Annotated in this window: 48 protein-coding genes, 1 tRNA gene and 1 pseudogene; 24 read left to right on the top strand and 26 right to left on the bottom strand. The window is 69.5% G+C overall.

Going from position 1 to position 57437, the window contains the following annotated elements; genetic code table 11:
- Positions 1 to 21 precede the first annotated feature (21 nt).
- Entirely contained in the window at positions 22 to 3090 is a 3069-nt protein-coding gene (locus ACYVO6_RS03105; protein ID WP_461056929.1) for an SUKH-4 family immunity protein, read from the bottom strand.
- Positions 3091 to 3097: 7 nt separating this feature from the next.
- Positions 3098 to 4084, bottom strand: a complete 987-nt coding sequence (locus tag ACYVO6_RS03110; RefSeq protein ID WP_461056931.1) for an SMI1/KNR4 family protein — start codon at positions 4082 to 4084, stop codon at positions 3098 to 3100.
- A 273-nt stretch (positions 4085 to 4357) separates the two neighbouring features.
- Here ACYVO6_RS03110 and ACYVO6_RS03115 point away from each other — a divergent pair, with 273 nt between their 5' ends.
- Both ACYVO6_RS03115 and ACYVO6_RS03120 read left to right on the top strand, forming a co-directional pair.
- Entirely contained in the window at positions 4358 to 4861 is a 504-nt protein-coding gene (locus tag ACYVO6_RS03115) for a YwqJ-related putative deaminase (RefSeq protein WP_461056933.1), read from the top strand.
- Between the two features lie 69 nt (positions 4862 to 4930).
- On the top strand, positions 4931 to 5428 hold the full coding sequence (locus ACYVO6_RS03120; protein ID WP_461056935.1) for an SUKH-3 domain-containing protein: 498 nt from the start codon (positions 4931 to 4933) through the stop codon (positions 5426 to 5428).
- A 21-nt stretch (positions 5429 to 5449) separates the two neighbouring features.
- On the opposite strand, the gene ACYVO6_RS03125 is transcribed toward ACYVO6_RS03120, so the two are convergent.
- The gene (locus tag ACYVO6_RS03125) at positions 5450 to 6763 is read right to left on the bottom strand and encodes a sensor histidine kinase (protein WP_461056937.1); all 1314 of its coding nucleotides are present in this window, start codon (positions 6761 to 6763) and stop codon (positions 5450 to 5452) included.
- Positions 6764 to 6930: 167 nt separating this feature from the next.
- Here ACYVO6_RS03125 and ACYVO6_RS03130 point away from each other — a divergent pair, with 167 nt between their 5' ends.
- From ACYVO6_RS03130 to ACYVO6_RS03160, 7 genes are all read left to right on the top strand, one after another.
- Entirely contained in the window at positions 6931 to 7788 is an 858-nt protein-coding gene (locus tag ACYVO6_RS03130) for a hypothetical protein (protein WP_461056939.1), read from the top strand.
- A 27-nt stretch (positions 7789 to 7815) separates the two neighbouring features.
- A tRNA-Gln gene (locus ACYVO6_RS03135) sits at positions 7816 to 7887 on the top strand.
- Between the two features lie 136 nt (positions 7888 to 8023).
- The gene (glmU, locus tag ACYVO6_RS03140; protein ID WP_461056941.1) at positions 8024 to 9472 is read left to right on the top strand and encodes a bifunctional UDP-N-acetylglucosamine diphosphorylase/glucosamine-1-phosphate N-acetyltransferase GlmU; all 1449 of its coding nucleotides are present in this window, start codon (positions 8024 to 8026) and stop codon (positions 9470 to 9472) included.
- A 109-nt stretch (positions 9473 to 9581) separates the two neighbouring features.
- Positions 9582 to 10556 carry a ribose-phosphate diphosphokinase gene (locus ACYVO6_RS03145; protein WP_461056943.1) on the top strand — a complete coding sequence of 325 codons (975 nt, stop codon included), beginning with the start codon at positions 9582 to 9584 and terminating at the stop codon, positions 10554 to 10556.
- A gap of 208 nt (positions 10557 to 10764) precedes the next feature.
- A complete protein-coding gene (locus tag ACYVO6_RS03150; protein ID WP_461056945.1) occupies positions 10765 to 11355 on the top strand; it encodes a 50S ribosomal protein L25/general stress protein Ctc in 591 nt (196 codons plus the stop codon).
- A 193-nt stretch (positions 11356 to 11548) separates the two neighbouring features.
- Entirely contained in the window at positions 11549 to 12151 is a 603-nt protein-coding gene (pth, locus tag ACYVO6_RS03155; protein ID WP_461056947.1) for an aminoacyl-tRNA hydrolase, read from the top strand.
- Between the two features lie 65 nt (positions 12152 to 12216).
- Entirely contained in the window at positions 12217 to 12702 is a 486-nt protein-coding gene (locus tag ACYVO6_RS03160; RefSeq protein ID WP_461056949.1) for a hypothetical protein, read from the top strand.
- Positions 12703 to 12856: 154 nt separating this feature from the next.
- Here ACYVO6_RS03160 and ppc read toward each other — a convergent pair whose 3' ends face one another.
- Positions 12857 to 15589, bottom strand: coding sequence for a phosphoenolpyruvate carboxylase (ppc, locus tag ACYVO6_RS03165; protein WP_461056951.1), 2733 nt, complete (start codon positions 15587 to 15589; stop codon positions 12857 to 12859).
- A 309-nt stretch (positions 15590 to 15898) separates the two neighbouring features.
- Here ppc and ACYVO6_RS03170 point away from each other — a divergent pair, with 309 nt between their 5' ends.
- Positions 15899 to 16909, top strand: coding sequence for an acyl-CoA desaturase (locus tag ACYVO6_RS03170; RefSeq protein WP_461056953.1), 1011 nt, complete (start codon positions 15899 to 15901; stop codon positions 16907 to 16909).
- Complete coding sequence (locus ACYVO6_RS03175; RefSeq protein WP_461056955.1) at positions 16906 to 17577, top strand: TetR family transcriptional regulator; 672 nt, start codon at positions 16906 to 16908, stop codon at positions 17575 to 17577. The genes ACYVO6_RS03170 and ACYVO6_RS03175 overlap by 4 nt, the downstream gene beginning before the upstream one ends.
- Before the next feature lie 39 nt (positions 17578 to 17616).
- Here the strand turns inward: ACYVO6_RS03175 and ACYVO6_RS03180 are convergent, their stop codons facing one another.
- The 5 genes from ACYVO6_RS03180 to ACYVO6_RS03200 form a co-directional block, all read right to left on the bottom strand.
- On the bottom strand, positions 17617 to 19716 hold the full coding sequence (locus ACYVO6_RS03180) for a glycosyltransferase family 4 protein (RefSeq protein ID WP_461056957.1): 2100 nt from the start codon (positions 19714 to 19716) through the stop codon (positions 17617 to 17619).
- Positions 19717 to 20099: 383 nt separating this feature from the next.
- Entirely contained in the window at positions 20100 to 20972 is an 873-nt protein-coding gene (locus tag ACYVO6_RS03185; RefSeq protein WP_461056959.1) for a PaaX family transcriptional regulator, read from the bottom strand.
- 57 nt (positions 20973 to 21029) lie between these two features.
- Entirely contained in the window at positions 21030 to 22445 is a 1416-nt protein-coding gene (locus ACYVO6_RS03190) for an alpha/beta hydrolase family protein (protein ID WP_461056961.1), read from the bottom strand.
- Positions 22442 to 23815 (bottom strand): MFS transporter, encoded by a 1374-nt coding sequence (locus ACYVO6_RS03195; RefSeq protein WP_461056963.1) that lies wholly within the window; start codon positions 23813 to 23815, stop codon positions 22442 to 22444. Before ACYVO6_RS03195 ends, ACYVO6_RS03190 begins: the two co-directional genes overlap by 4 nt.
- Positions 23816 to 23938: 123 nt before the next feature.
- Positions 23939 to 24760 carry a trans-aconitate 2-methyltransferase gene (locus ACYVO6_RS03200; RefSeq protein ID WP_461056965.1) on the bottom strand — a complete coding sequence of 274 codons (822 nt, stop codon included), beginning with the start codon at positions 24758 to 24760 and terminating at the stop codon, positions 23939 to 23941.
- Positions 24761 to 24863: 103 nt separating this feature from the next.
- Between ACYVO6_RS03200 and tamR the strand changes: the two genes are divergently transcribed.
- Positions 24864 to 25361 (top strand): MarR family transcriptional regulator TamR, encoded by a 498-nt coding sequence (gene tamR, locus ACYVO6_RS03205; protein WP_165263243.1) that lies wholly within the window; start codon positions 24864 to 24866, stop codon positions 25359 to 25361.
- On the opposite strand, the gene ACYVO6_RS03210 is transcribed toward tamR, so the two are convergent.
- Positions 25320 to 26087, bottom strand: coding sequence for a LuxR C-terminal-related transcriptional regulator (locus ACYVO6_RS03210; protein ID WP_461056967.1), 768 nt, complete (start codon positions 26085 to 26087; stop codon positions 25320 to 25322). The genes tamR and ACYVO6_RS03210 overlap by 42 nt on opposite strands.
- A gap of 265 nt (positions 26088 to 26352) precedes the next feature.
- Here ACYVO6_RS03210 and ACYVO6_RS03215 point away from each other — a divergent pair, with 265 nt between their 5' ends.
- Positions 26353 to 26796 carry a GNAT family N-acetyltransferase gene (locus ACYVO6_RS03215; protein WP_461056969.1) on the top strand — a complete coding sequence of 148 codons (444 nt, stop codon included), beginning with the start codon at positions 26353 to 26355 and terminating at the stop codon, positions 26794 to 26796.
- Between the two features lie 5 nt (positions 26797 to 26801).
- Here the strand turns inward: ACYVO6_RS03215 and ACYVO6_RS03220 are convergent, their stop codons facing one another.
- From ACYVO6_RS03220 to galT, 4 genes are all read right to left on the bottom strand, one after another.
- Entirely contained in the window at positions 26802 to 27398 is a 597-nt protein-coding gene (locus tag ACYVO6_RS03220; protein ID WP_461057060.1) for a hypothetical protein, read from the bottom strand.
- Between the two features lie 206 nt (positions 27399 to 27604).
- On the bottom strand, positions 27605 to 28747 hold the full coding sequence (galK, locus tag ACYVO6_RS03225) for a galactokinase (protein ID WP_461056971.1): 1143 nt from the start codon (positions 28745 to 28747) through the stop codon (positions 27605 to 27607).
- Positions 28748 to 29716 (bottom strand): UDP-glucose 4-epimerase GalE, encoded by a 969-nt coding sequence (gene galE / locus ACYVO6_RS03230; protein ID WP_461056973.1) that lies wholly within the window; start codon positions 29714 to 29716, stop codon positions 28748 to 28750. It lies immediately after the preceding gene.
- The gene (gene galT, locus ACYVO6_RS03235) at positions 29713 to 30777 is read right to left on the bottom strand and encodes a galactose-1-phosphate uridylyltransferase (protein ID WP_461056975.1); all 1065 of its coding nucleotides are present in this window, start codon (positions 30775 to 30777) and stop codon (positions 29713 to 29715) included. The genes galE and galT overlap by 4 nt, the downstream gene beginning before the upstream one ends.
- 171 nt (positions 30778 to 30948) lie before the next feature.
- Here galT and ACYVO6_RS03240 point away from each other — a divergent pair, with 171 nt between their 5' ends.
- A complete protein-coding gene (locus ACYVO6_RS03240) occupies positions 30949 to 32643 on the top strand; it encodes a sodium:solute symporter family protein (protein ID WP_461056977.1) in 1695 nt (564 codons plus the stop codon).
- A 33-nt stretch (positions 32644 to 32676) separates the two neighbouring features.
- Positions 32677 to 32988 (top strand): hypothetical protein, encoded by a 312-nt coding sequence (locus ACYVO6_RS03245; RefSeq protein ID WP_461056979.1) that lies wholly within the window; start codon positions 32677 to 32679, stop codon positions 32986 to 32988.
- Between the two features lie 502 nt (positions 32989 to 33490).
- Here ACYVO6_RS03245 and ACYVO6_RS03250 read toward each other — a convergent pair.
- Positions 33491 to 33751: pseudogene (locus ACYVO6_RS03250) on the bottom strand (ATP-binding protein); the annotation flags it as partial.
- A gap of 237 nt (positions 33752 to 33988) precedes the next feature.
- Between ACYVO6_RS03250 and ACYVO6_RS03255 the strand changes: the two are divergent.
- Positions 33989 to 34840, top strand: a complete 852-nt coding sequence (locus tag ACYVO6_RS03255) for a helix-turn-helix domain-containing protein (protein WP_461056981.1) — start codon at positions 33989 to 33991, stop codon at positions 34838 to 34840.
- Between the two features lie 9 nt (positions 34841 to 34849).
- Positions 34850 to 35068, top strand: a complete 219-nt coding sequence (locus tag ACYVO6_RS03260; protein ID WP_461056983.1) for a DUF397 domain-containing protein — start codon at positions 34850 to 34852, stop codon at positions 35066 to 35068.
- On the opposite strand, the gene ACYVO6_RS03265 is transcribed toward ACYVO6_RS03260, so the two are convergent.
- From ACYVO6_RS03265 to rsmI, 10 genes are all read right to left on the bottom strand, one after another.
- The gene (locus ACYVO6_RS03265; protein WP_461056985.1) at positions 35037 to 35732 is read right to left on the bottom strand and encodes a helix-turn-helix transcriptional regulator; all 696 of its coding nucleotides are present in this window, start codon (positions 35730 to 35732) and stop codon (positions 35037 to 35039) included. The genes ACYVO6_RS03260 and ACYVO6_RS03265 overlap by 32 nt on opposite strands.
- Before the next feature lie 273 nt (positions 35733 to 36005).
- A complete protein-coding gene (locus tag ACYVO6_RS03270; protein WP_461056987.1) occupies positions 36006 to 37922 on the bottom strand; it encodes an outer membrane protein assembly factor BamB family protein in 1917 nt (638 codons plus the stop codon).
- Positions 37923 to 37986: 64 nt separating this feature from the next.
- On the bottom strand, positions 37987 to 39786 hold the full coding sequence (locus ACYVO6_RS03275) for an outer membrane protein assembly factor BamB family protein (RefSeq protein WP_461056989.1): 1800 nt from the start codon (positions 39784 to 39786) through the stop codon (positions 37987 to 37989).
- 213 nt (positions 39787 to 39999) lie between these two features.
- The gene (locus tag ACYVO6_RS03280; RefSeq protein ID WP_461056991.1) at positions 40000 to 41805 is read right to left on the bottom strand and encodes an ABC-F family ATP-binding cassette domain-containing protein; all 1806 of its coding nucleotides are present in this window, start codon (positions 41803 to 41805) and stop codon (positions 40000 to 40002) included.
- A gap of 23 nt (positions 41806 to 41828) precedes the next feature.
- Entirely contained in the window at positions 41829 to 42758 is a 930-nt protein-coding gene (locus ACYVO6_RS03285) for a 4-(cytidine 5'-diphospho)-2-C-methyl-D-erythritol kinase (protein WP_461056993.1), read from the bottom strand.
- 244 nt (positions 42759 to 43002) lie between these two features.
- Positions 43003 to 43893 carry a 16S rRNA (adenine(1518)-N(6)/adenine(1519)-N(6))-dimethyltransferase RsmA gene (gene rsmA / locus ACYVO6_RS03290; RefSeq protein WP_461056995.1) on the bottom strand — a complete coding sequence of 297 codons (891 nt, stop codon included), beginning with the start codon at positions 43891 to 43893 and terminating at the stop codon, positions 43003 to 43005.
- A gap of 467 nt (positions 43894 to 44360) precedes the next feature.
- Positions 44361 to 45719: a ubiquitin-like domain-containing protein gene (locus ACYVO6_RS03295; protein WP_461056997.1), complete on the bottom strand. Its 1359-nt coding sequence runs from the start codon at positions 45717 to 45719 to the stop codon at positions 44361 to 44363.
- A gap of 130 nt (positions 45720 to 45849) precedes the next feature.
- Complete coding sequence (locus ACYVO6_RS03300; RefSeq protein ID WP_461056999.1) at positions 45850 to 46719, bottom strand: TatD family hydrolase; 870 nt, start codon at positions 46717 to 46719, stop codon at positions 45850 to 45852.
- A gap of 49 nt (positions 46720 to 46768) precedes the next feature.
- Positions 46769 to 47182 (bottom strand): hypothetical protein, encoded by a 414-nt coding sequence (locus ACYVO6_RS03305; protein ID WP_461057001.1) that lies wholly within the window; start codon positions 47180 to 47182, stop codon positions 46769 to 46771.
- Between the two features lie 232 nt (positions 47183 to 47414).
- Positions 47415 to 48272 carry a 16S rRNA (cytidine(1402)-2'-O)-methyltransferase gene (gene rsmI / locus ACYVO6_RS03310; protein ID WP_461057003.1) on the bottom strand — a complete coding sequence of 286 codons (858 nt, stop codon included), beginning with the start codon at positions 48270 to 48272 and terminating at the stop codon, positions 47415 to 47417.
- 62 nt (positions 48273 to 48334) lie between these two features.
- Between rsmI and ACYVO6_RS03315 the strand changes: the two genes are divergently transcribed.
- The 3 genes from ACYVO6_RS03315 to ACYVO6_RS03325 all read left to right on the top strand — a co-directional run bounded on the left by ACYVO6_RS03315 (position 48335) and on the right by ACYVO6_RS03325 (position 53624).
- Complete coding sequence (locus ACYVO6_RS03315; RefSeq protein WP_461057005.1) at positions 48335 to 50074, top strand: dolichyl-phosphate-mannose--protein mannosyltransferase; 1740 nt, start codon at positions 48335 to 48337, stop codon at positions 50072 to 50074.
- Between the two features lie 138 nt (positions 50075 to 50212).
- On the top strand, positions 50213 to 51835 hold the full coding sequence (locus ACYVO6_RS03320; RefSeq protein ID WP_461057007.1) for a penicillin-binding transpeptidase domain-containing protein: 1623 nt from the start codon (positions 50213 to 50215) through the stop codon (positions 51833 to 51835).
- A gap of 94 nt (positions 51836 to 51929) precedes the next feature.
- The gene (locus ACYVO6_RS03325) at positions 51930 to 53624 is read left to right on the top strand and encodes a penicillin-binding transpeptidase domain-containing protein (protein WP_461057009.1); all 1695 of its coding nucleotides are present in this window, start codon (positions 51930 to 51932) and stop codon (positions 53622 to 53624) included.
- Positions 53625 to 53795: 171 nt separating this feature from the next.
- Here ACYVO6_RS03325 and ACYVO6_RS03330 read toward each other — a convergent pair whose 3' ends face one another.
- Positions 53796 to 54140: an SsgA family sporulation/cell division regulator gene (locus tag ACYVO6_RS03330; RefSeq protein ID WP_461057011.1), complete on the bottom strand. Its 345-nt coding sequence runs from the start codon at positions 54138 to 54140 to the stop codon at positions 53796 to 53798.
- 192 nt (positions 54141 to 54332) lie between these two features.
- Here ACYVO6_RS03330 and ACYVO6_RS03335 point away from each other — a divergent pair, with 192 nt between their 5' ends.
- Genes ACYVO6_RS03335 through ACYVO6_RS03350 form a run of 4 tightly spaced genes read left to right on the top strand, consistent with a single transcriptional unit; the run spans position 54333 to position 57346 of the window.
- A complete protein-coding gene (locus tag ACYVO6_RS03335) occupies positions 54333 to 55382 on the top strand; it encodes an energy-coupling factor ABC transporter permease (RefSeq protein WP_461057013.1) in 1050 nt (349 codons plus the stop codon).
- A 1-nt stretch (position 55383) separates the two neighbouring features.
- A complete protein-coding gene (gene cbiQ / locus ACYVO6_RS03340) occupies positions 55384 to 56145 on the top strand; it encodes a cobalt ECF transporter T component CbiQ (RefSeq protein WP_461057015.1) in 762 nt (253 codons plus the stop codon).
- Positions 56133 to 56894, top strand: a complete 762-nt coding sequence (locus tag ACYVO6_RS03345) for an energy-coupling factor ABC transporter ATP-binding protein (protein ID WP_461057017.1) — start codon at positions 56133 to 56135, stop codon at positions 56892 to 56894. The genes cbiQ and ACYVO6_RS03345 overlap by 13 nt, the downstream gene beginning before the upstream one ends.
- On the top strand, positions 56891 to 57346 hold the full coding sequence (locus tag ACYVO6_RS03350) for a MarR family winged helix-turn-helix transcriptional regulator (RefSeq protein WP_461057019.1): 456 nt from the start codon (positions 56891 to 56893) through the stop codon (positions 57344 to 57346). Before ACYVO6_RS03345 ends, ACYVO6_RS03350 begins: the two co-directional genes overlap by 4 nt.
- Positions 57347 to 57437: the final 91 nt, after the last annotated feature.

Here is a 57437-nt window from a genome sequence, read left to right on the forward strand (position 1 = left end):
GCCCCTTCACAGAAGGTGACGTCAGAGCAAGCCGTCCCACATCTGTTCCAGCAGCACCGACCACCAGCTCTCCGGCGAACCGAGCGCCGCCGGGTCGAGGGCGGCGAGCGCCGCCTGGAAGTCGACGGTCCAGCGGCCCGCCTGCTCCTGGTTCAGGCCGAAGCGAAGCCGCCACATACGGCCCAGCAACGCCAGGCTCCGCGCGAACTCCGGCAGCCCCGTGTTCACGAACTGCGGCGGTACGGGTGCGCCGCCCGGACCCGCCTCGACCGGTACGGCCACGATGTTCGCCGTGCCGTACTGGACGCAGATCGCCTTGCCGAAGTCGCTGCCCATGACGAGGTACGAGCCCGCGTCCGAGGCCGGCTGCACCCCGCGTTCCTGGGCCAGTTCGGCGAGCGTGGGCACCGGGCGGCCCGGCTGGGCCTGGGCCCAGAAGAACGGGTTCATGTCCATGGGCAGCCCGGCCACGACCAGGGTGTGCGCCACGATCGGGGGTACGCCCTGCCGGGACACCGCCGCCTGGTCGAACCGGAAGATCCCCGGTCCGAACGCCGCCGCCAGCTCCTGACCGATGTTCTCCGGCGGAATCGGCGGCGAGGGCTGCACCGGCGGCAGCGGCGCGCGCACCGGTGCCGGCCGGGCGGGGCCGTCCGCGACCTGGTGCAACTCGCCCTGGTGCGCGAGGAGTTGGGCCATGCCCTGCTGACGGCTCGCGTGGTCCGTGCCGTACGGGGCGATGCTGGTGATCCGCGCCTGCGGCCAGCTCTCGCGGATCATCCGCGCACAGTACGCGCCCGGCAGCTCGCAGGACTCCAGCTCCGTGTGGAGCTCAAGGACCTGCTGCGGGGGCACGTTCATCGCACGCAGTTCGTGCAGGATCTGCCACTCCGGGTGCGGGGTGCCCGGCGCGGAACGGCGGATGAGCTGCTGCTCGGAGCCGTCCTGCGCGCGGTAGCGGAGTACGGCCTGATAGCCGGGGCCGACGGTCGGCTGGCCCTGCTGGGGGTAGCCGTACGCCGGGGGCTGCTGGCCGGGCATGGGCTGGCCGGGGGTCGGTCCGCCGCCCGGGCCCGGCATGGGGGGCTGGCCCGGCATGGGCTGGCCTGGCATCGGCTGCTGAGGCGCGCCCGGCGGCATCCCGGGAGCGTGCGGCGGCGGGGGCGTACTCGGGCCCGCGGGACCAGGGCCGGACAGCACCGTCTGGGCGTGGTGGACGCCACCGGAGGGCGTACCACTCGGAGGGTTCGGAGCGCCTGAACCTCCAGGCTGACCGGGCTGACCAGGGGCACCCGGAGCGCCAGGCGGCTGCGGCGCACCAGGACGGGAAGCGCCACCGGGGCCGGACCCGGCGAACATGGTCGCCGCGTGGTGGACGCCACCGGGCGGCGTACCCGGAGCGCCCGGGGCACCCGGAGGCTGCGGCGCACCCGGCGGAGGCGTACCCGGCGCGCCGGGCTGGCCGGGGGCACCGGGCGGGCCCGGCGGCTTGGGGCCACCGGAACTGCCACCCAAACTGCCGCCGGGCTGGTTCGGGTCGGCGAACACGGTGGCCGCGTGATGGACGCCACCCGAGGGCGTACCGCTCGGAGGATTGGGAGCACCGGGCGGCTGCGGCGCACCAGGTCCTCCGGGCGAACCCGGCTGACCAGGCACCCTCGGCCCCTCGGGCCCGTCAGCACCGAGCTGCGACACGAGCTGCGTGGGCACATACCCACCGCCCCCCGAGGCACCCGGCGCACCGGGCCCGGACGGCGGAGGCGTACCCCCCGGCCGCGCCCCCGGCGTCCCAGGCGCACCCGGCGGAGGCGGCGTACTCGCGCCACCGCCACGCGCCCCGCGCGGCGGCGACTGCGCCTTGCTGGTCGCGGCGTCGGCGATGTCACCGGCATGGGGCGCCAACGGCCGCCCCGGCCCACCCGAACCAGCGGGCGGCTGCGGCGGGTTGGGCCTGGCGGGCGGCTGCGGCGCATTTGGTCCGGCGGGCGGCGGCGTGCCCGGAGCGGCACCGGGCGCCTGCGGATATCCGTACGAGGAACCGGCCGGCGGAGTGCCGGGCGCACCCGGAGGCGGGGCTCCCTGCGAACCAGGGCCTTGCGGGTACCCGTACGACGAACCAGGCGGCGGCGTACCCGGCGCACCATGCGCGCCAGGCGGCGGCGTACCCGGAGCCGCGCCCGGCCCCCGGTCGTCGTCGACCGCCGGGGTCACCGCCGTGCGCGGAAGCTGGCTGCCGCCCTGCATCAGGGAGGTCTTGGCGTCCGGTGGCGTGGGCGGCGGCGTACTGCCGTCGTCGGCGTCGCTCAGCGGCGGTGCGAACACCGTCGCGGGCAGCGGCACCGAACGGTCCTCGCCCGCATCGGCGTTGGTGTCGGTCCCGGCCCACGGGGTCGCCTCGGAAGGCGTACCGGGACCATCACCGGAACCCGACTCGGACCCGCCCCCGGCGGCCGGCCACGACGGAGCACCCCCGGGAGCCGAGGACCCGCCCGGCGACATCCCGGGCCGCGAACTCCCGCCCCCCGACGCCCCGTTGGCGAACCCGGCGTCAGCAGAGGCAACAGCCGGACGAGCCCCCGCCCCATCGGACGAACCCGACGACGAACCGGATGAACCGGGGGAGCCCGAGGACGAACCGGACGAACCGGACGGCGAACGGGACGAACCGGCGGAACCCGAAGGCGAACCCGCCCCCGACCCTCCCCGCCGATCCGGAATCCCCATCCGGTCCGCCGCCTCCTGCAACCACTCCGGAGGAGTCAGCAGGAACGACGTCTGGTTCAGATCCACCCGCGCCGGAGGCGCCGGCGCCGGTTCGGGTGCCGCATCCGGCAGCCCATACTCCTCCTCGTACCGGCGAATCACCTCACCCACCGGCAGCGAGGGCCACAACGTGGCCTCCCCGCTGTCCCGCGCGATCACCAGCCGCTGCGCACCACCGTCGGAGCGCGGCCCCTCGGCCCGGTCCTCCGCCCAGACCACGAAACCGAGCTCGAACTCCCGCACCCGCACCTCACGATGCTGATACGAGGCCACATCACCGTTGATCCACTCTTCCGCGCGCTCCTGCGCCTGCGCGAAGGTCACCATCGGACGCTCACTCCCCCACCGAAGAGACGGACACGGCACGCGCGAAGCCGCCGTCCACCATCAGGTTCGCCACGGTCTCCAGCTCCGGCGGATTACCCGCCAGCCGGCCCAGGAACTGGTCGAAGTCGTCACCACAGGGCAGCAACAGCCGCTGCACCCGCTCCGGCGGCGGCCACGCGTCCTGGTCACGCGCGTCGTCGAACGCGCAGAACCACACCGACCCGACCCGCTCACCCTTCACCTTCACCGCAAGCAGCCCGCCCTGGACAAAACCGACGCCCAGATAATCCTTGGTGAGATGGTCACGCAGACACTTGTTGACGTACACGAGATCGTTGACAGCCGCCTCGTCGCGCACCGTGAAGAACGGCTGGTCCACCAGCAGACCCAACTCGGCGTCCAGCGCCGCCCCCACCGGAGCACAACCACCCGCCGCCTTCAGGAACGACCGATAAGCACCCGGAAGCCGATACCCCAGATCCTCCTCGACGCCCTGCACCTCCTGCTCGCTCACCGCGACCGACGTCTTCGGCAGCCCGAAATGCACCGGCCGCGTCTCCTGCAACGGCCGCGTACCCCTCTTGCTCTGGTCGACGGCCGCCGTCGCCAGCCCGCCATGATGCCGCAGCAAAGCCTTCACCTCGACCGGCACCAACTCAAGCCGCCGCAAACCCGGCACGTGATGCCAGGTCCAGCCGTGCGGAGTCGCCACCGCCGGGATCGTGTCCCACAAGTCGTGCCCCGTAGCCGCCAAAGCCGCGTTCGCCGACACATAGTCCGTCAGCCGCAGCTCATCGACACCGAAGCCCTCGGGCGGCTCGGCGATCTCCGCCGCGGCACGCGCATAGACCGAGAAGTCGGGATAGCCGTACTCATCGACCCGTACACCTCTGGGATGACGAGCGGCCCGGACCGGATCCGGAAAATGTACGACCTGCCCGGCATAAGCCGCGTTCGGCGGCGCGGCTTGCTGCCCGAGCCGACCTGTCGTCATGGCGGTTGCCCCCTGCGGCGTTCTGATTGGATCGCGGACGTCGACAGCCTATGCGGTTGTACGACACCGGTCACCGGGCCTCCGGTTCCGCACCGGCCGACGGGCCCAGCGGTTCCGTGACCTGCCGTCACCCCGCCGTGACCGTGCGACGAAGAACAGGCGTGTCGCATGGCCTCGGCTTCCACACCAGCCACGGAGTTTGGCACTCTGTCCCCGCACCCGGGGGCTGCGACAACAGCAGCCACACCGCGGGGATGGGGAGGAAACAAGATCATGAACGCCACACAGACGGGCACATCCGGTGACCCACGGGTCGGCTGGAGCAACACCGAAAGACCCCACGCACCCACCCTCCACCACCGCCGCGACGGCATACTCCCCACCATCGCAGCCGCCCTCTCCGTACGCGGCACCACCCTCACCGGCACCGCCGCACGCGGCGACCAACTCCCCGAACTCCACCCACTCGTACGAGACTTCCTCGACACCCTCACCAGCGCCCAACGCGACCGCTTCACCGGCCGATGCGCCGAGACCATCCTCATCTCCCGACACCTCAGCGCAGCCGACACAGCCCGCTCCAAACGCGCCGCCCGCAAACCCATGACCAACAGCGAAGCCCGCAAAACCCTCAAGAACGCCAAACTCACCGCCCGCTACATCCGCGAGGACGGCGACCCCCTGCACGGCAACTTCGCCGCACCCTGCCGCTCCTGCACCGCCCTCAGCGCCCACTTCGGCGTACGCATCGTCGACCCGACGACACCGGAAGCGTGAGCCTTCCCACACATACGCACGTATCTCAAAGACACCAACAGGAACGCCGCACAGACGAACGTAGGACCCATGCACGCCGACCGCACCACCGCCACGACCCGCTTCCCCGCACCCGTCGACCACGCACTGCGCGCCGCCGGATGGCAGCCGGGCCGCTGGGACATAAAACAGGCCGAGTACTGGGCCGACGCCCTGCGCAACCACGAATCCCCGGCCGGACACCGGCACGCCGTGTTCCCCGCAGCCGTCGAAGCATGGGCGGAATTCGGCGGACTCCACGTACCCGTCTCCGGACCCGGCCGACAGGTCGCCCCCTCCCCCCTCCACCTCGACCCACTGCACGGCCTCCACATGGCCCGCACCCTCGCCGACCTCGGCCGCGCCCTGGACACCGAGGTCTGCCCACTTGGCGAGGAATCCGAGAGCCGCGCACTGCTCACGATCGACGCCGAGGGACGCGTATACACACTCGACCACACCGGCGACTGGTACCTGGGACCCGACGTCGACCAAGCCCTGACGGGACTCCTCTCGGGCATCGAGCCGGTACGCCTGACAACCGGCTGAACCTGCTTGGTTCCGGGGCTCTCAGCCCTCCGCCGGAATCACCGCGGACACCCGGAACCCACCTGCATCCGTCGGCCCCGACACGAACACCCCACCCAGCGCGGCAACCCGCTCCTTCATACCCACCAAACCGTTCCCCCCACTCGGCAGACGCGCATCCGAAGCCGCCTCCGGCTCCGGCGGAGGCTCGTTCTCCACCTGCATCGCGATCTCCGCCGAACGATGCGCCAACCGCACATGCGTCTTCGCACCCGCCGCATGCTTGTGGACGTTCGTCAACGCCTCCTGCACCACGCGGTACGCGGTCTGCTCCACCTCCGGCGCATACGCACGGATATCACCGTCGACCGACAGATCCACGGTCATACCAGCAGCCGCCGACTGCCCCAACAACTCATCGAGATCGGCCAGACAAGGCCCGTCGCCACCCTCGTCATCGACAGCCCGGGACGCCGCCGCGGCAGCCGCCGCACCCACCGCCGCAAGCGGCACCGGCTGCGTCCGAGGCGACAAACCATCCCCCGTACGCAACACACCCAGCATCTCCCGCAACTCCGTCAGCGCCTGCCGGCCCATGTCCCCCACCAGCGCCGCGTTCCTGACCGCCTTCTCCGGATCCTTCCGGGCAACAGCCTGAAGCGCCGCCGCATGCACAACCATCAGACTCACCCGATGCGCGACCACGTCGTGCATCTCACGGGCGATCCGCGTCCGCTCCTCGTTCCGCGCCCACTCGGCCCGCTCCTCGGCGCGCTCGGCCAGCAGCTGCAACTCCCGCTCCAGCGAGTCGGCCCGCTCCCGCAAGCTCTCCATCAGCCGACGCCGCGCACCCACATACAAACCAAGAAGAATCGGCGGCGCGGTCAGCCCCAGCGAAGTCGTCAGTGACAAGAACGGCACAGCCCACTCACCGAACTCCACATCACCGCGTACGACACCCTGATGCGCCCGCACATACGCGACGATCAGCACCCCGACCATCGACATCGACGCCAACGCCCCGATGATCCGCCGCGGCAACTCCGACGCCGCCAGCGTGTAGAGCCCGACGACCCCCATCAGAAAACCCATCGCGGCAGGCGTGATCGCGATCGAGACAAGAACGACAGCAATCGGCCACCTACGCCGAAACAGCAGTACGGCCCCCGCCAACACCCCGAAAACGATCCCCGCCGGCTCCGGCAACCCCGCATCCCGCGCGAACGGAACCCCCTCGAAAGCGCACTCGACAGCGGACACCAACGCGAGCCCACCATCAAGCCACGCACTCCGCCACCGCACCCACCACCACGGCCCCGTCCCGGCCGCGCTGTGGTCTTCCCCCGTCGTGGTCATACCTCCAGCCTACGTTCGCCCACCCCACCTTTTCCGGTGACTTTCCCGCACTGGCCTACACCACACGCCGCAATCGAACAGGAGCAAAAACGGCAGAAATCCCTCGAACTGGTGAACCGAACACGATTTCGGGCCGGACGCCCTTATTCGGGCCTGAGGGTATGCCCATGGCACACGTATACGGCAAGTACGCCGACTTCGAGGGGCTGCGGGAGCAGGCGATCGCCCTGCGGCGCGAGGGCTACAGCCTTCGGCAGATCGGGGACGAGCTTCAGGTTCACAACAAGGAGACCCTCCAGCGCCTCGTAGAGGGCGAACCACCTCCGGAATGGACGAAGCGCCCCAGGGCCAAGGACGACCTCCGCGAGAAGGCCCGGCAGCTACGACTCCAGGGCTGGACGTACAACCAGATCCAGGCCGAGCTGGGCTGCTCGAAGAGCTCGGTCTCGCTGTGGGTACGGGATCTTCCACACCCGGAACCCAAGTGCACGCCGGAGGAACAGCGAGCACGCATGAACGCGGGGCTCGCACGGCTGCGTGCCACCCAGGACCGCGAGCGCGAGGAAACCAAGCGGGCGGCAGCCGCGGCGGTCGGCGAGCTCTCCGACCGCGAGCTGTTCCTCCTCGGCGTCGGCTTGTACTGGGCCGAGGGCTCCAAGGACAAGCCGTACCGGCGCGCTGAGGTCCTGCAGTTCATCAACAGCGACCCCAACATGATCAAGCTTTTCCTACGCTGGCTGGAGTTGCTCGAAGTGTCGCGGGATCGCTTGACCCTTCGGGTCAGCATTCACGAAACCGCCGACGTGGAAGCCGCCGAGAAGTACTGGGCCGACATCGTGGGCGTCGACGTGTCCGTGTTCAGCCGAGCCACCCTGAAGAAGCACAACCCTCGAACTGTCCGCAAGAACACGAACGACGCTTACCGCGGCTGCTTGGTCATCTACGTCGCCAAGAGCGCCGAGTTGTATCGTCGCGTGGAAGGCGCCTGGTACGGCATAGTGTTGGATGCCTACACGGCGACCTAGCCGAATGTCCGGTTTGGTCGACTTTATTCCCCCGTGGTGTAATTGGCAGCACTGTGGCTTTTGGTGCCATCTGTCCGGGTTCGAGTCCTGGCGGGGGAGCCCTTCTCGGTTCGGGGCCTGCCCCAAGAAGACGGGGTCAGGCCCCGCTCACATTTCCCCCGCACAACGCCCCGGTATCCTGCCGATGTCCGCACCCCAAAGACATCGCAGTCATCGAAGCCGAAGGGCAAAACCCGTGAGCGCCATTCGCCCGGCAGCCGTAGTCGTTCTTGCAGCGGGTGAGGGCACCCGTATGAAGTCGGCCACACCGAAGGTCCTGCACGACATCTGTGGCCGTTCCCTTGTGGGGCATGTGCTTGCCGCCGCGCGGGAGTTGGAGCCTGAGCAGTTGGTTGTCGTGGTGGGGCATGCGCGGGAGAAGGTGGCCGCGCATCTTGCCGAGATCGATCCGGGCGTACGTACGGCTGTGCAGGCCGAGCAGAACGGGACCGGGCATGCGGTGCGGATGGGGCTGGAGGAGTTGGGCGGCGGCGTCGACGGGACCGTGGTCGTCGTCTGCGGTGATACTCCCCTGCTCAGCGGCGAGACCCTCCAGAAGCTCGCCGCGACCCACACCGCCGACGGGAATGCCGTGACCGTGCTGACCGCCGAGGTTCCGGACGCCACCGGGTACGGACGGATCGTGCGTGACGGTGCCTCGGGGGCCGTGACCGCGATCGTCGAGCACAAGGACGCGAGCGAGTCACAGCTGGCGATCCGTGAGATCAACTCCGGGGTGTTCGCGTTCGACGGGCAGCTTCTCGCGGACGCGCTCGGGAAGGTCCGTACGGACAACAGTCAGGGCGAGGAGTATCTGACCGACGTTCTCGGGATTCTGCGCGAGGCCGGTCACCGTGTCGGCGCTTCCGTCGCCGGTGACCATCGTGAGATCGCCGGGATCAACAACCGTGTCCAGCTCGCCGAGGCCCGCCGTATCCTCAACGACCGTCTGCTGACCCGCGCGATGCTGGCCGGCGTGACCGTCGTGGACCCCGCGACGACCTGGGTCGATGTGACCGTGACCTTCGAGCAGGACGCGATCGTGCATCCGGGCACGCAGCTCCATGGCGCCACGCATCTGGGCGAGGGCGCTGAGGTCGGTCCCAACTGTCGTCTCAGGGACACGACGGTCGGTGCGGGTGCGCGGGTGGACAATACGGTGGCTGAGGGTGCCGAGGTGGGGCCGGAGGCGAATGTCGGGCCGTACGCCTATCTGCGTCCGGGTACGCGGCTGGGGCTGAAGGCCAAGGTGGGTACGTACGTCGAGACGAAGAACGCGTCGATCGGTGAGGGGACGAAGGTTCCGCATCTCTCCTACGTGGGTGATGCGACGATCGGTGAGTACTCCAATATCGGTGCGGCGAGTGTGTTCGTGAACTACGACGGTGAGGCCAAGCACCACACGACGGTGGGTTCACATTGCAAGACGGGTTCGGACAACATGTTTGTGGCGCCTGTCACGGTTGGGGATGGTGCGTACACGGCGGCGGGTTCGGTGATCACGAAGGATGTGCCGCCGGGTTCGTTGGCTGTGGCCCGTGGTCAGCAGCGGAATATTGAGGGTTGGGTGGCTCGGAAGCGTCCGGGGAGCGCAGCTGCGAAGGCGGCGGAGGCGGCTTCTCGGGAGGCTGAGGGTGGAAGCTGACCGGAATTCGGCGCGTCGGTGACGGCGTACCGTGATAGGTGCACATCCGCATACCCAGCTGTGGTCATTGTTTGACGACCGGCTGAGACACCTCTGAGGAGACAGTGCTGTGACCGGGATCAAGACGACCGGCGAGAAGAAGTTGATGTTCTTCTCCGGCCGCGCCCACCCCGAGCTTGCCGAGGAGGTCGCCGAGCAGTTGGGTGTCGGGGTTGTCCCGACGAAGGCCTTTGACTTCGCGAACGGTGAGATTTATGTCCGTTACGAGGAGTCGGCGCGTGGTGCGGACTGCTTTGTGGTTCAGAGCCATACGGCTCCGATCAATCAGTGGATCATGGAGCAGTTGATCATGATTGATGCGCTGAAGCGGGCTTCTGCTCGGAGCATCACGGTGATTGTGCCGTTCTATGGTTACGCCCGTCAGGACAAGAAGCACCGGGGACGTGAACCGATTTCGGCGCGTTTGGTCGCGGACCTGATGGCGACGGCCGGTGCCGACCGGATCCTGACGGTCGATCTGCACACGGACCAGATTCAGGGTTTCTTCGACGGTCCGGTGGATCATCTGTTCGCGTTGCCGCTGCTCGCGGACTATGTGGGCAAGAAGGTGGATCGCGCGAAGCTGACGGTGGTTTCGCCGGATGCGGGCCGGGTGCGGGTGGCGGATCGCTGGTGTGACCGTCTGGGTGCTCCGCTGGCGATTGTGCACAAGCGTCGTGACAAGGATGTGGCGAATCAGGTCACGGTGCATGAGGTGGTCGGTGATGTCGAGGGCCGGGTGTGTGTGCTCGTCGACGACATGATCGACACGGGTGGCACGATCTGCGCTGCGGCGGACGCGTTGTTCGCGCATGGTGCGGAGGATGTGATCGTGACGGCGACGCATGGGGTGTTGTCGGGTCCGGCGGGGGATCGTCTGAAGAACTCGAAGGTCAGTGAGTTCGTCTTCACGAACACGCTGCCGACGCCGGGTGAGTTGCAGCTCGACAAGATCACGGTGTTGTCGATCGCGCCGACGATCGCGAGTGCGGTGCGTGAGGTGTTCGAGGACGGTTCGGTGACGAGCCTGTTCGACGACCACTAGGCCGGTTTGAGTAGCCGGTTTCGGGTCTGAAGATCGATTTCTGGTACGGCCTTCCCGCCGCGTAAGCTGTCACAGTTGCTCGGCGAGGGAGGCCGTACGGCGTTGTGTCAGACGCTGGTACGGCGGTCCGTAATCGACGCGCTCTTCGTAGCAGGCCGTTGTTTGGCCGGGTGACTCTGTTTCCCCTTATCTACGAGGAGTGATGAGCATGGCCGAGGTGAAGCTCGCCGCCGAGACGCGTACTGAGTTCGGTAAGGGTGCGGCGCGTCGTATCCGCCGTGAGAGCAAGGTTCCCGGTGTGCTGTACGGCCACGGTGGCGACCCGATTCATGTGACGCTGCCGGGTCACGATCTGCTGCTGGCGCTGCGTACGCCGAACGTTCTTCTTGCCCTTGAGATCGAGGGCAAGAAGCAGCTGGCGATTCCGAAGGCTGTTCAGCGTGATGCGATCAAGGGTTTCCTGGAGCACGTGGACCTGCTGCTGGTGCGCAGTGGTGAGAAGGTCAATGTCGAGATCTACGTCCACACCGAGGGTGAGCTGGCTCCGGGTGGTTACCTGCTGGAGCACGTGCTGAACGCGCTGCCGGTCGAGGCTGAGGCGACGCACATTCCGGAGTCGGTGACCGTGTCCATCGAGGGCCTGGCGGCCGGTGACTCCATTCTGGCGAAGGACATCCCGCTGCCGGAGGGTACGACGCTGGGGATCGACGAGGACGCGGTTGTTCTCCAGGTTCTGGCCGCGCAGGCGGAGGAGCCGACGGAGGAGGGCGAGGGCGAGGCTGCGGCTGCGGAGGCCTGACCGGCAGGGAAGCCCGGGCTTGCCGTACCGCTCTTCATGAGGGCGCCCGGCGCTTGGGGCTGTGCCCACCCTCCCCCACTCTCGGCTTCGCTCGAGCGGGGGGACCCCCATCTCCCTGCGGAACGTTTGCCCACAGCAGTTCCAGCCGCCGCTTCCTGCAGGAAGCGGCGGCTGGTTCGCGTATGAAGGAGACATGGACGTGACGAGCGACGCCGGCGCCCCCTGGTTGGTGGTGGGGCTGGGTAATCCGGGGCCCGAGTATGCGATGAACCGGCACAACGTGGGGTTCATGGTGGCTGATCTGCTGGCTGAGCGGGTCGGGGGGAAGTTCAAGCGGGCCGGGAAGGCGCAGGCTCTGGTGGTGGAGGGGCGGATTGGGCCGCCGGGGCCGGGGAGTCGGCGGGTGGTGGTGGCCAAGCCGATGTCGTACATGAATCTGTCGGGTGGTCCGGTGAATGCGTTGCGGGATTTCTACAAGGTGCCGGTCGCGAATATCGTTGCCATTCATGATGAGTTGGACATCGACTATGGCGTGTTGCGGTTGAAGCTGGGTGGTGGCGACAACGGTCATAACGGGCTGAAGTCGATGACGAAGGTGATGGGTTCGGATTATCACCGGGTGCGGTTCGGGATCGGGCGGCCTCCGGGGCGTATGCAGGTCGCGGATTTCGTGTTGAAGGACTTCGCGGCGGCGGAGCGCAAGGAGCTGGACTACTTCGTGGATCGGGCGACCGATGCGGTGGAGTGTCTGGTGATCGATGGGCTGGAGCGGGCGCAGAGTACGTACAACTCCTGACTTGTCCCCCGGTGTGACCCAGTCGGAGTTGACCGAGCGCTGGGCCATGGCCAAGGATCTCCGCCATGTCTGCCCTCACCTCTCGCCCGAGCGCGGGTACTGCGCTGCGGTTCGGGCGGCTCGCGGCGATGGGGACCGTCGCGGTGCTTCTGCTGATCGCCGGCGTCTGGGCCTCGTGGGGTACCGCGCAGCATGTGATGCTCACCAAGGGGCGTGAGCGGGGCACGATGACGGTTACCCGGTGCGTGGATGATCGCTGTACGGGTTCGTATGCGCCGGTGTCGGAGGGGTCCACTGCGCGTGAGCGGGTCACGATCTCGAGCACGGTGGTGGCGAAGAAGGGCGAGACGTACGCGGTGGTGGTGAAGCCGGGGAGCGACGAGGTGGTCCGTACGGGGCCCGGCGGGCTGCTGTACGCGTGGGTGCCGCTCGGCGGTGCGTTGCTTCTTGCTTCGCTGGTGGTGGCAGGAGGGCTGCGGCTGTCACGGCTTGCGTGGGCGTTGGGTGGGGCGGGGTTGACGTTGCTGACGGCGGCGTTTGTCGCTCTGTGAGGGTTTTCGCCCCCGCCGCCCTTACCCTTCCCATCAGGGGCCCGCCCCTGGACCCCGCTGGGGGCTGCGCCCCCAGACCCCCGCTTTCGGCCTGAACGGCCTCGTCCTCAAACGCCGGACGGGCTGAAAATCAGCCCGTCCGGCGTTCGTGGCCTCACCCCGTGTTGCGCAACCCCGCCGCCACGCCGTTCACCGTCAGCAGCAGCGCCCGTGACAGGAGCGGGTCCGGGGCCGCTCCGGAGGCGGCGGCGTCACGTTGGCGCTTCAGGAGGGCTACCTGGAGGTAGGAGATGGGGTCCAGGTAGGCGTCTCGGATGGTGAAGGTCTGCTTGAGGACCGGCTGGGCGTCCAGGAGTTCCTGTTCGCCGGTGATGCGCAGGACCTCGCGGAGGGTCAGCTCGTGTTCGGTCTCGATCGTTTCGAAGACGTGCTTGAGGTCGTCGGGGACGAGGGTGTCTACGTAGTGGCGGGCGATCCGCAGGTCCGTCTTGGCGAGGGTCATCTCGACGTTGGAGACGAAGTTGCGGAAGAAGTGCCACTGCTCGTGCATCTCCTCCAGGACGGAGTCCAGGCCGGCCTCGCGCAGCGCCTTCAGGCCGGAGCCGACGCCGAACCAGCCCGGCACGATCTGCCGCGACTGCGTCCAGCCGAACACCCACGGGATGGCCCGCAGTCCGTCGAGGCCCGCGCCGGAGTCGGGCCGTCGCGAGGGCCGGGAGCCGAGGTGCAGGTCGGCGAGCTGGTCGACGGGGGTGGAGGCGAAGAAGTACGCGGGCAGGTCCGGGTCCTCGACCAGGCGGCGGTACGCGGCGTGGGCGGCGTCGGAGACGACGTCCATCGCCGCGTCCCAGCGGGCCAGTGCTTCGCTGGGCTGGCGTGGGGCCGTGTGGAGGGCGGAGGCCTGGAGGGTGGCGGCGACGGACAGTTCCAGGTTCTCGCGGGCCAGGGCGGGGATGAGGTACTTGTCGGAGATGACCTCGCCCTGTTCGGTGACCTTGATCTCACCTTCGAGGGTGCCCCAGGGCTGGGCGAGGATCGCGTCGTGCGTGGGGCCGCCGCCGCGGCCGACGGTGCCGCCGCGGCCGTGGAAGAGGCGGAGGCGTACGCCGTAGCGGTGGGCGACGTCGCGCAGCCGTCGCTGGGCGCGGTGGATCTCCCACTGGGAGGTGGTGATGCCGCCGAACTTGGATGAGTCGGAGTACCCGAGCATGACCTCCTGGACGTCACCCCTGAGTGCCACGAGCCGCCGGTAGGAGGGGTCGGCGAGCATGCCTTCGAGGATGGTGTCGGCCGCGCGCAGTTCGTCCGTCGTCTCGAGGAGGGGCACGATGCCGATCTTCGCCCAGCCGGCGTGCAGGTCCATCAGTCCGGCCTCGCGGGCGAGGACGGCCGCGGCGAACACGTCGTCGGCGCCCTGGCACATGGAGATGATGTACGACTCGATCACCTCGGGCCCGAAGACCTCGAGGGCCCGCTTGACCGTCTCGAACACCCCGAGGGTCTTCTGCCCGGCCTCGTCCAGGGGGGCCGGAGTCGGTGCGAGGGGCCTGCGGGAGCGCAGTTCCTTGGCGAGCAGCTTGTGCCGGTACTCGCGCGGCATGTCCTCGTAGCGCCAGGACTCCTCGCCGAGCCGGTCGAAGAGCTGGCCGAGCGCGTGGTGGTGGGCGTCGGCGTGTTCCCGTACGTCCATGGTGGCGAGCTGGAGGCCGAAGGCGGCGAGGGTGCGGATGGTGCGGTTCATGCGGCCGTCGGCGAAGAGTGCGCCGCGGTGTTCGCGCAGGGACGTCTGGATCAGTGTGAGGTCGTGCAGGAGCTCGGAGGTGCCGAGGTAGTCGCGGCCTTCGTCGTGCGGGGTGCCCTTGGCGAGGCGCTGCTTGGTGTTCTCCAGCTTCTGCCGGATGCAGGTGGCCTTGAGGCGGTAGGGCTCCTCGGCGTTGAGGCGCTTGTAGCGGGGGCTGATCTCGGGGAGGTTCGCCAGATCGGCCTGGAGGGAGTCCAGCAGTTCCTGGGTGGCGCCGGAGTAGCGGATGGAGTTGGAGAGGAAGCCGCGGAGTTCGTCGATCATCTCCAGGGCGTCGTTGATGCCGTGCTCGTGCTGGAGGATCAGTACGTCCCAGGTGACCTGGGGGGTGACGTTGGGGTTGCCGTCGCGGTCGCCGCCGATCCAGGTGCCGAAGGTGAGCGGGCGGGTGTCGTCGGGGAGGACGACGCCGACGCGTTCCAGTTCGGCGGTGAGGTCCTCGAGTACGTCGCCGACGGCACCGGCGTGCAGTTCGTCGAGGTAGTAGATCGCGTTGCGGGCCTCGTCGGCGGGCTCGGGGCGTACGACGCGCAGTTCGTCGGTCTGCCAGACGAGGTCGATGTTCTCGGCGAGACGGGTGTCGTAGCGGCGGCGGTCCGCTTCGATGACGGGGGTGTCCAGCAGGGCGGCGATCCGGCGCAGCTTGTTGAGGACGGAGCGGCGGGCGGCCTCGGTCGGGTGGGCGGTGAAGACCGGGCGAACATTCAGGTGCCGTACGGTCGCGCGCAGGTGCTCGGGGTCGGCGTCCTTGAGGCGGTCTGCCGTGCGGGCGAGGAGTCCGCCCTCGGCGGCCCGCCTGGCGCGCAGCTCGCGGCCTCGGTGTACCTGCTCGGTGACGTTCGCCAGGTGGAAGTACGTGGAGAAGGCGCGGACCAGCTTGGCGGCGGTCTCCAGTTCCGTGCCGCGCAGCAGCTCGGCGGCGGCCTCGCCGTTCTCGCGGGTGAGGCGGCGCACCCTTTCGACCAGTTCGAGGAGCTCGGGGCCCTCCTGGCGTACGAGGGTCTCGCCCAGCAGGTCGCCCAGGCGGCGGATGTCGGCGCGCAGCTCACTGCTGGTCGTGGTGGTCTGGTCGTCGGCACTGCTCACAGGTGCGGCTCCTTGCAGTGGTGAAGGACGTCTGAGGCTCGGCTGAGGTGGAGCCCGTCGGCCTGCGGCGGCGGTGGCCGCATAGCAAGAGGGCATCAGGGAAGTTAAGAAACAGAGCGGACCGCGCTGTCCGACCGATTCCAGGATAGGTCTCGATGCGGAGGCGCAGTCTCTCGGCCTCTTGCCGCCGGGCTGTGCGCTGCCATACTTACGACGCCGTAGGTTACGGAACCGTAGGCATGACATACGAACCCGTATGCCTGTACATCCGGCATCGTCTCAACCCACGAACCCCACAGGGGACGCCCCATGACCACAAGCTCCGATGTGATCGACGACGCCCCGAAGGCGACCAACGACACCTCGCTCCCCTCTGCCACTCTGGGCGGCGAGCAGAAGCGTTCGATCGAGCAGATCACGCTCCTTCTCTTCATCACCGTCCCGTTCCTCGCGCTGCTCGCGGCCGTGCCCCTGGCCTGGGGCTGGGGGGTGAGCTGGCTGGACCTCGGTCTGCTGGTGTTCTTCTACTACCTCGGCTGCCACGGCATCACCATCGGTTTCCACCGCTACTTCACGCACGGTTCCTTCAAGGCCAGGCGCCCGCTGCGGATCGCGCTCGCGATCATGGGCTCGATGGCGGTGGAGGGCCCGCTGGTCCGCTGGGTCGCCGACCACCGCAAGCACCACAAGTTCTCCGACGCCGAGGGCGACCCGCATTCGCCGTGGCGCTTCGGCGAGACCGTCCCGGCTCTGATGAAGGGCCTGTGGTGGGCGCACATCGGCTGGATGTTCGACGAGGAGCAGACGCCGCAGGAGAAGTACGCGCCGGATCTGATCAAGGACGGGGCGATCCGTGCGATCTCCCGCCAGTTCATCTTCTGGACGATGCTCTCCCTGGCCATCCCGCCGCTGGTCGGAGGCCTGGTCACGATGTCCTGGTGGGGAGCCTTCACGGCGTTCTTCTGGGGCTCGCTCGTCCGGGTGGCGCTGCTGCATCACGTCACGTGGTCCATCAACTCGATCTGTCACGCGGTGGGCAAGCGCCCCTTCAAGTCGCGTGACCGCTCGGGCAACGTGTGGTGGCTGGCCGTACTGTCCTGCGGCGAGTCCTGGCACAACCTGCACCACGCCGATCCGACGTCCGCCCGCCACGGCGTGGAGCGCGGTCAGCTGGACTCCTCGGCGCGGATCATCCGCTGGTTCGAGCAGCTCGGCTGGGCGTATGACGTGCGCTGGCCGTCACGCTCGCGTATCGATTCACGCCGGAACCCAGGCGGGAAGGGTTCCCGAGGTAAGGCGGAGACCGCTGAGGCGGCATGATTGACAGCGTGGCCGACTCCAGCACACCCAGCAACGACAAGCCGCGGCGTGCGCGCCGGACCCGGATGACGGGGGCGGAGCGACGCCAGCAGCTCCTGGAGATCGGCCGCACGCTCTTCGCCACCAAGGGCTTCGAGGGCACGTCGGTGGAGGAGATAGCGGCGAAGGCCGGGGTCTCCAAGCCGGTGGTGTACGAGCACTTCGGCGGCAAGGAGGGCCTGTACGCGGTGGTCGTGGACCGTGAGATGCGGTGCCTGCTGGACATGGTGACCAGCTCGCTCACGGCCGGCCATCCCCGCGAACTGTGCGAGCAGGCGGCGTTCGCGCTGCTCGACTACATCGAGGAGTACACGGACGGTTTCCGTATCCTCGTCCGTGACTCCCCCATCCCCCAGTCCACGGGTTCCTTCGCCTCGCTGATCTCCGACATCGCGACACAGGTCGAGGACATCCTGGGCCGCGAGTTCAAGAGCCGCGGCTTCGACCCGAAGCTCGCGCCGCTGTACGCCCAGGCCCTGGTCGGCATGGTCGCCCTGACCGGCCAGTGGTGGCTGGACGTACGGCGCCCGAAGAAGGCCGAGGTGGCGGCCCATCTGGTGAATCTGGCCTGGCACGGTCTGGACGGGCTGGAGGCGAAGCCGCGCCTGATTGGCCACCGCAAGAGCTGAGCGGCCGGCCGGCTCAGAGAGCCGGCCGCCAGTCGGTCTTCAGTTGTCCTCGATGTCGCGGGCGCTCAGTGCCAGGTCGTTGGTGGCGGAGAAGAACGGTCTGATCCGGGTGCGGCCCCGCTGCGGGTGGTCGAGGACGACCGCCGGCACGACATCCGTTTTCTTGCGATCCACGATGTCCCCGCTGATCCGGCCCACCGGGACGGTCCCGTCGGCGGTGGACAGCCGCAGATCCCAGAGGTCCTGTTCCGTGGTGCGCCGCGCCATGACCTCCTCGTACGGGAGGGTGAAGCGGAGGCTGTCGGCGCCTACGGAGTGGGCGGGCACGGAGAAGTCGTACGCCCGCTCCGTCCGGGACACCGCCTGCACCGTGACCCCAGCCCCGGCCGCGAGGCCGGTGGCCCCGTGCAGCGAGACGGTGACGGACACCGAGCGCTCGCCGGCCTGGATCCGCTCGACCTCGGCGTGGCCGGGCCGCAGCCAGGTGCGCAGGGCGAGATAGCCGTCGGCGGTGGTGTACGGGATCCACGCGCTCACGCCGTCGGGTTCGCGGACGGTGAGGGGTCTTCGAAGCAGGGCCGCCTGCTCGACGAGCCGGGCGGTGAGGCGCGTGCGGGTGCCGGAGCCGGTGCCGCGCGGGGCGACGTAGCAGTCCCAGCGGCCCTCGGCGAGGGTGTGCTCGCCTCGGTGCAGGGTGACGCGGGCGCCGGTGTCCGGGGAGTCCGGGTCCGGGAGCACAGGGAGGCGGACCTCCCGCCTGTCCGGGTCGCGGCGCAGACGGAGAACGAAGTCCAGTGGTCCGGCGGGCAGTTCGGCCGGGTTGAGCAGTACGGTCAGTCCGCCTTCCGCTGTCGCGCGGGCGTGCGCGGCGGGCGGTGGGGTGCTCTCCGGGAGGGCGGTGGACGCTGCCGGGCGGGGTCGGACGGTGCGGCTCAGCCGCCGGATCAGGGCCGCGCTGCCGCCGGTCCAGGTGCGGCGGCGCTTGCGGGAGAGTTCGTCGATGAGGGCTTCGTAGCGGCGGGCGATGACGGAGGGGGCGTAGGTCGCGGCCTTCTCCTGGGCGCCGGCGGCGAGTTTGCGGCGCAGTGCGGGGTCGGCGACAAGGCGCTTGAGTCCGTCGGCGAGGGCGTCGACGTCGCCGGAGAGCGGTACGAGCAGTCCGTCCTGGCCGTCGGTGATGATCTCGCCGGGTCCGTGCGGGCAGTCGGTCGCGACGACCGGGACGCCGCAGTGCATGGCCTCGACGATCGTCATGCCGAAGGACTCCATGTCGGAGGAGATGGCCGCGATCGCGCCCTTGGCCCACTCGGTCTCGATGGGCGACACGGGTCCCATGAGGAAGGCGCGGTCGTACAGCCCGAGCCGGTCGATCTGCTCCCGCAGCCTCACCTTCTCCGGGCCCCGCCCGTAGATCCGCAGGGTCCAGCCCGGATACTCCGCGGCGACCTTGGCGAAGGCCGAGACCAGCCGGTCGTACCGCTTGACGGCGATCAGGCGTCCGGCCGCCACAATGACGTCGGAGTCCAGGGAGGAGGGGACCACGGCCGGGGCGCGCACGCCGTTGGGTACGCACACGATGGTCGCCGTCACGCCGGGCAGTGCGGCGCGGTACTGCGCGGCGTCCGCCTCGGACACGGTGACGAAGGCGTCGAGGCCCGCGACGGCCCTGTTCTGGTGCTCGCGCAACCGCTCGCCGTGGGCGTCGAGGCTCAGGTGTTCCTGGCCGATCCGCAGGTACCGGGGCTGGCCGTCGCGGGCGAGATAGCCGTTGAGGTCCGGGCGGGTGGCGATCACCACGTCGGCGTCGGTGTCCTTGAGGTAGCCGCCGATGCGCGCGTCCTGGAGGGCCGAGTACGGCAGCTTCGACGAGTACTTGGCCGCCCCGGTGTCGGAGAACATCGTGCAGGGCTGCCGGGTGAGTTCGTGCGTGCCCTCGTAGCCCGGGCTGTCCTCGCGCATGTCGATCAGCGAGGTCAGCCGTACGCGCGGGTCGAAGGGGAGCGCCGGTTCGTCCCGTACGCGGTGCACGCTGACGACCTCGACGTCGTGGCGGTCGGCGAACGCGGCCGAGAGGTTCGCCGTGGAGCGGATGGTGCCGCCGATTCCGTACGCGTTGTTGATCAGGAAAGCGATCTTCACGGCGTTCTCGGCTTCGCGCGAACAATCCGGAGTCTGGGTACCACCGAAGAATTCCTTTCAGGAAGCGGAGCCGCTCCGCGGAAACAGCAGGGCAGGCGTCCGCCACCCGAAAAACGGCAGCAAGAAAGGAAAACTCCTGGTCACAGACCCCCCTGCGGCTTCGAACCCTAGCAAACGCCAGCTGAATTTACACCGAAGTAACACGTGACGTTAGGCATACGTTCGGCCGGTCGACCGAAAACGGAAGATGGTCATCTAATTAGCGGGAAGGGGAATCGGTTGCGCTAGTAACGAAGCCCGCACCGGAGCGCCCCGTAAGGGGCGCGGGGAACTGCGCGAGCAACCACACACAAACCCCCACCATGCCCACCGGGCCAAACTGCTCAAGCCAAGCGCAGCGGCACCGTTTCCAGCAGCTCCCCCGCCATCCGCGCAGCGGACCCCGCCGTCTCCTCCGCTATGCGTCGGAACGTCTCCTGGGCCTGGCGGGCCGGCCACTCCGGGGGCAGGTGCTGGACCGGGAGCCGGGGGTCCGTGCGTATGATCCGCAGCCATTCGGCGACCAGGCGGAGGCGGGTGGCCATGGGGTCGGCGGAGGTGACGCCATGGCCACCGGCCCACCGCTTGTCGAAGGCGGCGTACCGTGCCGCGACGCTCTCCAGGTCCCAGCTCTCCCGGATCATCGTGCCGATGTCCGTCGCCTCGTCGGCTTGCGCGTGGAAGACCTTGACGTGGGCGGCGAGGCCGAGTTCGGAGACGATGTCGTGGACGCTGACGCGGCCGGGCGCGATCCACAGCCCGCTGTAGAGCGCGCCGAACCCCGACCAGGTGAGCCGCGACCGCAGGTCATGGCGCTGGCGCTGCCAGGACTCGGGAAGGGAGAAGCCGAGCAGCGTCCAGGTGCCGTCCCAGTCCTCGTTGACCGCGCCGTCCTGCCAGATGCGCTGCCCGCCGTCCTGAAGGATCCGTACCGCCTGCGGGGTCAGCCCGAAGAACATCTTGCGGCCCTCGCGCTGACGCCGCAGCAGCCCCCGGTTGACCATGCGGGTCAGCGTGGACCGTACGGCCTGCTCGCCCGTCCCGACCCGGGCCAGTACGTCGATGATGCTGCCCGAGTACACGCACAGCTCACCCTCATCGAGTACGTGGTTGCCGAAGAAGGCGAGCACCAGCGACTGAGGGCGCAACTGCGGGGTGTCAGGGGAATCGGGGGCCTCGGGCGGCGTGTCCGTCGTGTCCAGGTTGTCGTCCTCCACAGCGGTAAGCGTACGACCGCCCGTGTGCGGGAGGTCACGGGCGGCCGTACGCGCTTGTCACCGACCGTCGCCGGGATGCGCCAGGTCGTACGGGCGGGGATACGGAGCGGGCCGGTACGGGATGTAGCGAGCCGGGGTCGTGGGATCGGCCGCGGCGGACGTGGCGTTGAGCGACGCCGGATCCGTGCCTTGCCAGCGCCCCTTGTCGAGCCGCTTCTCCAGGGTGTGCAGGGCACCCGACTGCTCGGCCGGGCTGAAGGTGCAGTGCCCGGGGTTGTCGACGTACGCCTGGCGCAGGAGCGGTGCCGAGCCCCCGGCCGTGGCGGCCCTGCGGTAGGCGCTCTCGGTCTGTACGGGGACGAGGGCGTCGCCGGTGGTGTGGATGGTGAGCTGCGGTTTGTGCAGCCGGCCGGTGAACGAGCTGGTGCGGCTCATCCAGTCGACGGCGGCGGGGTCGGCGCTGATGCGCGGGGCCCGGTTCAGGGCGCCCAGGTCCTTCTTCAGGGACAGGCCCGCGTCCTTGTAGAGCTCGGTGACCTCCTTGTAGACGGAGGACTGGCGGAGCATCTTCGTGTAGTCGACGCCGGTGTTCCAGGACATGTTGCCGCCGGCCCGGCTCTCGGCCTCCTGGCGCCAGCTGAATGCGGGCCTGCCCAGCATCCCCTGGAGGGCCTGGTACTGGTTGGCCTGCTGGGTGTTCCAGTCGTCCGGGGCGGGCTCGGGCTGCGAGGGGTCGTTCCAGCCGGGGATGTTGTGGAGCGCGGCGGCGAGGGCGATACGGGCGCGGCCCTCGGGGGTGGCCTGGGCGTCGGTGACGGTCGCGCTCAGGGTGCCGGCGGCGGCTGCCGCCGAGGCCTGGTCGGCGAAACCGGTCAGCTGGACGGAGGAGGCGGGCGCGAGCAGGGTCTTGAGGGCGAAGACGGGATCGAGCGTGTTGTTCCAGTTGGCGACGCCGCCGTGGACGAGGCCGCACATGGCGAGCGAGCCGTCGATGCGCTCGGGGTGCCGTTCGGCGATCGCGGTGGTGACGAGGCCGCCGTACGACTGACCCCAGGCGATGGTGCGCCGGGCCTCCCCGAAGCGGGCGGTGAACACGTCGAGGGTGGCGAGCTGATCGGGCACGGCATCCGTCACGGCCCAGCCGTTGGAGGCGTACGAGGAGCCGATGAGCGCGTAGCCCTGGTCGAGGAGGAGTGCCTTGGTGGCGTCGTCGGAGGCGTTCTGGGCGGCGAGCGGTGAGCCGGCGGGCCGGTAGCCGTGGCTGAAGAGGAGGACGGTGCCGTTCCAGTTCGCGGGCTTGTCCATGAGGTACTTGGCGCCGGACGGGAGGGTGCCCTCGATGTGTTCGGCGGGCGCTTCGGCGGCGTACGCGGAGACCGTGGGGGCGGCGGAGGCGGCGAGCAGGACGGCGACGGCGAGAGCGGTCCGGCGCGTCAATGACGTACGGGCGCGGGTGCGGGTGGGGGTGATCACGAGGTCATCTGCTCCTTGGGTGCAGGGGTGTGGGGGGTGTTGGTTCCGGGCTCGGCGTCGGTCAGTGAATCCCGGTGGGTCTCGCGCAGGAACCCCACGGTCAGTGCGGTGACGGTGGCGCCGCCGCACAGCAGCAGGGCGATCGAGGTGGAGCCGCCGCCGTCCGCGGCGACCAGGCTTCCGGCGATCATCGGGGAGAAGCCGGCGCCGACGAGGGTGGCGAGCTGGTAGCCGAGGGAGGCGCCGGTGTAGCGGACGCGGGTGCCGAACATCTCGGTGAGCAGGGCGCCGAGCGGGCCGTACATCATCGACTGGGCGACGCCGTGACCGAGGGCGATGGCCAGGATCAGCAGCCCCGGCGACCCTGAGTCGACCAGCGCGAGCACCGGGAAGGCCAGCGCGGCGGAGGCGACGGCGCCGGTGAGCACGACGGGGCGGCGTCCGATGCGGTCGGACAGGGCGGAGGCGCAGGGCAGTACGACGAGGGCGACGCAGGCGGAGACGGTGAGCGCGGTCAGCACCTGTGAGCGGGCGTAGCCGATTCCGGTGGCGTACGCGATCATGTAGCTGGTCAGCAGGGACTGGGCGGTGAAGGCGCCGATGCCGACGCAGCAGGCGAGCAGCAGCGCGCGGGGCCGCCGCAGTACGTCCACCACGGGCAGCCGGGCTTCCTTCCGCTTCTTCTTCACCTCGGCGAACAGCGGGCTCTCGACCACCTTCAGGCGTACGAACAGGCCGACGCCGAGCAGTACGACGCTGAGCAGGAACGGCACGCGCCAGCCCCAGGCGGCGAACTCGTCCTTGGGCAGCGTGACGACGAGCGTGACCACGGCCGACGACAGCAGGGAGCCGAGCGGGGCTCCCATCTGCGTGAAGCTGGACCACAGTCCGCGCCGCCGCTGACCGGCGTGCTCGACGACCATGAGCGTGGCGCCGCCCCACTCACCGCCGATGGCGAGGCCCTGGACGACGCGCAGGGTGATCAACATGACGGGCGCCCAGACACCGACGGTGTCGTACGTGGGCAGCACGCCGATGAGGAAACTGGCGCCGCCCATCAGGCCCATGGTCAGCAACAGCATCGACTTACGGCCGAGCCGGTCGCCGAAGTGCCCGAAGACGATGCCGCCGAGCGGCCGGGCGACGTAACCGGCGGCGAAGGTGCCGAACGCCGCGATCGTGCCGACGGCGGGGTCGGCTCCCGGGAAGAACAGCTCCCCGAAGACGAGGGCGGCGACGGTTCCGTACACGAGGAAGTCGTAGAACTCGACGGCGGTACCGAGCAGCCCGGACAGCGCGACACGTCGCAACTGCCTTGTGGATTCGGGGGATTGGGGTGGTGCTGGGGATGCGGGTGGGGACGGGGGCATCGCGGGTCTCCCTTGAGCGGGGGGAGGGACACCGCGAAGGTAGGCGTAGATTTAGTTGCCGTCAATATTCTGCACAACATCGCAGGCTGGGGCGCGGGAGGCTGCCGTTCCGGCGGGACGGGATCAGGCGTCCGCCTTCCGCGCCACCGCGAAGATGCGGCGGAAGGGGAACACGGTGCCCTGCTCCCCGGCCGGATACGCGGCGCGGAGGGCGGTGCGGTACTCGGCGACGAAGGACTCCGCTTCCTCGCCCAATTCCGTCAGAACCGGTCGCAGGCCCGTGCCCTTCACCCAGTCCAGGACCGGGTCCTCGCCCTTCAGGAGGTGCAGGTACGTCGTCTGCCAGACATCGGCGTCGCAGCCGAGGTCGGTGAGGGCCTGGAGATAGCGGGCGGGCTCGTGGACCGCGTCGTCGTGGCGGAGCGTTTCGGCCAGGCGGTCCTTCCAGCGTGCGGAATGGGCGAGTTCGCGCATCAGGCGGTGGCTGGGGGCGTCGAAGTTGCCGGGTACCTGGAAGGCGAAGGTGCCGCCCGGGGCGAGGCCGTCCACCCAGGCGGGGAAGCGGGCTGTGTGATCCGGTACCCACTGGAGGGTGGCGTTGCTGACGATCAGGTCGTACGGCTCTGCCGGCGTCCAGGTCGCGGCGTCCGCGGCGGCGAAGTCGAGGTGGCCGCCGCCCGGCGTGGGGCCTGCCAGGGGTTCGGCGCGGGCGAGCATCTGAGGTGAGTTGTCGAGGCCGGTGATGTGCGCGGTGGGCCAGCGGTCGGCGAGGAGGCGGGTCATGTTGCCGGGGCCGCAGCCGAGGTCGGCGATGCGGGGCGGGTCCGCGGGCAGGGACGGGACGCGGGCCAGGAGGTCCACGAAGGGGCGGGCGCGATGGTCCGCGTGACGCAGGTACTGGCTCGGGTCCCAGGTGGGGGCGACTGAACGACCGGATGCGGGCACGGGTGGGCCTCCTTGAAGCGACCGAGATGGATCTCCAGGCTCACACCCCAACTATCTTGACGTCAAGAGACTTCACATCGACACAACCACTACACTGATCGCCATGGAGGACGAGGTCGATCGGCTGGTCGCAGCGTGGCGCCGGGAGCGCCCGGACCTCGATGTGGAGCCGCTGGAAGTGCTCAGCCGGGTGAGCAGGCTGGCCCGGCATCTGGACCGCGCACGCCGCCTGGCGTTCTCCGAACACAGCCTGGAGCCCTGGGAGTTCGACGTCCTGACGGCGCTGAGGCGGGCCGGGGCTCCGTATCAGCTCTCCCCCGGCCAGTTGCTGACCCAGACCCTGGTGACATCCGGCACGATGACGAACCGTATCGACCGGCTGGCGAAGAAGGGCCTGGTGGAGCGCCTCCCCGACCCCAGCGACCGGCGGGGCGTGTTGGTGCGGCTGACGGACGAGGGGCGGGACCGCGCGGACCAGGCACTCGCCGGACTCCTCGACCAGGAGCGGGCGATCCTGGCGGAGCTCAGCAGTGCGCAGCGCGGTGAACTGGCCGGGCTGCTACGCCAGTTGACCGCCCCGTTCGACAACATCCCCGGCTAGGTCGACCGGCCCGACCCCGGCGCGGCGGGCGAGTGCCACGGCGGCGAGGGTGGAGTGGACGCCCAGCTTCCCCAGGACGTTCTGCATATGGGTGCGGACGGTGTGCGGGGAGAGGAAGAGCCGCTCGGCGACGGCTTTCCTGCCCAGCCCGGCGACCATGCACCGCAGCACCTCGCGCTCACGCGGCGTGAGGGACTCCACGAGCTCCTCGCTCTCGGTGCGGTGCTTGCGGGCGGCGGTCAGCTCGCGCAGCACGCCCGTGAGCAGGGCGGGCGGCAGATGCGTCTCGTCCCGCAGCACGCCTCGTATGACCGTCAGCAGCCTCGACAGCGAGCAGTCCTTGGCGACCCAACCCGAGGCCCCGGCCTGCAGGGCGAGGGCCGCGCGGCGCGGGTCGTCCTTCTCGGCGAGGACGACGGTACGCACTCCCGGCTGGCCCGAGCGGACGCCCGCGACCAGGGAGATGCCGTCGACCAGGCCTTCTTCGTTGTTGTCGTGCACGGGTACGGCCGGGCGGACGCCCGGCACATTGCCGCCCAGGTCGGCGTCGACGAGCAGCACGTCGAATCTGCGGCCTTCCGCCGCAGCTCGCTCCAGGCAGCGCAGCGCGGCAGGCCCGCTGCCGGCTGCGGAGACGTCGACGTCGGGCTCGGCGGCAAGAGCTGCCGCGAGCGACTCGGCGAAGATGCGATGGTCGTCGACGACCAGGACACGGATGCGAACCACTGAAACCCCCACTGGTCGGGGGACGACCGGCACAGGTACGGCGCCCGGAATGTTCCGGGACCCCGAGGACCCCGGGACGGGGTGCCGCAGCCACACGGCCGCCGCCGCGCTGGACTGCTACCCCCACTCCGGGCGTCGTACCCGGCTGTCTCGCCCCCTGATCAACACCGGCCCCCACCGGTGCTGCTCATCAGGGTAAGGCCGGGCGGCGGGAGCGGAAGAGGATTTGCAGAACTGATTGTCCGGCACGTTTATGGTGAGGCGTATGTTTCGCATTGAGACAGGAGTCGACAAAGAGTTCAGCAAGTTGCTGCGTTCCCGTCTCCGGGACGCCAACACGGCGGCCTCTCCCGTACTCCGTGCTCTCCGCGGAACCCCCGACGAACGCGAGCTTCCGCTCCACCTCTGGGCGCTGGACGAGCAGGACGAGCTCGCGGGCGGCCTGGTCGGCCACACCTGGGCGACCTGGCTGCACGTGACGTACCTCTGGGTCGACGCCCCCCACCGCGGCACAGGCCTCGGCTCCCACCTGCTGTCCCGGGCGGAACAACTGGCCCACGCGGAACGCGGCTGCCGCGCCGCCCGCCTGGAGACGTGGGACTTCCAGGCGCCGGAGTTCTACAAGAAGCGGGGCTATGAGGTGGTGTGCGTGATCCCCGACTATCCGCCGGGGGTTACGGAGTACACGCTGGCGAAGCGGCTCGGCTGAGCCCCCTAGGCGCTGCGCGCGCAGATCACGTTATACGGCCGACCGACCGCGAGCGTCAGCCGCATGGGTTCCGTGGTGCCCGAGGGGCACGCGGACTCCTCCTCGACCAGGTCGAGGACCTTGAAGTCGGCGGCGCCCGCCGAGGCGCATGCGATCTCCTGAGCGGTCGATGAGACGCAGTCGCCCGCCACCAACTGCCCTCCTCCGGCCCCCGCGTCACCGGGGTGATCGCCGGAGAGGTTCCGGCCGCAGACGGTGTCCGTGGGAATCCCGCCGTTCCCGTCGTCGTCCGAACCGAAGGTCATCGACACCTCGATGATCAGGTCCGTGCCCGCCGGGCACTGGATGGCGTCCGGCAGGAAAGTCCCGTCCATGATCTTCAGCGCCTTGAAGGTCGCGTCGGCGTCGTCACAGTCGTACGGCTTGTACCCGTCGGGTGCGCGGTCCGGGTCCGGTCCCCCGCAGTCTCCGGTCTTCCACTCCCCCGAACTCCCGCCGCCGTCGGACGAGGACTCGGACGCCGCCGAGGACGGCGACGCGGAGGACGACGAACCGCTGTCGTCGTCGCCCAACTGTGAGATCCCGTACCCGATGGCGATCATCACCAAAATGGCCAACACACCCCTGAGGCAATCCACACCCTTGCGGGCGGGGGCCTGAGGGCCGCCCTGCGAAACCATGAAACCTCCCCCTTCTCGCCGGACAGACCAAAGCGATGAGACCAGGCTCACATGGAACTACCCCCGGCGCAGGGGCAGTTACAGACTGCGGACGACAAAGGGACGGTCCGCGCACAGACCGTGCGGGGTCAGGCCACCCGCCGCGCCCCCGCCGAGGGCACCGCCTCGAAGACGCGCGGTGCCGTGAAGCCGGCCGTCGCGAACGCCTCTTCCACCGCCTTGGTGATCGTGTCGACGTCGGCCGTCTCCGCCAGCACGATCGCCGAGCCGCCGAAGCCGCCGCCCGTCATTCGGGCGCCCAAGGCACCGGCCGCATTCGCCGTGGAGACGACCAGGTCCAGCTCCGGGCAGGAGATGCGGAGGTCGTCCCGCAGGGAGGCGTGGCCGTCCGTGAGGACGGGGCCGATGGCTCGTACGTCACCCGCGTCCAGCAGCGCGATGACCTGCTCCACGCGGTGGTCGTCCGAGACGACGTGGCGTACATAGCGGCGTACGCGCTCGTCGGACAGGCGGAGCAGCGCCGCGTCCAGGTCCTCGTACGGGAGGTCCCGGAGGAACGGGATGCCGAGTTGCCGGGCGCCCTCCTCGCAGCCCTCCCGGCGTTCCGCGTACTCCCCGTCGCCCAGCGCGTGCTTCACGCGGGTGTCGACGACCAGGAGCTGGAGGCCTTGGGCGGCCAGGTCGAAGGGGATCTGGCGGATGGAGAGGTCGCGGCAGTCGAGGTGGAGGGCGTGGCCCTCGGTGGAGCAGGCGGAGGCCGTCTGGTCCATGATGCCGCAGGGGACTCCTACGAAGTCGTTCTCCGCGCGCTGGGAGACACGGGCCAACTCCGGGCGCGTAAGGCCGAGTTCGAAGAGGTCGTTCAACGCCAGCGCCGTCACGACCTCCAGCGCGGCCGAGGACGACAGGCCCGCGCCCGTCGGCACCGTCGAGCTGAGGTGGATGTCCGCGCCCGTCACCACGTGGCCCGCCTCGCGCAGGACCCACACCACGCCCGCCGGATACGCCGCCCAGCTCGTGTTCGTCCGCGGCGCCAGCTCGTCCACGTGCAGTTCGACGACCGGGCCCTCGATGTCGGCCGAGTGCAGCCGCAGGACGCCGTCGTCGCGGCGCGAGACCGCCGCCACCGCCGTGTGCGGCAGCGCGAGGGGCATCACGAAACCCTCGTTGAAGTCCGTGTACTCGCCGATCAGATTGACCCGGCCCGGAGCCGCCCACACGCCCTCGGGCGCCGCCCCGTACAGCTCCTCGAAGCCTTCCCGTACGCCCACCTACTGCTCCTTCGACACGTTCTGTGCGAACGCCCACGCGTCCGCCACGATCCCCGCGAGATCCGCGCGGGACGGGTTCCAGCCGAGCCGCTCGCGGGCCGTCTGCGCCGAGGCCACCAGCACCGCGGGGTCGCCGCCCCGGCGCGGTGCGGCCACCTCGGGAATCGGGTGTCCGGTCACCTGGCGCACCGTCTCGATGACCTCGCGGACCGAGAAGCCGTTGCCGTTGCCGAGGTTGCAGATCAGGTGCTCGCCGGGCTTGGCGGCCGTGAGGGCCAGCAGGTGGGCCTCCGCCAGGTCCGCCACATGGATGTAGTCGCGGATGCAGGTGCCGTCCGGGGTCGGGTAGTCGTCGCCGAAGACGGAGATGGCGTCGCGCCTGCCCTGGGCGACCTGGAGGACCAGCGGGATGAGGTGCGACTCGGGGTCGTGCCGCTCGCCGCAACTGCCGTACGCACCTGCCACGTTGAAGTAGCGCAGCGACACCGCGCCCAGACCGTGCGCCGCCGCCTCACCGGTGATCATGTGGTCGACGGCCAGCTTCGAGGCGCCGTACGGATTCGTCGGTGCCGTCGGCGCGGACTCGACGATGGGGGTTTCCTCCGGCTCGCCGTACGTGGCGGCGGTGGAGGAGAAGACGAGCTTGCGGACGCCCGTCGACCGCATCGCCTCCAGCAGGGCCATCGTGCCGCCGACGTTGTTCTCCCAGTACTTCTCCGGCTTCACCACCGACTCGCCGACCTGCGAGAACGCGGCGAAGTGCAGCACCGCGTCGAAGGAGGAGTCCAGCCACTTCGCGGCATCCCGGATGTCGCCCTCGATGAAGGAGGCACCGGTGGGCACGCCCTCGCGGAAGCCGGTCGAGAGGTTGTCGAGGACGACGACCTCGTGGCCCGCCTCCAGCAGATGCTGCGCGACCACACTGCCGACATAGCCCGCGCCGCCGGTGACCAGGTACTTCCTACTCATGAACTCGCTACCTCTCGCAGTCGCTGGGCCGCGGTCTCCGGCGGCACGTCGTTGATGAACACGCTCATGCCGGATTCGGAACCCGCGAGGAACTTCAGCTTGCCGGAAGTGCGGCGAATGGTGAAAAGCTCCAGGTGGAGCGCGAAGTCGTCACGGCTGACGCCCTCGAACTCCTCCAGCGTGCCGAACGGCGCCTGATGCCAGGCCGCGATGTACGGCGTCGGAGGCTCACCCTCGCCGAAGATCCGGTCGAAGCGCCTCAAGAGTTCCAGATACACCTGGGGGAACTCTGTGCGGGCGTCCTCGTCGAGCCCCAGCAGGTCGGGCACCCGCCGCTTCGGGTAGAGGTGCACCTCGTACGGCCAGTGCGCCGCGTACGGCACGAAGGCCACCCAGTGCTCGGCGTCCAGCACGATCCGGTCGCCGTCGGACAGTTCGCGGGCGACCACGTCGTCGAAGAGGTTCTCCCCGCCGGTCGCCTCCTTGTGTGCGGCGAGCGAGCGCAGCATCAGGGCCGTACGAGGGGTGGTGAAGGGGTACGCGTAGATCTGGCCGTGCGGATGTCCGAGCGTCACGCCGATCTCGGCGCCGCGGTTCTCGAAGCAGAAGACCTGCTCGACGGAGGGGAGATGGGACAGCTCGGCGGTGCGGTCGGTCCAGGCCTCCAGGACCAGCCCGGCCTGTTCGTCCGTCAGATCCGCGAAGGACGCGTCGTGGTCGGAGGTGAAGCAGACGACCTCGCAGCGGCCCGAGTCCCCGGCGAGGGAGGGGAAGCGGTTCTCGAAGACGGCGACGTCGTACGAGGAGTCCGGTATCTCGCTGAGCCGGTCACCCTCGGAAGGGCACAGGGGGCATTCGTTCGCCGGCGGGTGGTAGGTGCGGCCCTGGCGGTGCGAGGCGATCGCGACCGAGTCGCCGAGCAGCGGGTCGCGGCGCACCTGGGACGTGGTGACGGTGGCGTCGAGCGGTCTGCGGTCGACCGCGTCGCGGACCGCGTCATCACGCGCGTCGTAGTAGATGAGCTCACGACCGTCGGCCAGCCGGGTCGAGGTCTTCTTCACTGTCGGGCTCCCTAGGCCACACTCATCAAACAGAACTGAACACAATAAACCACAAGTCCCCACGTCGGTCAACATCACAATCAAACAAAGATCCCCATAACGGCTGTTCACTTCTTGAAGCTGGAGGCGTAGCTTCCGCTCTGATCTGTGCACGCAACGAAGCGAGTTCCTATGCAGACCCCCACAAATCTGCCCCCCATATATCTGGCTCAAGAACTCCGGCTCCCCACCAACTGGCTCGACTACACGATCCTGGCGATCTACTTCGTCGTCGTCTTAGGCATCGGTTTCGCCGCCCGCCGCTCGGTCAAGACCAGCCTCGACTTCTTCCTCTCCGGGCGCTCCCTGCCCGCCTGGGTCACCGGTCTCGCGTTCGTCGCGGCCAATCTGGGCGCCACCGAGATCCTGGGCATGGCGGCGAACGGCGCGCAGTACGGCGCGTACACCGTGCACTGGTACTGGGTCGGCGCCATCCCCGCCATGGTCTTCCTCGGCCTGGTGATGATGCCCTTCTACTACGGGTCGAAGGTGCGCTCCGTACCGGAGTTCCTGCTGCTGCGCTTCGACAAGTCGGCGCATCTGCTCAGCTCGGTCCTGTTCGCCTTCGCCGCGATCCTCATCGCGGGCGTCAACCTCTACGCCCTCGCGATCGTCGTCGAGGCGCTGCTCGGCTGGCCGGAGTGGGTGTCCATCGTCGTCGCCGGCTTCTTCGTCCTCGCGTACATCACCGTCGGCGGTCTGTCCTCGGCGATCTACAACGAGGTGCTCCAGTTCTTCGTCATCCTCGCCGCGCTCATCCCCCTCACCCTCCTCGGCCTGAAGAAGGTCGGCGGCTGGGACGGACTGACCGACTCGCTGACGCAGAGTCACAGCGCGGACTTCGTCACGGCGTGGGGCGGTACGGGCATCGGCAACGACAATCCGCTCGGCGCGAACTGGCTGACCATCGTGCTCGGCCTCGGCTTCGTCCTCTCCTTCGGCTACTGGACGACCAACTTCGCCGAGGTGCAGCGCGCCCTGTCGGCGAAGAACCTCAGCGCGGGCAAGCGGACGCCGCTGATCGCCGCGTTCCCGAAGATCTTCATCGTCTTCGTGGTGATGACCCCGGGCCTGATCGCCGCCGCCCTCGTCCCGAACATCGGTACGCCCGACTCCGACCTCACGTACAACGACGCGATCCCCTATCTGATGGAGCAGTTGCTGCCGAACGGTGTGCTCGGGATCGCGGTGACCGGTCTGCTGGCGGCGTTCATGGCGGGCATGGCGGCCAACATCTCCTCCTTCAACACGGTCTTCACGTCCGACATCTGGGCGAAGTACGTGGTCAAGGGCCGCGAGGACACGTACTACCTGCGCTTCGGCCGGTTGATCACCGCGATCGGTGTACTGGCCTCGATCGGCACCGCGTTCCTGGCGTCGTCCTTCTCGAACATCATGAGCTACCTGCAGACGCTGTTCTCCTTCTTCAACGTGCCGATGTTCGTCGTCTTCATCATCGGCCTGTTCTGGAAGCGGGCGTCCATGAAGTCCGGGTTCTGGGGACTGCTCGTGGGCACCACGGCGGCGATGATCAACTACTTCGTGATCTACAAACAGGGCGTCATCAACATCCCCTCCGACCAGGGCGCCAACTTCGTCTCGGCGATCGCCGGCTTCGTCGCCGGAGCGGTGGTGATGTTCGCGGTCACGCTCTTCACGGCACCGAAGCCGGAGGCCGAACTCCAGGGGCTGGTGTACGGCACCCGCTCCCCCGGCATGGACGAGCCACCGGCCGCGGGCGACGAGGCCTGGTACCGCAAGCCGGCCCTGCTGGGCTGGGGAGCGGTCGCCCTGGCCGCACTCTGCTACGTCCCGTTCTCCTTCTGACTCCTTCTGAACCAGCGGAGCTGAGGCACCACCATGAGCGACTACGAGTACCAGCACGAGGTCGAGGAACTGGAGCGCAAGTCCGCGACCGCCGCCCGCCTCTTCGACATCCGCCGCATCATCGGCGGCCTGTTCGTGATCTACGGCGTCATCGTCACGATCGCCGGCTTCACGGTCTCGGACGCCGACCTGGACAAGGCGGAGGGAGTGAACATCAACCTGTGGACGGGGCTGGGGATGTTCGCACTGGGGGTGTTCTTCCTGGTGTGGCTGTGGCTGCGGCCCACACCGCCCCCGGTCGACACGGAGCAGTTGCCGCCAGAGGCCGACAAGGGCACCGAGTGACCGGGCAGCCACCTTGTGCGGGGCCGGAGTTCACTGAGGTGGCTTCGGCCCTGTACGGCTATTCGGGGTTGAACAGAACGGCCGGGTCGGTCACTTCGGAGGCAACTTCCACGGGTTCCCGTCACGCTTCGGGACCCCGGTGTCTGTCTCAGACTCCATCGCCGTCGAAGAGATCCGCCGCGTTGGCCACATGGACGGCCCGTTCCGACCAGGCCTTGAGCTGGTCCAGGTCGGAGCACGCCTCCACTCGGAGCCGGACCGAGTCGGGTACCTGAAGGCCACGCAACTCCAGGATTCTCAGCGTCATCTCGATGCGGTCTTCTACCCGACCCTCTTCACGCAGCTTCACGGCGACCGGATTCTTGAAGAAGTAGTTCACCGGCATCATCAGCTCCTTCCAGATTTTCTTCGCCTGCGCATCGACCAGGCCTGACTCGACGAGCTCCGCGAACATCGCTGCGCTGTCGGGATCCACGGTCTCCAGGGCATGCGCCAGCGCCAGTGGGGGCGGCGGCTCAGGGTCGGCGTCCCACGCGCCGATGCGCAGGACTCCGGCCCGCCAGTGCAGACACAGGGCCGCGGGACCCTTCGTGTGCCGTACGGCGTTGGTGACCAGCTCCGTCGCCAGCAGCTCGGCCACGTCCGTGAGGCGGATCAGGCCGTGCATCGTGAGGATCAGACGGACGGTGCGGCGGCACACGGTGACCGCGCGGGCGTCGTGGGGGATGTGGAGCGTGTACTCCCAGGGTTCGTCTTTGGGCATGCGTGAACTCCGGTTCAGGTGCGAGGAGTTGAGGGAGCGCGGCGGACTGGTGGACGGTGGCGGTGTCACGGCCGTCATGGCATGACGGGGTGGTGCGCTTCCGGGATCCCAGGGTTCCGCAGCGTGTGCGACGCGTCACTGACGGTAGGTCTTAAAATTGCGACTGCGCAAGTCGTTCGCGTAATCTCGCACCCGAACGGGGCATCCCGGACAGCGAGTTGAAGCAGGGAGCTGCACATGGCAACACGGCGAAACCCCACGGCACGGCAGGTACGCCTGGGCGCCGAGCTCCGCAAGCTTCGGGATGCCGCAGGACTGAAGGCCACCGAGGCGGCGGCCCTACTGGGAGTGAACTCCGCCCAGGTGAGCCAGATCGAGGCCGGCGTCGCAGGCGTAAGCGAGGAACGTGTGCGCCGCCTCGCCGCCCACTACTCCTGCACGGACGAGGAGCTGACCGACGCGCTGGTAGCGATGGCGACCGACCGGACACGCGGTTGGTGGGAGGAGTTCCGGGGGCTGCTACCCACACCGTTCCTGGACATCGCCGAGCTGGAGCACCACGCCACATACCGGCACGATGTCGAGTTCCCTCACATCCCCGGACTTCTCCAGACGGAGGACTACGCCCGGGCCGTCTTCTCGTACAGGGTCCCCGAACTTCCCTACGGTGAGCTGGAGTTGCGAGTCCAACACCGGATGAAACGGAAAGTCGTCCTTGCGGGCCCCACGCCCGTCCCGTACGAAGCAGTGATCCACGAAGCGGCACTTCGCACCAGAGTCGGCGACCGTGCCGCCGCACGCGCTCAGCTCGCGCGCGTTCTGGAACTGTCCGAGGCGGATCACATCACCGTTCGCGTGATCCCCTTTGATCTGGAGGGCTTCGCAGGCGCCTGGAACACTTTGATGCTGGCAGGCGGCGCCGTGCCTCAACTGGACACAGCGGTGCGCGACACGCCCCACGGCACGGCCTTCATCGACTCCGAAGCCCAACTCGGCGCCTCTCGAACGCTTTTCCGTAAAATGGAGGATGCGTCACTCGATCCCCAACGGTCGCGTGACTTCATCCACCGCTTGGCCAAGGAACTGTGAGGCGCACCGATGACTACCCTCGCCAACTGGCAGAAGTCTTCCTTCTCCGGCGGCGCCGACGGCAACAATTGCCTGGAGCTGGCCACCACCGGCCCCCGGTCGATCCACCTCCGCGAAAGCGACGACCCCACCACCCACCTCACCACCGCCCCCGCCCCCCTCGCCCACCTCCTCCAAGGCATACGCTCCGGCGCCCTCAGCCCGGCGGCTCCGGGAGCCGTTCGCTGACCGGTCCCGCCCGGTCCAGCAGCCCTGTCCGCGCCGCCAGCGCCGCCGCCTCCAGGCGTGACCCCACGCCCAGCTTCATCAGCACCCGCTGTACGTGCGTACGCGCGGTACTCGGCGCGATCCCCATACCGGCCGCGATCAGCCGTGTGTCCTCGCCGTCCGCGACCCGGACCAGGACCTCGACCTCGCGCGGCGTGAGCATCTGCAGCAGACGTTGGCCCTCGTCGTCCGGCTGGGCGGCCGGGTTGAGGAGTTCGCTGAAGGCGCCCTGGAGCAGTTGCGGGGCGACCGCCGCCTCTCCCGCGCGGGCCTTCATGATGGCGCGCTCGACGCCCTCGATGCGTTCGTCGTGCCGTACGTAGCCCGAGGCGCCGGCGGCGAAGGCGGCGGCGATTCCGCGTGGGTTCGGTACCGGGCCGAGGACCAGTACCGCCACCTGCGGGCGCTCGCGCTTGATCTTCACCACCGGGTCGAAGATGCCCGGTTCGGCGGGTGTCGCCGTGCCGAGCAGGCACACCTCCGGTGCCCTGGTGATCACCAGCTCCGCCGCCCCCGCGGCGGGCGCCGCCGCGGCGAGCACGCGGTGTCCGCGCAGCTTCAGGGCCGAGGCCAGCGCCTCGGCGAGCAGACGGTGGTCGTCGACCACCATGAGCCGCACTCCCATCGAGCCAAACCCCCCAGTTCCCCCAGGTCCCCAACTGGTCCCCCATGGACAGGAGCCCCCCGGCTCTCCATCCCCCGGAAGCTACACGCTTGTTCGACGTTGCGCTTCCCCTACCGGTGAGAAGTGCCCCGGATTGCCGAAATTCCTCGCATTCGCGAGCTGGCGAAGATAAGGGTAAGGCCCCGTCCCTGAGCAGGGACGGGGCCTTGATCCGCGTACGGATACATGATCGGCGTACGACCGGAAACGGCCGCCTGTCGATCGCCGTACGCCCTACTGCGCGCCGAATCCGATCGCCGTGTACTTCTCCCCGCCCAGGGAGGACGTGGGCTTGCTGATCAGGTCGCGGCCCATGAAGAGGCGGCCGTTCGTGTAGAGCAGCTCGGACGTCTTCGGGACCATGCTGCTGATCGCGTTGCGGACCTGCTCGGAGGCCGGAGTCACCAGGAGCGTGGTCTGCTTGAAGCTGCCGCCGTTGATCGAGACGACCTCGGAACCCTTGTCGTAGGGGCCCTGCTTGTACGCGATGATGTTGCCGCCGTCCATCCGGATCGGGAAGATCTCGTAACCGTCACCGGCGTCGGCGCGGTCGCCCGCCGTCTTGCCGGTGGCCAGCGAGAAGGAGATCACCTCGTTGGTGCGGGAGAACTCCTTCGTGCCGTCGTGCTGCTTCGTCGGGACGTAGAGCTTGTCGTTGCCGACCGTGATCCCCTTGCAGTCGTGGACCTTGCCGACGCCGCAGTCGTGCTCGTACCGACCGTCCTCCAGCGTGATCTTCGTACGCAGCTTGCCGCTCTCGTCGAGCGAGAAGATGTCCGTGGCGCCCGACGAGGTGATCTCACCGGAGTCCACGCCGAACACGACCGGCTTGGTAGAGATCACCTTGGCGTTGTCGATGCCCGCGGGGAGCTTGTACGTCCACTGGACGCTGCCGTCCTTCGGGTTGAGCAGCTGGACCTCGTACTTCTCCTCGCCGTACTGACCGCACTTGCGCACGGCGACCAGCTGCTCACCGCCGCGGTAGCCGATGTCCTCGCACGATTCGACCTTCGGCTGCCACAGGACCTTGCCGGTGGTGAGGTCGAAGCCCGCGCCGCCGTCGAGTCCTGCGCCCACCGCCACCGTGGTGCCGGTGATGCTGGCCTCCTCGAACTTGGCCTTCTCGCTGCCGTCGCCCACGGACTTGGTCCAGAGCTTTTCGCCGGTGTTCAGGTTGAAGGCCGTGACCTCGGTGCACCCCGGGTACTTGTTGGTCTTGCTGCGCTTGGACGGCTCGGAGATCACCACGGCCACACCGTCCTTGGTGATCTCGGGCGAGGCCGCACAGGAGTGACCCGTCAGCGGCATCGTCCAGGTCTCCTTGCCGGTGGCCGGGTCGTAGCCGATGACCTCGTTGAGGCTCGCCTTGGCGTACACCTTGTCCGTCAGCCAGGAGCCCCCCACGCTCCAGACCTCGTCCTCGGGCACCTCGGGCTGGGGCACCTGGAAGAGGACCTTGGCGCTGGTGCTGGACGGCACCTTCTCCGAGCCGCCCCCGTCGGGGGCCTCCTTGCCCGTGTCGCCCTTGCCTTCCTCGCCGCCGGTGCCGCCGGACGTACCGGAGGCGTCGTTCTTGTCCTCGCCGCTGTTCGAGGACGCGTACCAGACGCCGCCGCCCACGATGAGGCCGATGGCCAGGACGGCCGCGACGATGATCATCAGTTGGCCGTTGAGCTTGCGTCCGCCGCTCGGCGCCTGCGGCTGGAGCGGCATCGTCGAGGGCTGCGGGTAGCCGTACTGGGGCTGCTGGCCCGGGTAGCCGTAACCGGGCTGGCCCGGGGGCTGCGTCTGCGGGTAGCCGTACGGCTGCGGCGGGGTCGTCGGAGGCGGGGTCCCGGGCGCCTGCGGGGGCGGCGGGGCCTGCGGGTATCCGTAGCCGGGGTTCGGCGGGGTGCCCTGCGGCGGGTTGCCCTGTGGTGGGGTCGGCGGACCGAAACCGCCCGGCGGCGGGCTCTGCGGGGCGCCGAAACCGCCCGGGGGCGGGTTCTGGGGCGTCCCGAAGCCGTTCGGCGGCGGATCCTGCGGAGCGCCGAAACCACCGGGCGGCGGGCTCTGCGGAGCCCCGAAGCCGTTCGGCGGCGGGTCCTGCGGGGCGCCTGAACCGCCTTCCTGCGGCGGCTGGTTGGGCGGCGGGGGCGGCGGCTGGCTCATGACGGGATACCTCGGAAAACTCGGAGAAGAAAAGGAGAAGGTGCGGGACGGGACGAGCGGCGGGTCACTTGCCGTAGGCCAGCATCAGCTTTTCCTGCGCATCGTCATTGCCCGTCAGCCGGGTCGTGGAGATGTAGAAGCGCCCGTCCACGTAGTCCACGGCCTTCGAGTAGAAGCCGCTCTCGATGTTCGAGGTGCTCTGCGGGTTCTGGAGCAGCTTCTTCGGTGTGTGGGAGCTGCCCGCCGTCGGGATGGACACGATCCGGCCGCCCGAGTCGTACGACGGCAGGACGTACGCGAGGAGGTTCGTGCCGTCCATCTTCAGCGGCTGCATGCGCTCTTCCAGCGGGGACTTGGTGCGCCACTTCTCCTTGCCGGTCGCCAGGTTGATCGCGACGATCTCGTTGGCGCCGGTCTTCGCGTCGGTCGGCAGGTAGAGGGTGTCCTTGTCGGCCGCGACGCCCTGGCAGCCCTGCAGATCACGCGAGAGGATCGCCCAGCCGCACTCCGGCGCGAAGGACTCGTCGATGTCGACCTGCGCGCTCACCGTGCCGTTGTTCAGCGTGGAGATGTTCCACTGCTTCTTGTCCTCGTTGGTGAGGTACATGACGACGGGGTCGACGGAGTACGCCCGCGCGGCCTGCCAGCCCTTGGGGACCTTCCAGGTCCACTTGGCCTTGCCGGTCGCCGGGTCGAGCTCCTGCACCTCGTCGTGCTCGTTGTCGGAGCCGGCCGCGCAGGACGAGACGGCGACCAGCTTGCTGCCGCCCGCGAACGCGGACGGGAAGCAGGCCGAGCCGTACCTCTTCTTCTCCCACTTCTTGTCGCCGGTCGCGACGTCGTAGCCGACGCCCGACTGCCCGCGGCCGACCACCAACGTGTCGCCGGTGACGGTCAGTCCGACCGAGAGCATGCTGTCGAAGAGGTCGCCCTCCGGGACCTCCTCGGTCCAGCCCTTCTTACCGGTGTTGAGGTCGATCTCCATCAGCTGGTTGCACTCGGCGGTGTCCTTGGTGCCCGCCTTGTACGCGATGATGATCTTGTCGTCGGCCGTCTTCTGCTCGGTGACCGCGCAGATCTCCTGCGGCAGCGTGATCTCGGGCCAGGCCGGCTTGCCGTCACTGACGTTGTAGGCGAAGACCTGCTTGTACGCGGCTTTCACCGCGGTCTTGCCGGTGATCCACATACCGGGGGCGTCGGCACCGGAACCGGGCGCGTCGGGCCCCTCCTTGTACCAGAGCACCTTCGATTCGCCCGCCTGGCGGCCCGCGTTGAGGTCCTCGGGGTCCTTGCCGCCGTCGCCGTCACCGTCGCCGGGGTTGATCGGGTCCTCGCCCGGGGTGGGGGGGGCGTCGCTCTTCTTGGCGGCGGGCTTCTTGCCGCCACCATCGCCGCCGGACACCGCCCACACAGTGCCGCCGATGACGAGGGCGGCGGCCAGCGCGGCTCCGATGATGATGGCGGGCTTGCCCTTGAAGGGGTTGCGGGAGCCGCCGCCCGGCGGGGTGCCGGGCGGGCCGGGGAACTGGGGCTGCTGCGGGTAGCCGTAGCCGGGCTGACCGTAGGGGCCGGGCTGCTGAGGCTGTCCGTACGGGCCGGGCTGTGGGGCGTACGGTCCCGGCTGGCCGTAGGGGCCGGGCTGTCCGCCGTACGGACCCGGCTGGCTGTACGGGCCGGGCTGCTGCGGGTAGCCGTAACCGGGCTGCGGGGCGGGCGGCGTCTGTGGTGCGCCCTGCGGAGGCGGTGGAGCCTGCGGCGGCTGTGCGGGCGGCGGAGGCGTTCCCTGGCCCGGAGGGTTCTGCCCGCCCGGATCCTGTGGAGCTCCGAACCCGCCCTGTGGCGGCTGGTTGGGCGGCTGAGACATCAGCGCGTTCCCCCTTCATCACTGATTTTTAGCCACGCCTAGAAGTACGTAGTGAATACGGACTTGTACTCAGCGTCGTACTCAGACTGTTCAGACAGTTCTCAGACGGCCCTTTCTATCACCATGCGGCGCTCGAACTGAGGGCCGGTACATCCCCTGTTCCCAAGGGAGGACCGGCCCGTGATGCCCTCGTTACGCTCCTTCACGCCGCCTTCACGCGTCGTCTGCGAGCTCCAGCCAGCGGGTCTCCAACTCCTCGCGCTCGGTGGCCAGTTCGCGCAGGTCGGCATCCAGTTCGGCCACCTTCTCGAAGTCCGTGGCGTTCGCGGCGATTTGGTCGTGCAGCTTCTTCTCGTTCTGGGAGAGCTTGTCCAACTGCCGCTCGATCTTCTGGAGTTCCTTCTTGGCGGCGCGGGCGTCGGCGGCGGAGACGCCGGGCTTCTCGGCCGGGGGCGCCACGGAGACCCGGGCCGCCACGGCCTCCTCCATCTTGTGCCGCCGCTCCAGGTACTCGTCGATCCCGCGCGGCAGCATCCGCAGCGTGGCGTCGCCGAGGAGGGCGTACACCTTGTCCGTGGTGCGCTCGATGAAGAACCGGTCGTGGGAGATCACGACCATCGAGCCGGGCCAGCCGTCGAGGACGTCCTCGAGCTGGGTGAGGGTCTCGATGTCGAGGTCGTTGGTGGGCTCGTCGAGGAAGAGGACGTTCGGCTCGTCCATGAGCAGCCGCAGGAGCTGGAGCCGACGGCGCTCACCACCGCTCAGGTCGCCGACCGGCGTCCACTGCTTCTCCTTGTTGAAGCCGAAGGTCTCGCAGAGCTGACCGGCCGTCATCTCGCGTCCCTTGCCGAGGTCGACGCGGTCGCGGACCTGTTGTACGGCCTGCAACACCCTGAGGGCGGGGTCGAGTTCGGACACCTCCTGCGAGAGATAGGCGAGCTTCACTGTCTTGCCGACCACGACCCGTCCGCCCGCGGGCTGCCGCTCGCCCTCGCTGTACGCCGCGTCGGCCAGCGCCCGCAGCAGGGAGGTCTTGCCCGAGCCGTTCACGCCGACGAGGCCGATACGGTCGCCGGGCCCGAGCTGCCACGTCACATGCTTCAGCAGCACCTTCGGCCCGGCCTGCACGGTCACGTTCTCGAGGTCGAACACGGTCTTGCCGAGCCGGGTGGAGGCGAACTTCATCAGCTCGCTGGTGTCTCGCGGCGGCGGTACGTCCGCGATCAGCTCGTTCGCGGCCTCGACGCGGAAGCGCGGCTTGGACGTACGGGCCGGGGCGCCGCGGCGCAGCCAGGCCAACTCCTTCCTGACCAGGTTCTGCCGCTTGACCTCCTCGGTGGCCGCGATGCGCTCACGCTCGGCGCGGGCGAAGACGTAGTCGGAGTAGCCGCCCTCGTACTCGTACACATCGCCCTTCTGCACGTCCCACATACGCGTGCAGACCTGGTCGAGGAACCACCGGTCGTGCGTCACGCAGACAAGGGCCGAACGCCGCTCCCGCAGGTGCTTCGCCAGCCAGGCGATGCCCTCCACGTCCAGGTGGTTGGTGGGCTCGTCGAGGATGATCAGGTCCTGCTCGGCGATCAGCAGCTTGGCCAGCGCGATACGCCGCCGCTCGCCACCGGACAGCGGCCCGATGACCGTGTCGAGCCCCTGCGGGAACCCGGGCAGATCGAGCCCGCCGAACAGTCCCGTGAGTACGTCCCTGATCTTGGCGTTGCCCGCCCACTCGTGGTCGGCCATGTCCCGGATGACCTCGTGCCGGACGGTGGCCGCGGGGTCGAGGGAGTCGTGCTGGGTGAGTACGCCGACGTGCAGGCCGCCGGAGTGGGTGACGCGCCCGGTGTCGGCCTCCTCCAGCTTGGCGAGCATCCGGATCAGCGTGGTCTTGCCGTCGCCGTTGCGCCCGACGACGCCGATCCTGTCCCCCTCGGACACTCCGAGCGAGACGCCGTCGAGCAGGGCACGGGTGCCGTACACCTTGCTGACGTTCTCGACATTGACGAGGTTGACGGCCATTTCTCTCCTGACGCGGGGATCGATCAGCCTTCCAGCGTAGTCGGCGCCGGCAGCGACTGGCCGAGCACGGTCGCGCCCGGCGCCGGGCCGACCGCCACCCGGGCCGTGCGGCAGGTGCCCGAGGTGAGGAGGGCCTGCGCGACGTCTGTCGCCGAGTCCGCGTCGCGGGTCAGGAACGCTGTCGTGGGGCCCGAGCCGGAGACCAGGGCGGCCAGGGCGCCCGCTGTGCGGCCTGTGGTCAGGGTGGTGGTGAGGGAGGGGCGCAGGGAGAGGGCGGCGGGCTGGAGGTCGTTGGAGAGGGTGGCCGCCAGGGCCGTCGGGTCGCCCTTTGCCAGGGCGTCCAGGAGCGGCTGGGACGCGACCGGTTCGGGGACCTCAACGTCTTCGTTGAGGCGGTCGAACTCGGCGTACACCGCCGGGGTCGAGAGGCCGCCGTCGGCCACCGCGAAAACCCAGTGGAAGGTGCCGCCCACCTCCAGCGGCCGCAGCCGCTCGCCCCGGCCCGTGCCCAGCGCCGCCCCACCCACCAGGCTGAACGGCACGTCACTGCCCAACTCGGCGCAGATATCGAGGAGTTCGGCCCGCGAGGCCCCCGTACCCCAGAGCGCGTCGCAGGCGAGGAGCGCGCCCGCGCCGTCGGCGGAGCCGCCCGCCATGCCGCCGGCGACGGGGATGTCCTTGGTGATGTGGAGGTGTACGTCGGTCGGGCGGCCGTAGCGCTCGGCCAGCTTCTGAGCCGCGCGGGCCGCCAAGTTCGTGTGGTCCAGGGGGACTTGAGCCGCGTCCGGGCCTTCGCAGGTGATGCGCAGCTCGTCCGCCGGCGTCGCCGTGATCTCGTCGTACAGGCCGACCGCCAGGAAGACGTTGGCCAGGTCGTGGAAGCCGTCGGGGCGGGCGGCGCCCACGGCCAGTTGGACGTTGACCTTCGCGGGGACGCGTACCGTCACGCTCACCTGACTCCTCCGAGGGCGTCCCGGACCGCCCACACGGTCGAATAGGCTGACTGCCGTGCGTTGCGAGAACCAAGCGCGTACGCCGTGCTGATCGAGAACCAAGACAGCACATGCACCTCCAAGCTTTGCGGTACGAACCCGGGCTGGTTTCAACCCGGCTGGTGTTGATCGTGGAAGACCTGTCGGGTCGCTGACCCGCGGGCTGCGTGAGCCAGGAATCCCCCTGCTTCAGCCGGGGGAGGATTCAATGCTGTCCGTGCTCCTTGTTGTCGGTCGGCCGGTTCTCCGCGATGCGGGCGAACTCCTCCACCGTCAGGGCCTCGCCCCGCGCCTGCGGCGAGACACCCGCCGCGACCAGGGCGGACTCCGCGGCCGGCGCCGAGCCTGCCCAGCCGGAGAGCGCGGCCCGCAGGGTCTTGCGACGCTGGGCGAAGGCGGCGTCGACCACGGCGAAGACCTCGCGCCTCGACGCCGTCGTCTTGACCGGCTCGGCGCGCCTGACGAGCGAGACGAGGCCGCTGTCCACGTTCGGGGCGGGCCAGAAGACCTTCCGGCCGATGGCCCCGGCCCGCCTGACGTCGGCGTACCAGTTGGCCTTCACCGAGGGAACGCCGTACACCTTCGAACCCGGGGCAGCGGCCAGCCGGTCGGCGACCTCCGCCTGCACCATCACGAGCGTCCGCTCAATGGTGGGGAAGGTCTCGAGCATGTGCAGCAGAACGGGGACGGCGACGTTGTAGGGGAGGTTCGCGACCAGGGCGGTCGGGGCGGGCCCCGGAAGCTCGGCCACGTGCATCGCGTCGGAGTGCACCAGCGCGAACCGGCCCGCGCGCTCCGGCATACGCGCCGCGACGGTGGCGGGCAGCGCACCGGCCAGTACGTCGTCGATCTCGACTGCGACGACCCGGTCCGCCACCTCCAGCAGGGCCAGCGTGAGGGACCCGAGCCCCGGACCGACCTCGACGACCACGTCGTCGGGGCGGACCTCCGCGGTGCGGACGATACGGCGGACGGTGTTCGCATCGATCACGAAGTTCTGGCCGCGCTGCTTGGTGGGGCGTACGCCGAGGGCGGCCGCCAGTTCGCGGACGTCGGCGGGGCCCAGGAGGGCGTCGGGGGCGGGGGTGTTGCTCACGGTCGCAAGCGTACGGGTGCCTCCGGCGGTTGGGCGGGTTGCCTACGGGGGTGGGGTGCTGGGTTCGTGGGCGACTGCGGGCCCGTCGTGGCTGGTCGCGCCCCGCGGCGGAGCCGCATATGTCACGGCCCCGCGCCCCTGAAAAGCCTGCGGCTCCACTCACCGCCAGCCACAATGCACCCGCACTTGCCCACCGGCGGGAGGGGCCGTGGGCCGGTGCGTCGTATGCCCGTCGCTTAGGTTCTGTCTCGGAGAACCAGGACCTTCTACCAGCCCAGGGTCGTACGCCCGGCCTGCGACGGGCTGACGCACCGGCCCACGGCCCCGACCCACCACGCACCCAAGGGGCGCGGGGAACGGCGCGAGCAACCACACACAACCCGCACCCGCCTCACCGCCGGAGGCACCCCGCGGGGAACGGCGCGAGCAACCACCACGCACCCGCACCCGAAAACGAACCCACCCGCTCAACCGCCGGAGGTAAGCCGCCCCCCGCAGTGGGGCCAAGGACTCGCCCCCCTGAGCACATACAGCTTCTTCGCCCGGTACGTCTGCTCCGCCGCCGACGCGTCCTGCGGGCGCCCTCTGCCGCCGACGCTCTGCCAGGTCCGGATGTCGAACTGGTAGAGGCCGCCGTAGGTGCCGGAGGGGTCCACCGCGCCCGGACGGCCGCTGGATTCGCAGGCCGCGAGGGCGCTCCAGTTGAGGCCGTCGACGCCGGCGGGGACCGTCGGCAGGGACCTGGTGCCGGTCTTCACCAGTTGGGTGCGGGGTTCGTGGACCACCTCGGAGTCGAGCCGGCGCGGCTTGGAGCGGACGCCGTTGACCGTGCGGTGGGCGTAGGTGACGCGCCGCATTCCGGCCCGCCCCGCCCGCTCGACGACCTCGGTGCCCCGGAAGAGCTGGGCGTCCAGCGTTCGCCGCACCCCGAACGCGATGGGCTCCTCGCGGACCTCCTTCGTGCGCGTGATCCGCTGGACCGTCACCGTCTGCCCGTCGCGCGGGAAGCTGCCGGGCGGTACGGACGTGGTGTCCTGTCCGCGCAGGGTGATCCCGGCGCCCTCCACGGCCTCGCGGACGGTCGCGGCGTTCGTACGGACCGTCCGCGCCCGTCCGTCCGCCATGATCGTCAGGGTCCGCTCGGTACGGACGTCGAGGGTGAGTCCCTCCGGGGCGATGCGCCGGGAGCGCGGTGTCGACACGTACGCGCCCTCCGCGCGCACCCCGAACTGCCGCAGCGCCCCGTCCACCGTGCGCGCCGTCGTCCACATCGTGCGGCGCCGGCCGTCGAGGGTGAGGTGCACGGGCCGCCCGTACCGTACGGCGACCTCGTCACCGCTGGTCAGCGGGGTGCCGGGGGCGGGCGCCACGAGGTCGTGGGCGCCCACCTCGACACCCTCGTCGGCGAGCAGTTCGCTCACGTCGTCCGCGAAGGTGTGCAGGGTGCGGGGCTTGCCGTCGACGGTCAGCTCGATCGCCTTGTCGTCGGCGACGAACGCGGAGGTGCCGCCGGCCAGAAAGGCGACGACCAGTGCCTGCGGCACCAGCCGACGCACCGCCTGGGGCCACTCGGCGGCCTTCTGGCGCTGCGCCGCCCGGCGTGCCTCCCGCCGCGCCTCGGCCCGGCCGCCGAAGGGGTGGGGCAGCTCGAGCGTGGGGGGCAGCTTCGGTTCGGTGCTGGCTTCGGGATGGGTCTCGTGCTGGATCTCGTACGCAGGCCGGTACGTATCCACGTACTCCTGCGGCTCCTCAGCGGCGTTCGGCTGATCGTTCGGCTGATCGTTCTCGTACGCCGGGCCATACGTCTCGTACTGCGAAGTGCTCACGACGACACGCTCCAGGGGTCCTCCGGATCGGGCGCGGAGAACCTAGCGGAGCGCCCGTCACTCTCCAAGGCACCGCGACTACGTTGTGTCGTCAAACCGCCCGAAAATGCGCCCATGTGGGCGTTATGTGTCAGTAATCGAAGGCACGCTTCGTGTTCGCCGCGAGGGCTGTCGCCAGCGCGTCTTCGTCCAGGCCCCGTACGGCGGCCATCGCGCGGACCGTGACCGGAATGAGATACGGGGCGTTGGGCCGTCCGCGGTACGGCGCGGGCGTCAGGAAGGGTGCGTCCGTCTCTACGAGGACGAGTTCGAGGGGGGCCACGGCGAGGGCGTCGCGCAGGGGCTGGGCGTTCTTGAAGGTCATGTTCCCGGCGAAGGACATGAAGTAGCCGTTCTCGGCACACACTCCGGCCATCTCCGCATCCCCGGAGTAGCAGTGGAAGACGGTGCGTTCGGGGGCGCCCTCCTCCTTGAGCACGCGCAGTACGTCGGCGTGGGCGTCCCGGTCATGGATGACCAGGGTCTTGCCGTGCCGCTTGGCGATCTCGATGTGGGCCCGGAAGGACCGCTCCTGGGCGGCCTTGCCCTCGGGTCCCGTACGGAAGTAGTCGAGACCCGTCTCGCCGACGCCCTTGACCTGCGGGAGGCCGGCGAGCCGGTCGATCTCGGCGAGCGCCTCGTCCAGCGCGCTTTCGCCACCGGGCTCGCGGGCACCCTGTCGGGACCAGCCGTCGGGGTCTCCGTGCACGATCCGGGGGGCCTCGTTCGGATGCAGCGCGACGGTCGCGTGCACGGCCTCGTATTCCGCGGCTGTCTCCGCCGCCCACCGCGAGCCCTTCACGTCGCAGCCGACCTGCACGAGTGTCGTCACACCGACCGACGCGGCCTTCGCGAGCCCCTCCTCGACCGTGCCGGACTGCATGTCGAGGTGGGTGTGCGAGTCGGCGACGGGCACGCGGAGGAGGTCCGGGAGCGGTGGGGCTTCGGCGTGGGAAGACATGCCCCGATCCTACGAAGGAGCCGTCCCGGACCTCCCCTGGTGGGGTGGGTCAGCTCGTCTTGCGGTGCTGGAACGGGTGGAGCAGGTCGGAGAGGTGCCAGTGGTGGCGCTCCCTGGGCTCCCCGGGCTTCGTGGACTCGGCCTGGGGCTGCTCCGCCTGGCGCGGCACCGAGCGGCGCGGGTGGAGGGAGTTCAGCGCCGAGGAGACCTGACCGGCACGCATGATGCGCACCACGTGGTTGTCGCAGTTCTGGCAGGTGGGCCGGCTGAGCGGCGACGGCACGACCCGGCCGTCCGCCACGTACGTCACGAACTCGTGGCCCTCGGCGTCGAAGTGGTGCTCGATCTCGTACGACTGCTCCCAGCCGTGCCCACACCGCATGCAGGCGAAGGAATACGACTCGTGCACGACATCGATGGCCGCGCCGGTGTGGTGGCCTGTCTGCCCTGCAATCTCACTCATGCCAGCTCCTCGGTCCCCGCTGGACAGTCGCCTCCGGGAGAGCGGAGGCGAGGGACGGGCGCGTCCCCGTCAACTAGTGAACTCTTCTGGCGGAGCGAGGTCACGAGACCTGTCGACTATTGAAGCCGTCTTGGCCGTTCCTTGCCCCAAAGCTCCTGGTGAGAGACGTGAGCTTTACCTTTGCCGGGGCGCATTTACCCACCCATGGGGCGCCCCCCTGTCGCGGGCGCCCCTACGGGGCGGTGCGCACGGCGTTCTTCGCCGCGACCACCGCGTCGAAGACCTCGCGCTTCGGGCGCCCCGCCTCGGCGGCGACCGCCGCGATGGCCTCCTTACGCCGCTCCCCCGCCTCCTCCCGCACCCGCACCCGCCGCACCAGTTCCGCGTCGTCCACTTCCTCGGCACCCTTCTCCGGCGCCCCCTCCACAACAACGGTGATCTCCCCGCGGACGCGCTCCACCGCCCAGGCCGCGAGCTCGCCCAACGGACCGCGCTTGACCTCTTCGTACGTCTTGGTCAGCTCCCGGCAGACGGCCGCCCGGCGGTCGGCCCCGAACACCTCCGCCATCGCGGCGAGCGTGTCGTCCAGCCGGTGCGGCGACTCGAAGTACACGAGCGTGCGCCGCTCCCCGGCGACCTCGCGCAGCCGGGAGAGCCGCTCGCCCGCCTTCCTCGGCAGGAAGCCCTCGAAGCAGAACCGGTCGACGGGCAGCCCGGACAGGGCGAGCGCGGTGAGCACGGCGGACGGGCCGGGTACGGCGGTCACCCGGATGTCCTGCTCCACCGCCGCGGCGACCAGCCGGTAGCCGGGGTCGGACACGGACGGCATCCCCGCGTCGGTCACGAGCAGCACGCGCGCCCCGCCGGCCAGGGCCTCCACGAGCTCGGGCGTACGGGCCGACTCGTTCCCCTCGAAGTACGACACGACCCGCCCGGCGGGCTGCACGCCCAGCGCCTGTGTCAGCCGCCGCAGCCGCCGGGTGTCCTCGGCGGCGATCACATCGGCGGCCGTCAGCTCCTGGGCCAGCCGGGGCGGTGCGTCCGCGACGTCCCCGATGGGAGTGCCTGCGAGTACAAGGGTTCCTGTCACGGTTCCATCCTCGCAGGGCCGATAAAGAGGCCCCGCGCAGAAGGGTTCCCTACGATGGCGCGGTGACCAGTACCGCGTCTTCCACGGACACCCGGCAGGGACAGGGCGTCGAAGAGCAGCGGCCGTCGTGGCAGCTGCGGCTTCGCCGGTTCGGCTACACGAGCCGGGCCAGAAGCGATGTCCGTGACCGTCTGGTGCCCGCGTACGCCCAGCCCAGCCCGCACCTGTGGGCGGCGTTCGGGCTGTCGAAGCCGGCCGCCGCGCTTGTGGTGCGCTGGTCGGCGTGGGTGGGGCCGCTGCTGGTCACGCTGCTGGCGGGCCTGATGCGGTTCTGGAACCTGGGCAGCCCGAAGCGGGTGATATTCGACGAGACGTACTACGCCAAGGACGCCTGGGCGCTCATCCACCGCGGGTACGAGGTCAACTGGGCCAAGAACGCCGACGCCCTGATCCTGCGGAGCAACGGCGACGTCCCGATCCCCTCGGAAGCCGCGTACGTCGTCCATCCGCCGGTCGGCAAGTACGTGATCGGGCTCGGCGAGTGGCTGTTCGGGTTCACGCCCTTCGGCTGGCGGTTCATGACGGCCGTGCTCGGCACGCTGTCGGTGCTGATGCTGTGCCGTATCGGCCGCCGGCTGTTCCGCTCGACGTTCCTCGGCTGTCTCGCGGGCGCTCTCATGGCCGTCGACGGGCTGCACTTCGTGATGAGCCGCACGGCGCTGCTCGACCAGGTGCTGATGTTCTTCGTGCTCGCGGCCTTCGGCTGCCTGGTCGTCGACCGGGACAGGACGCGCGCACGCCTCGCCGCCGCGCTGCCGCCGGATGAGGACGGAGTCGTACGCCCGGACGCACACATCGCCGAGACGACCCGCCTCGGCCTACGGCCCTGGCGCTGGGCGGCCGGCCTGATGCTCGGCCTCGCCTTCGGCACCAAGTGGAGCGGCCTGTACGTCCTGGTCGCGTTCTGCCTGCTGACAGTCCTGTGGGACGTCGGCTCGCGCAGGGTCGCGGGCGCCCGGCACCCGTACAAGGCGGTCCTCAAGCGCGACACCGGCCTGGCGTTCGTGGCGACCGTGCCGGTGGCGCTCGTCACGTACCTCGCCTCCTGGACCGGCTGGATCCTGTCCCCCTCCGACGGCTCCGGCGGCCACTACCGCAACTGGGCGGCCACCGAGGGCAAGGGCGGCAACTGGACCTTCCTGCCCGACTGGCTGCGCAGCCTGTGGCATTACGAGCACCAGGTGTACGAGTTCCATGTCGGCCTCTCCTCGCCGCACACCTACGAGTCGAACCCGTGGAGCTGGATCGTCGCAGGGCGCCCGGTCTCGTACTTCTACGAGTCCCTGCGGCCCGGCAAGGACGGCTGCCCCGTCGACGCGGGCGAGAAGTGCGCCCGCGAGGTCCTCGCCCTCGGCACGCCCCTGCTGTGGTGGGCCGCCGGCTTCGCGATCCTCTACGTGCTGTGGCGCTGGCTCTTCCGCCGCGACTGGCGCGCGGGCGCGATCGCCTGCGGCATCGCGGCCGGCTATCTGCCCTGGTTCATGTACCAGGAGCGCACGATCTTCTTCTTCTACGCGGTCGTCTTCCTGCCCTTCCTCTGCCTGGCCGTGGCGATGATGATCGGCGCGATCCTGGGACCGCCCGGTTCGAGCGAACACCGCCGTGTGGCGGGCGCGGCCACGGCGGGCGTCCTGGTCCTGCTGATCGCCTGGAACTTCATCTACTTCTGGCCGATCTACACCGGCCAGGCCATCCCGATAGACACCTGGCGTTCACGGATGTGGCTGGATACCTGGGTCTGAGGAACCGGCCGGCTACCGGACACCTCGGTTTAACAATCAGGGAACAGTGGCCACACTGGCCCCTCCTCCCGCATACAGTGCGGTAGTTGAGCGCTTTTCTGAACATGTTCAGAAAGGCCCTGGGGAGGGGATCGCGCTATGCGCAAGGGGGCAAAGACCGCCATTGTGGGCGGGGTGTTTGCGGTGATGGTCGGGGGTGCCGGGTACGGCGCGTTCAACATCGTGTCGGCGATCAGCGGGGGCGGCTCGGACGGGGGCGAGACCGTGAAGACCGGTCCGCCGTCGGGTGACGAGGTCAAGGAGACCAGCGAGAAGTTCTTCGCGGCCTGGGAGCAGGGCGAGGCGGCCAAGGCCGCCGGGTACACGAACAACGCGGGCGTGGCCCAGCCCCTGTTCGCCGGCTACCGCACCGAGGCGCATCTGACCGACGTGAAGATCACGCCGGGTACGCCGTCGGGCGGGACGGTCCCGTTCTCGGTCGCGGCCACGGTGTCGTACGAGGGGAAGAGCAAGCCCCTGGCGTACAAGAGCGAGCTGACCGTCGTACGCGGGGACACCACCGGCCGGGCGCTGGTCGACTGGCAGCCGACCGTGCTGCACCCGGATCTGGCGGAGGGCGACTCCCTGGTCACGGGTGAGGCGGCGAGCCCGCCGATCGAGGCGGTGGACCGGAACGACACCGTGCTGACCAAGGAGAAGTACCCCTCGCTCGGGCCGATCCTGGACCAGCTGCGGGAGAAGTACGGCGACAGCGCGGGCGGCACCCCGGGTGTCGAGCTGGCGGTCCGGAGCGCGGACGAGAACGCGGGCGACAAGACGCTTCTCACGCTCGCGGAGGGCGAGCCGGGCAAGCTGCGCACCACGCTCAGCGCGGGCGCGCAGGCCGCCGCGGAGAAGGCGGTCAAGGAGTACTCCGAGTCGTCGGTGGTCGCGGTGAAACCGAGCACCGGGGAGGTGCTGGCGGTCGCCAACCACCGGTCCGACCAGTTCAACGCGGCGTTCCAGGGCGAGCTCGCGCCGGGCTCCACGATGAAGATCATCTCCGCGGCGACGCTGATCGACAACGGCGTCACGACCGCGACCGGACCCGCGCCCTGCCCGCCGGAGGCGACCTGGCAGAGCCAGACCTTCAAGAACATCGAGGGCATGAAGCCCAACGACAACGCCACCCTCTCGGAGAGCTTCGCGCGCTCCTGCAACACGGCGTTCGTGAAGTACGCGGACGAGGTGAAGGTCGACTCGCTCACGAAGGAAGCCCAGGAGCGCTTCGGTCTCGGCCGTGACAACTGGAAGACCGGCATCGCGTCCTTCGACGGCTCCGTCCCGGCCTCCGGCGGCCCCGACACAGCGGCCAACATGCTCGGCCAGGGCCAGGTCCAGATGAGCCCCCTCAACATGGCCTCGGTCACCGCGACCGCCATGACGGGCACCTTCCGGCAGCCGGTGATCGTGCCGCAGAGCCTCGACGACCGTGAACTGGCCACCGCGAAGGGCCTGGACGCGGGCACGGTCGCGCAACTGCGCCAGATGATGAACCGCACCGCGGTCAGCGGCACCGCGGCCGAGGCGATGAAGGACCTCGGCGGCGGCAGCATCGGCGCGAAGACCGGTTCGGCGGAGGTCGACGGGCAGGAGACGTCCAACAGCTGGTTCACCGGCTACCGCGACGACATCGCGGCGGCGGCCATGACCCAGGAGGGCGGTCGCGGCGGCGACGCGGCGGGCCCGATTGTCGCAGCCGTGCTACGAGCGTCCGGCTGAGGTCCCTCCTGTCACACCGGGACCCTAGGCTGTTGGCTCTCGTTCTCTAAGTGGAACGTGAGAATACTGAGGCAACAGCGGAGGAACGGGAGCCGTGGGCAAGAGGGGACGCGCCGGAGAGCGCGGCAGGACGAAGCCCGCCGTCATCAGCGGGATGATCGCCGTGGTCGTCGGTGGGGCCGGGTTCGGCGTCTACACCGTGTACGGCGGTGGGGCGGCGGCCGACGACAGCGCGTCGACGGCCGCCGAACGCAAGGCGGCCGTGAAGACCGGCCCGCTGTCGGCGGCCGAGGTCAAGTCGGCGGCCACGACGTTCCTCACGGCCTGGCAGGGCGGTGACGTCACCGGGGCCGCCACCGCCACGAACGACACGGCGGCGGCCCGTACGCTGCTCACCGGGTACGGCAAAGAGGCGCACATCAAGGACGTGACCCTCACGCCCGGCACCAGATCCGGCGCAAAGATGCCGTTCTCCGTCAAGGGCACGGTCTCTTACAAGGGCCAGACGAAAGCCCTCTCGTACGACTCCCAGCTCACCGTCGTCCGCCGGGCCGAGGACGGAAAGCCACTGGTCGACTGGCACTCCTCCGTCGTCCACCCGGACCTTCAGGACGGCGACCGGCTGGTCACCGGGGAAGCCGGGACACCGCCGGTCAAGGCGCTGGACCGGGACGGCGGCGAGCTGACCGCGGCCAAGTACCCGTCCCTGGGGACGGTCCTTGACGGCCTGCGCGAGAAGTACGGCGAGAAGGCCGGCGGCAAGGCGGGCATCGAGCTGCGGGTGATCCGCAAGGGTTCCTCCGGCGATTCCGCCAAGGCGACCGAGGGCAACGAGGGGACCCCCGACAAGACGCTCCTGGAACTGAGCAAGGGGACGCCCGGCACGGTCCGTACGACCCTCAATCCGAGCCTCCAGGCGGCCGCCGAGGACCAGGTGGCCAAGAAGCCCAAGGCGTCGGTGGTCATGACGAAGGCGTCGACGGGCGAGATCCTGGCCGTCGCGAACTCCGGCCACGGCTTCAACACCGCCTTCCAGGGCTCCCTGGCACCCGGCTCCACAATGAAGATCATCACGGCGTCGCTGCTCCTGGACAAGAGGCTCGCGTCGACGGACAAGCAGCACCCGTGCCCCAAGTTCTTCACCTACGGCGGCTGGAAGTTCCAGAACGACGACAAGTTCGAGATCAAGGGCGGCACGTTCAAGGCGAGCTTCGCGCGCTCCTGCAACACGGCCTTCATCAGCCAGGCCAAGAAGCTCAGCGACGACGATCTGACGAAGCAGGCCCAGGAGGTCTTCGGGCTCGGCAAGAACGACTGGCAGATCGGGGTGTCCAGCTTCGACGGCGCGGTGCCGGTGCAGTCGGACGCCCAGATGGCGGCCTCGCTGATCGGCCAGGGCGCGGTCCGGATGAACCCGCTGAACATGGCGTCGGTCGTCGCGACGGCGAAGACGGGCACCTTCCACCAGCCCTACCTGGTGTCTCCGGACGTCGACGACCGTACGTTGGCGAAGGCGCCCCGTTCGCTGTCCTCCTCCACGCGGGCCCAGTTGCAGGAACTGCTGCAGTACACGGCCGCGGCGGGTACGGCGGCCGAGGCGATGGCCGGCCTCGGCTCCGACTCCGGCGCCAAGACCGGCTCCGCGGAGGTGGACGGCCAGAAGAAGCCCAACGGCTGGTTCACGGCGTGGAAGGGCGACCTGGCCGCGGCGGGTGTGGTGCAGCAGGGCGGGCACGGCGGTGAGACGGCGGGCCCGATCGTGGCGGCGATGCTGAAGGCGGGTAGCTAGGCGCTCCGCTGGAAGCACGGTTCGACACTGCGGGTCCGTTGTGGCTGGTCGCTCCCCCACTCTCGAACAGGCTCGAGCGGGGGACCCCCATCGTGGCGGAGCCGCATATGTCACAGCCCCGCGCCCCTGAAAACCTGCGCCTCCCCGCGCCCCTGACGGGTGCGGGGCTCGCTAGTGAGCCACCGGCGCCCCCGCCGTGTACGTACGACGGAGGAAGCGGACCAGCGCTTTCACGTCGAACTGCACGACCTCCACCCCTTTCGGCGAGTGGAACTCCATCACGGCCTGCACCCGGCCGCACGGCCAGATGCGTATGTCACCGGAGGCGGCCGGAGTGCGCAGGCCCCGTTCCAGGAGTTCGCGGTCGACGGCCCACTCGTGGTGGCCGGGGAGTGTGATGTGCACCTCGGGCGACTCGGCCTCGGGGTCGTAGCGGAGGGCGACCGGGACCGCGGGCGGGTCCTCCGCCGCATCCGTCACGATGTGGGCGCGCGCGTACTGCTCGACGGCGGACATCGGTCGCTCCTTCGCCGGGGGTCCGGGGACCCTGTGAGAACCCTTTGGGCTGATTTCTATCCAATGTCGCATATTTTGTGGATTGCGCTCCCGAGCTATTGATGGATACCTCGCTCTTGCAAGCCGTTCGCAACAGGGCACTATCATCAAACGGTTAGCCAGCCGGCCGGACCCCGGAAGCGGAGCCCATCCATGCACGTGCCCGACGGATTCATCAACGCCCCCGTCTCCCTGGCCACCGGAGCCGTCGCCGCCGGAGCCGTCGCCGTGAGTCTGCGCGGCGCCCGGCGCGAACTCGACGAGCGGACCGCCCCGCTCGCGGGCCTGGTCGCCGCGTTCATCTTCGCCGTGCAGATGCTGAACTTCCCGGTCGCGGCAGGCACCAGCGGCCACCTCCTCGGCGGCGCCCTCGCGGCGATACTCGTCGGCCCCTATACCGGGGTCCTCTGTGTCTCCGTCGTGCTGCTCATGCAGGGCATCCTCTTCGCGGACGGCGGCCTCACCGCGCTCGGCGTGAACATCACGATCATGGCGGTGGTCACGACGGTCGTGGCGTACGCGGCCTTCCGCGGCCTCGTGAAACTCCTGCCCAAGAAGCGCCGATCCATTACCGTCTCCGCGTTCATCGCCGCAGTGCTCTCCGTGCCGGCCGCCGCCGCGGCCTTCACGCTCGTCTACGCGATCGGCGGCACCACGGACGTACCCATCGGGCAGGTCCTGACCGCCATGGTCGGCGTCCACGTCCTCATCGGCATCGGCGAGGCCACGATCACCGCGCTCACGGTCGGCGCCGTCATCGCCGTACGACCGGACCTCGTGTACGGCGCCCGCGGACTGACCGCCCCGCTGAAGCTCCGCGTGAACGGCGAGCTGGTCGACGCCCCGGCCGCCGAACCCGCCCCGGTCGCCGCCCGGTCCCCCCGCAAGGTCTTGCTCGTCGGCCTCGCCGCCTCCCTCGTCCTCGCCGGCTTCGTCAGCTTCTACGCCTCCGCCAGCCCCGATGGCCTGGAGAAGGTCGCCGCCGACAAGGGCATCGACGCCAAGGCCGAGGACCACGCCGCCGCCGACTCCCCGCTGGCCGACTACGGCATCGAGGGCATCACCAACTCCCGTGTCTCCGGCGGCCTCGCGGGCGTGATCGGCGTCGGCGTCACGGTGGTCGCGGGCACGGGCGTCTTCTGGTCCGTCCGCAAGCGCCGTACGTCCGAGACCTCGCCCTCCCAGGTCGAGGAAACCGTCTGACATGGGCGCGGGCCACGCGCACAAGCTCTACCGGCACGGGCACTCGCCGGTACACGCCCTGCCGCCGCACACCAAGCTCGCGGCCGTCTTCGCCTTCGTCATCGTCGTCGTCTCGACCCCGCGCGAGGCGATGTGGGCCTTCGCGCTGTACGCGCTGCTGCTGGCGAGCGTGGCGTACGCGGCCCGCGTGCCGGCCGGGTTCCTCCTGAAGCGGCTGCTGATCGAGGTGCCGTTCGTGGCCTTCGCAGTACTGATGCCGTTCGTGGCGCAGGGCGAGCGCGTGGACGTACTCGGGATGTCCCTGAGCGTCAACGGCCTGTGGGGCGCCTGGAACGTACTGGCCAAGGGCACCCTCGGCGTCGCCGCCTCCGTACTGCTCGCCTCGACCACCGAACTGCGCGAACTCCTCCTGGGATTGCAGCGGTTGAAGCTTCCGCCGCTCCTGGTGCAGATCGCCTCCTTCATGATCCGCTACGGCGACGTCATCGCGGACGAGATGCGGCGGATGAAGATCGCGCGGGAGTCGCGTGGCTTCGAGGCCCGGGGCGTACGGTCCTGGGGCGTCCTCGCCAAGTCGGCGGGCGCGCTGTTCATCCGGTCGTACGAGCGCGGGGAGCGGGTGCATCTCGCCATGGTGAGCCGGGGTTACACCGGTTCCATGCCGGTCATCGACGAGGTGACCGCATCCCGGGCGCAGTGGTCGTACGCCCTTGCCCTGCCCGGTGCGGCCCTTGTCGTGTGTCTGTTGGGATGGACTCTGTGACGACCCCCTCTCTGGAAGTGGCCGGACTGGCCTTCGCGTACCCCGACGGCCACCAGGCCCTGTTCGGCGTCGACTTCACCGTCGCGCGCGGTGAGCGGGTGGCGCTGCTCGGGCCGAACGGCGCCGGGAAGACCACGCTCGTGCTGCACCTCAACGGCATCCTGACCGGCGGCACCGGCACCGTGACGGTCGCCGGGCTGCCCGTCGGCAAGAAGCACATGGCCGAGATCCGGCGGAAGGTCGGCATCGTCTTCCAGGACCCGGACGACCAGCTGTTCATGCCGACCGTGCGCGAGGACGTGGCCTTCGGACCCGCGGCGGCCGGCCTGAAGGGGCCGGAACTGGAGGCGCGCGTACGCACGGCGCTGGAGCGGGTCGGCATGGAGGCCTTCGCGAACCGTCCCCCGCACCATCTGTCGTTCGGGCAGCGGCGGCGGGTGGCGGTCGCGACCGTCCTCGCGATGGAGCCGGAGATCCTTGTCCTGGACGAGCCGTCGTCCAACCTCGACCCCGCCTCGCGGCGCGAACTCGCCGACATCCTGCGGTCGTTGGACGTCACCGTGCTCATGGTCACCCACGACCTGCCGTACGCCCTCGAACTGTGCCCCCGCTCCCTGATCCTCAGCGAGGGCGTGATCGCCGCGGACGGCAAGACGGGCGAACTTCTCTCGGACGAGGAGCTGATGCGGGAGCACCGTCTGGAGCTGCCCTTCGGCTTCGATCCGCGCTCCGTGACAATGGGCGCGTGACGAACGACGAGGGCTCGCTCTTCCTGGACGACCAGCTGTGCTTCGCGCTGTACGCCGCCCACCGCGCGGTGACGGCCGCGTACCGCCCGCTGCTCGATGAACTCGGCCTCACCTACCCGCAGTATCTCGTCCTGCTGATCCTGTGGGAGCGCGGCGAGACGCCGGTCAAGGAGCTGGCGGCCGCCCTGCGGCTCGACTACGGCACGGTGTCCCCGCTCCTGAAGCGACTGGAGGCGGCGGGCCTGGTCCGGCGTGAGCGGTCGGCGCGGGACGAGCGGTCGGTACTCGTCGCGGTCACGGGACGCGGGGAGGAACTGCGGGAGCGCGCGGAGTGCGTACCGGGCGCACTGCTCACGGCGACGGGGCTCGGCGGGCCGGAGGTCGCGCGGTTGCGCGAGGAGTTGTGGCGGCTGGCGGAGAAGGCGGAGGCCGCGGCGGACCGTACCCGCTGATCTCGCGTTACCCACGGTTGCTACCCCCCGGTAACAGGGGCCCGGCTACCGCCAAGTACCTTGTGCACGATGTACTTGTGCGCATGCCTTC

The organism is Streptomyces pseudoechinosporeus (assembly GCF_054783935.1).

What these genes read in the sequence shown, in the direction of transcription:
- ACYVO6_RS03105 (WP_461056929.1), bottom strand. Translation starts at nt 3,090, where the DNA reads ATGGTGACCTTCGCGCAGGCGCAGGAGCGCGCGGAAGAGTGGATCAAC.
- ACYVO6_RS03110 (WP_461056931.1), bottom strand. Translation starts at nt 4,084, where the DNA reads ATGACGACAGGTCGGCTCGGGCAGCAAGCCGCGCCGCCGAACGCGGCT.
- ACYVO6_RS03115 (WP_461056933.1), top strand. Translation starts at nt 4,358, where the DNA reads ATGAACGCCACACAGACGGGCACATCCGGTGACCCACGGGTCGGCTGG.
- ACYVO6_RS03120 (WP_461056935.1), top strand. Translation starts at nt 4,931, where the DNA reads ATGCACGCCGACCGCACCACCGCCACGACCCGCTTCCCCGCACCCGTC.
- ACYVO6_RS03125 (WP_461056937.1), bottom strand. Translation starts at nt 6,763, where the DNA reads ATGACCACGACGGGGGAAGACCACAGCGCGGCCGGGACGGGGCCGTGG.
- ACYVO6_RS03130 (WP_461056939.1), top strand. Translation starts at nt 6,931, where the DNA reads ATGGCACACGTATACGGCAAGTACGCCGACTTCGAGGGGCTGCGGGAG.
- ACYVO6_RS03150 (WP_461056945.1), top strand. Translation starts at nt 10,765, where the DNA reads ATGGCCGAGGTGAAGCTCGCCGCCGAGACGCGTACTGAGTTCGGTAAG.
- pth (WP_461056947.1), top strand. Translation starts at nt 11,549, where the DNA reads ATGGACGTGACGAGCGACGCCGGCGCCCCCTGGTTGGTGGTGGGGCTG.
- ACYVO6_RS03160 (WP_461056949.1), top strand. Translation starts at nt 12,217, where the DNA reads ATGTCTGCCCTCACCTCTCGCCCGAGCGCGGGTACTGCGCTGCGGTTC.
- ACYVO6_RS03170 (WP_461056953.1), top strand. Translation starts at nt 15,899, where the DNA reads ATGACCACAAGCTCCGATGTGATCGACGACGCCCCGAAGGCGACCAAC.
- ACYVO6_RS03175 (WP_461056955.1), top strand. Translation starts at nt 16,906, where the DNA reads ATGATTGACAGCGTGGCCGACTCCAGCACACCCAGCAACGACAAGCCG.
- ACYVO6_RS03195 (WP_461056963.1), bottom strand. Translation starts at nt 23,815, where the DNA reads ATGCCCCCGTCCCCACCCGCATCCCCAGCACCACCCCAATCCCCCGAA.
- tamR (WP_165263243.1), top strand. Translation starts at nt 24,864, where the DNA reads ATGGAGGACGAGGTCGATCGGCTGGTCGCAGCGTGGCGCCGGGAGCGC.
- ACYVO6_RS03215 (WP_461056969.1), top strand. Translation starts at nt 26,353, where the DNA reads ATGTTTCGCATTGAGACAGGAGTCGACAAAGAGTTCAGCAAGTTGCTG.
- ACYVO6_RS03220 (WP_461057060.1), bottom strand. Translation starts at nt 27,398, where the DNA reads ATGATCGCCATCGGGTACGGGATCTCACAGTTGGGCGACGACGACAGC.
- galE (WP_461056973.1), bottom strand. Translation starts at nt 29,716, where the DNA reads ATGAGTAGGAAGTACCTGGTCACCGGCGGCGCGGGCTATGTCGGCAGT.
- ACYVO6_RS03240 (WP_461056977.1), top strand. Translation starts at nt 30,949, where the DNA reads ATGCAGACCCCCACAAATCTGCCCCCCATATATCTGGCTCAAGAACTC.
- ACYVO6_RS03245 (WP_461056979.1), top strand. Translation starts at nt 32,677, where the DNA reads ATGAGCGACTACGAGTACCAGCACGAGGTCGAGGAACTGGAGCGCAAG.
- ACYVO6_RS03255 (WP_461056981.1), top strand. Translation starts at nt 33,989, where the DNA reads ATGGCAACACGGCGAAACCCCACGGCACGGCAGGTACGCCTGGGCGCC.
- ACYVO6_RS03260 (WP_461056983.1), top strand. Translation starts at nt 34,850, where the DNA reads ATGACTACCCTCGCCAACTGGCAGAAGTCTTCCTTCTCCGGCGGCGCC.
- ACYVO6_RS03265 (WP_461056985.1), bottom strand. Translation starts at nt 35,732, where the DNA reads ATGGGAGTGCGGCTCATGGTGGTCGACGACCACCGTCTGCTCGCCGAG.
- ACYVO6_RS03270 (WP_461056987.1), bottom strand. Translation starts at nt 37,922, where the DNA reads ATGAGCCAGCCGCCGCCCCCGCCGCCCAACCAGCCGCCGCAGGAAGGC.
- ACYVO6_RS03275 (WP_461056989.1), bottom strand. Translation starts at nt 39,786, where the DNA reads ATGTCTCAGCCGCCCAACCAGCCGCCACAGGGCGGGTTCGGAGCTCCA.
- ACYVO6_RS03280 (WP_461056991.1), bottom strand. Translation starts at nt 41,805, where the DNA reads ATGGCCGTCAACCTCGTCAATGTCGAGAACGTCAGCAAGGTGTACGGC.
- ACYVO6_RS03300 (WP_461056999.1), bottom strand. Translation starts at nt 46,719, where the DNA reads ATGTCTTCCCACGCCGAAGCCCCACCGCTCCCGGACCTCCTCCGCGTG.
- ACYVO6_RS03305 (WP_461057001.1), bottom strand. Translation starts at nt 47,182, where the DNA reads ATGAGTGAGATTGCAGGGCAGACAGGCCACCACACCGGCGCGGCCATC.
- ACYVO6_RS03320 (WP_461057007.1), top strand. Translation starts at nt 50,213, where the DNA reads ATGCGCAAGGGGGCAAAGACCGCCATTGTGGGCGGGGTGTTTGCGGTG.
- ACYVO6_RS03330 (WP_461057011.1), bottom strand. Translation starts at nt 54,140, where the DNA reads ATGTCCGCCGTCGAGCAGTACGCGCGCGCCCACATCGTGACGGATGCG.
- ACYVO6_RS03335 (WP_461057013.1), top strand. Translation starts at nt 54,333, where the DNA reads ATGCACGTGCCCGACGGATTCATCAACGCCCCCGTCTCCCTGGCCACC.
- cbiQ (WP_461057015.1), top strand. Translation starts at nt 55,384, where the DNA reads ATGGGCGCGGGCCACGCGCACAAGCTCTACCGGCACGGGCACTCGCCG.
- ACYVO6_RS03345 (WP_461057017.1), top strand. Translation starts at nt 56,133, where the DNA reads ATGGACTCTGTGACGACCCCCTCTCTGGAAGTGGCCGGACTGGCCTTC.